This is a genomic window from Paenibacillus sp. LBL, from assembly GCF_029893715.1.
In the GTDB taxonomy this organism is placed as follows: domain Bacteria; phylum Bacillota; class Bacilli; order Paenibacillales; family Paenibacillaceae; genus Paenibacillus_AQ; species Paenibacillus_AQ glucanolyticus.
On the sequence record NZ_JARXYU010000023.1, the window covers coordinates 1 to 56868 of the forward strand.

Sequence of the window (56868 nt, forward strand, 5' to 3'; positions counted from 1 at the left end):
CCTTCCAGCGCCGATGGTACTTGGACCGCAGGGTCCCGGGAGAGTAGGACGTCGCCAAGCGAACAACCATAAAGACCGTTATCGAGTTATCGATAACGGTCTTTTCCTGTTTGTAGATATTCTTTAAAGCTAACCTGTATGCAGTCAAATTGGTAGACATCAGGATCCTTAACTACATGTAGAGTATCCTTAAGCTTCTTTACAAGTAGTCAGAATAATTTGCGTATGTCGTCATTAGGGTTCTATATGTCTAGTCATAAGGTAGGGTAGTCGGAAGCACTGAAACAGCACCAGCACAGGGAACTAATCCGCTCATCCACCAAAGACGCCTTCATTATCACCATTATATCTACGTAATGTCCCATCTCTGATCGTTCCCATCGGGGATCGTGTCTGAGTGATGACTACGTTTATGCTTGGGTAACATTCCTCTGGCCATATGGCAGAACCGTAAGAGTAACACTTAAGGGTTCACCACCTCTAACGAATCCGATCTCAACCTTCTCACCAGGCTCCATGGATGTGACTTTATCCTCCAGCTCATCATAGCTGCGGATGACCTGCCCGTCCGCGCCTGTGATGATATCGCCTGCCTCTAAGCTCCCGTCCGCAGACGTACCGGGTAACACCTCAACGACCTTGACGCCCTCTAAGCTGTCACCGCGGTAAGTATAATGATTCATGCCTATCCAGCTTGACCAGAAGGTGGATCGCATGTCCGCCTCATCTTCCAGGACACTCTTCATATTACGCATAAAACGATATGTACCAAATGCCATATTATCCATCATCATATACTCTTGCTCATTAGACCATAGCCCAGTGTACTCAATGCCAACCAGTGTCCCATCGAGATGAGGTTCCATTGTCCAAATGGTAAGCTCGTTGTCTTCACCTCTGAGCGTAAGTCTACGGTTAGGGATAAGCTCTTCAATCGTGCCGATATAGGATACGCCCCAGCCGTAATCAAGAGCGACTTGACCGCCGACCTTCAGGTCGATCTCACAATGACGGGTTTCCCAGCGGTTTCGTTCCTGCGGTTCGGTCAATGCCTTCCATGCCCGTTCCGGTGTTGTGCGGATTACAATTTCTCTCTTCACGTTCTTGAAAATAGCTGTCATTCATAAGTCCTCCTCTAGGTATTGTTTGAGCTTAGTCAGTTTGTTCTCCAGAATATGGCCAAGCTCATGCTGAAGCTGCTCATACCCGTTCTGAAAGATTGGGACGTTCAGTCGGTAGAAGCAGTACTTGCCTTCTCTGCGCTCAAGCAGCAGTTCTTCTTCGAGCAAAATCGCCAGATGTTTTTTAATGGCCGGCTGCGAAATATGAAATGCTCTCACGATCTCTAGCTGAGGGAGCTCTTGATGGGCTACCATGTGTAATATTTTCCTTCGGATGGGATCTGAAATCGCACGGTACATATCGCTCATGATTGAAATCCCTCCACACCTCATTCAGATAACCTTTTGGTTATATGTATGCATTCAGTATAGGTTCCCATCAATTGGATGTCAATATAAAAGGTTAAATTGAAAATTAGGCTTTACAGAACCAAAACACTAGTGTACTATTTAACTATAACACCAATACAAAAAAGGAGTGGAACACATACATGAACGGAAACGGTTCAAAAGAACTCACAGCAGACAACACAGCCATGGGGAGCAGTGCTTCCCAAGCTGTTAACGCTATAAGCAAATCCGGCACAACGAATGCACATACCCATCTCCATTCATCCAATAAATCGAACGCATCAGATGATCTAGGGGATGGAATGCATTCATCAGTGATACCCTCGACAAATGCTCAGAATAGTCCAGTCGTTCTTACAGTCCAGCAGGTCACCAAAACCATTGGAAAGAAGAACATCGTAGACGGACTTTCTTTTGACATTTATCGTGGTGAAATTGTGGGATTGCTTGGACCGAACGGTGCAGGCAAAACGACAACCATCCGCATGATAGTCGGACTGATCGAGATGACTCAAGGGGATGTGCATGTTAAGGGGCACAGCATCAAGAGAGATTTCGTTCAAGCCATACGCCATATCGGGGGCATTATTGAAAATCCTGAGTTCTACCCTTACATGAGCGGCTATGACAACTTGAGACAATACCAGCGGATGTCCGAGGGCGTGACCATCACCAGAATTATGGAGGTTGTGAAGCTTGTCGGGCTGCAGGATGCCATACACAAGAAGGTTCGTGCTTATTCACTGGGTATGCGCCAACGGTTAGGGATTGCCCAGGCTTTGCTGCATAATCCATCCATCCTCATCCTTGATGAGCCGACGAATGGACTCGATCCAGCAGGTATCCGAGAGATGCGGGACTACTTGAAACAAATCGCCAAGGATGAGGGAATTGCCATACTCGTATCCAGCCACCTGCTGTCGGAGATGGAATTGATGTGCAGCCGTGTGGTTGTTATCCAGGAAGGTAAACTCGTAACCGAGCGTTCTATCGGAGGCCCAGTCGTTGATGAAGAGTTGACCACGGTAACCTTCCGCGTAAACGATGCGGCCATGGCGGAACAGACCATTAGGCATATGAAAGACATCACGCTTCTTGCCACCCAGATCGAGGAGGGCATCGTTACGGTTCAACTGACGGAAGAAGACATACCTGCATTGATCCAGTCGCTGTGCGATGCGCGGGTACGAATCTATCGGGTGGAAGAGATTAAATCTTCACTGGAAGAAGAATTTTTGAAATGGACAGGAGGCAATCGTATTGCATAGCTTTGAAAATCTCGTCTGGAACGAGTGGCTCAAAATGTTTAAAAAACGGAGTTTTTTCCTGCCCTACGTGCTGTTGGCTGGAATGGTGCTATTCATGGCGTTTATGCTCTATAAATTCAGCGGTGGCAGCAGCACTGGTTATGAGTTCGCTCAATTGGCTGTAACCACCAAGGGGATGGGGCAAATGCTGACCCTGCTTGCGATCGTAGTTACGGCGGGAGCGGTAGCAAAGGAGCACAGTATGGGCACCGTCAAACTGCTGCTTATACGCGCGCAGAGCCGTACCAAGATTTTGGCTTCGAAATATGTTGCCATTCTGATTTACATCCTGACCCTTGTAGCTTTCATGTTTGTTGTCTCCGTGCTGACGGGTCAGATCACGTTCGGCATGGAATCCGGCACGGTTGCAATCGGTGATGTGCTGAGGGAAGCAATCAATAATCTGGTGTATACAATCGTCTATGTAACGTTAACCTTTATGGTAGGCATATTGACGAAATCCACCGGTCCTGCCATCGGCATCGGGATGTTCATGGTTATTATGGAAAGCATGGCTGTACAGCTGCTTGCACGTTATTCCTGGTCCAAATACCTGCTGTTCACGAACGTGGATCTTTCCATGTACAGCGGGGGAGGCAGTTCCCCGATACCGGGAATGAGCCTGACATTTTCAATTATTGTGCTCGCTGTATATCTTCTCTTGTTTCTTACGGCAGGCTTTGTTACGTTTAAAAAACGGGATGTCGCATAAGGAACCTCGAGAGAGGTAGAGCGGCGGAAAGGAGCAACCCGACAGTGAGTATAGAATTCGACAATAATCTGCCGATCTATTTACAGATCATGACGTATTTAAAGAAAGAAATTATAATCGGTAAACTTCAGCCCGGTGATAAAATCCCATCGGTCCGAGAATTAGCAAGTGAGCTTCAAATAAATCCAAACACGGTGCAGCGAACATTTCAAGAATTGGAGCGTGAGGGTATTGTGGAGACACGGCGGGGATTGGGCCGATATGTGACAAGCGAGGAATCGAAGATTATGGCGATAAAAAAAGAAATGGCCGGCGATCTGCTGGAGCGGTTTATTCGCGGAATGCAGGAGCTGGGCTTTAAAGATCAGGATATCATATCGATCGTGGAAGATGCAGTGAAGCAGTCATGATCAATAGCGGAGGTGAAACCATGGTGGAGAACTTGTTGCAGGTCCGCAGCGTAAACAAGACCTACGCCGGCGGCCGGAGAGCATTACATGACATAAACCTGAATATTCATGGTGGAAAAATCATTGGTTTGCTGGGTACCAACGGAAGCGGAAAGAGTACGCTTATGAAGATTGCGGCAGGCTTGATCCAGCCTTCGACCGGCGGTGTTGAAGTGAACGGCAAGCCGGTCGGACTGGAGACCAAAGCTATCGTATCCTTCATGCCCGACCGTCCTGTGACGGAGCCCTGGATGAAGGTATCGGATGCGGTGGCATACTTCAAGGATTTTTATGAAGACTTTAATGTTGAGAAAGCCCGCAATATGCTGGAATTTATGAATTTGAAGGCGAATGATCGCATCAGTTCCTTGTCCAAAGGAATGAACGAGCGCCTGCAGTTAACACTGGCTTTGTCCCGTGAAGCCCAGCTGTATATGCTGGATGAACCCATTGGTGGAGTGGATCCGGTAGCAAGGGGCAAGATTTTGGATGCGATTGTTGAATTCTACAACGAGGACAGCAGCATTATCATTTCGACCCATCTGGTCCGGGATATTGAGCGGATATTTGATGAAGTGATTTTTATTCGCAACGGCGAAGTTGTCATGCATGACGAAGTAGAGAACATCCGCCTGAAGCACGGAAAAAGCGTGGATGAGATGTTTAAAGAGGTGTATGCGGAATGATGAAACTGTTGAAATACGACTGGAAGAGAAACTCGACAACGCTGCTTGGCGCATTCGCGATACTTCTGATCGTACAGATTGCGATCACGGTGGCGGGCTCCATCAGAGACTGGGAGCTTGGAATCATGCTTGGGTTAAGTATGCTGGCCTACGGTTCTGTAAGTGTCCTACTGGTGGTTGTCGCTAGCAAGACATTCGACTTTAATATCAAGGCGTACCACCGTCGCCTGCTTCCTGTTCGTTCGGTTTGGAGCGTAGCTTCCTCGCTTATAATGGCATGTGTGAGTCTGCTTGTGCTTGGCATACTGGCGGCTTTGCATATGTGGTATTATTGGAACTCGGCCGGCATACCGCTGCAAGACATCCATTTATCTGAATTTCCCATTACGTATGCAATTGGGCTGGCGCTGATGATGGCTTGGAAGTTGATCTACTTGATGATCACAATATTTTTCTCCATTACGGTTGCCAGAAGCATTACGAAGAAGGGGAGCGTTTGGATCGGCATTCTGGTATTCTTCGCACTGCAAAATATTCTTGGCTGGCTCAGCCATGTGATCTTTGGTGAAAAGTTGGCGTGGGTCGGGCCGATGGCTACCATCTCTTTTGGGAATGAGACAGACTTTGCCGTATCTGCCGGAGAGTATACGCTGGCATGGGGAGCCCTTGCGTTTGAAGTCGTGCTTGCAGCCTTGATCCTATACGCAACGGTCTATCTGATTGATCGGAAAGTGGAAGTTTAGTTTAACCATAGAGATAACACTGTCATGGAGATGAAGAAGGCAAGTATATATAGTAAGAGACGAAGAAGCTGCCCGGAACAGGGCAGTTTCTTTTTGGTATGGAAGGAGATTACCCTAGCCAAGCCGAACCTATCAGTATACTTCATGATCGAAATAACTCATCATATGAAGTTATAGCAAGGAGATAATATGTAGGAATACACTAAACATTATAACGTTATATTCACGTATCGATTGTTCTATGCTATGCTATAAGCACGAACACAGATTACACCATATAAATCGGCGAAATAACGAGGATAACGGCTGGATCGGCAAGGCTAAAGGGGTGGGATTATGAAGATTTTGGAACAGCGCTTTGTGTTGCGCAATGTACAGACGGTGTTTGATGATCAACCTTTTGACATGGTTATGGAGAACGGATTTATTACCGAAATAACGGCTGCGAATACGGCCACCGGTGCTGATCAGTTTGATTGCACGGGCCTCTATGTCTCCAGCGGCTGGATTGATATGCATGTCCATGCGGTTGCCAAGCTTGAGCCCTACGGGGATGTCATTGATGAGATTGGCGTTAAGCAAGGGGTTGCCACTATTATCGACGCAGGCAGCTGCGGTGCGGACGGGATTGGGGAGCTGGCAGACGAGGTAGCCCGGTCCAAGACCAATGTGTTTGCTTTTTTGAATATATCCCATATTGGTCTGCAACGAATCGATGAGCTTTCCAGTCTGGATTGGGTTGACGCCGACAAGGCAATAAAAGCGATACGCACCTATCCGGATCTGATCATTGGACTTAAGGCAAGAATCAGCAAAAGCGTTGTGAAGGATAATGGGGTAGAGCCGCTTCGTCTCGCAAGGAAACTGTCCGAGAAAACATCGCTTCCGCTGATGGTACATATCGGATCGGGACCCCCGCCTATTGAAGAGGTATTGGAGCTGCTTTCGAAGGACGACATTATTACCCATTATTTAAACGGAAAAGCCAACAATTTATTTGATTCGGACGGTAAGCCGATCCCGGCACTGGTAGAGGCGATAGCCCGCGGCGTCCATCTGGATGTGGGTCATGGAACAGCAAGCTTCTCGTTCCTGGTAGCGGAATATGCAAAGAACCAGGGGATTAAGCCCAATACAATCAGCACGGATATTTATCGCGGTAATCGCATGAACGGTCCGGTGTACAGTCTGGCCAGCGTGATGACCAAGTTCCTTTATTTGGGCTACAGCTTGCAGGAGGTGGTCTCAGCCGTAACGGACCATGCTGCTGCTTGGCTGCGACGGCCGGAGCTGGGGAGAATCCAAGTGGGTGATGCAGCACACCTGACGCTGTTTACGGTGCAGCAGGGGCCGCTGAGTTTAACGGATTCCGAAGGGGAGACAAGAATCGCCGACCGATATATCGAAGCCAAGGGAGTGGTAGTCAATGGATCATTCATTACATGCTAAGTATGGATTGAAACGAGTGGTTAATGCCAGTGGCCGCATGAGCATTCTCGGAGTATCTGCACCAACGGATACCGTGATGGAAGCGATGCGGATCGGTGGTCAGAGTTACGTGGAGATCGCAGATCTGGTAGACAAAGCCGGCGATTACATGGCGCGCATACTCGGTTCGGAGGCAGCGGTTGTTGTCAATTCCGCTTCCAGCGGTATCGCATTATCCGTAGCAGCCGTTGTAACCGAGGGCAATCGCAGACGCAGTGATCGGCTGCATCAGGAGCCGATTGCCAAGAACGAAATCATCATGTTCAAGGGACACAATGTGCAGTATGGAGCTCCCGTTGAAACGATGGTTTACCTCGGAGGAGGTAAGGTTGTTGAGGTGGGTTATGCCAACGAAGGGCGCAAGGAACATATCGCCGAAGCGATTCATGAGCGCACCGCTGCTATCTTGTATGTGAAATCACATCACTGCGTGCAGAAAAATATGATTTCGGTGGAAGAGGCAGCTGAAGTCGCCAAGGCTCACGGGCTTCCGCTGATCGTGGATGCGGCGGCTGAAGAGGATATCCAGAAGTATGTGAAATACGGTGATCTGGCTATATACAGCGGCTCCAAAGCCATTGAGGGTCCAACCTCCGGCATCGTAGGCGGCAAGCGGCAATACGTGGAGTGGGTGAAGGCGCAGCTGCAAGGCATTGGGCGAAGCATGAAGGTAGGCAAGGAAACCACGTTTGGATTGCTCCAGGCGCTGGATGAGTACATGGTGAAGGAAGACAAGAGTGAACAGGAGAAGGCTGCACTCGAGGAAATGAAGTCCTTATCGGATTTGCCGGGCATTGAGGTTACCATCGTGCAGGATGAGGCAGGCCGCTCCATCTTCCGGGGACGTGTGAAAGTAGGCGAAGAAGCTGCGGGAGTCAGCGCCAAATCGATGAACGATCAACTTCGCGAGGGCGATATCGCCGTATACACAAGGGATTACGGTGTGCGGCAGGGGTATTTTGACATCGATCCACGCTCGCTTTCCGGCGATGATTTGCAAGTCATTATAACAAGAATACAGCAGATTGCAGGGGGAAACTAAAATGGCCAATATGGAGAAACGTCTTTACAGAAACCGCGCAGCACTGAATGTGCTTGCAGGCAGCATCCAGAATGCAAAGGAAATATTCGAAGCAGCGGAAGGACATGTGGTGGTCGGTGTGTTGTCGAAGAACTATCCGAACGTGCAAGAGGCCATTATCGCGATGAAGGAGTACGGTGCTGTTATTGAAGATGCCGTGTCTATCGGACTTGGAGCAGGGGATAACCGGCAAGCGGCAGTCGTAGCAGAGATCGTGAAGGGCTATCCAGGCACGCATATCAATCAGGTATTCCCTGCCGTTGGCGCTACCCGTGCTAACTTGGGGGGAGAGGAAAGCTGGATAAACAGCCTTGTGTCCCCTTCGGGTCAGGTGGGCTACGTGAACATATCTACCGGCCCGGTGAGCGCTGCCGGAACGGATGCGGCCATCGTTCCTATTAAAGCCGCTATTGCGCTTGTGCGCGATATGGGAGGCAATGCACTGAAATATTTCCCGATGCAGGGGCTGAAGCTGGAGGATGAATACCGCGCGGTAGCGAAGGCATGTGCAGAGGAAGGTTTTGCGCTCGAGCCGACTGGCGGCATCGATAAAGAGAATTTTGAAGCGATTGTACGGATTGCTTTGGAAGCGGGAGTACAGCAGGTTATTCCTCACGTATATTCCTCCATCATCGATTCAACCAGCGGCGATACCATCATCAGTGATGTTCGGGAACTGCATCAAAAGTTAAAAGCGCTGGTTGACCAATATGCCTAAGAGAATCGCTGCCTATGGCGAAGTGATGATGCGGCTGCAAGTACCAGGGTATGCATCTTTGGCTCAGGAGAGCCATTTGAATTACTCCTTCTCGGGCACCGGTGTCAATATCGCATCGGCCATCGCCAGATTCGGTCATACTGGATTTCTGGTCAGCACGCTGCCGGATAACCCGCTTGGTGAAGCGGCGATCTCATACCTGCGCAAGCTTGGTATTGGCACATCGCTGATTAGCCGGGGAGGCAAATACGTGGGCATGTATTTCCTGGAGAACGGCTTCGGTGTGCGGCCCGGACGTGTCACGTACACGGATCGGCTGGGCAGCAGTTTTAATACGGCAGCGGATGAGATGTACGATTTCGGGGCGATTGCCGAAAGCGTGGATATGATACACTTTTGCGGCATTACCCTCTCGATGAACGACACGGTGCGGGGGCAGATGAAGACGTTGGCCAGGGAAGTTAAGGCAAGAGGCGGTACGGTTGTGTTCGATTGCAACTATCGTCCCTCTTTATGGGGTGCGGACCGCTACGATTTTGCCAAGCCGCATTATGAGGAAATGCTGTCATTGGCGGACATTGTTTTTATGAACGAGAAAGACGCTCTCTATATTCTCGGCATGGAGACGACGTGTGAAGACCGGAACGAGCAGCTGCAGGAGTTGATTCCGCAGGTAGCCGCGAAGTATAATATTACGGTTGCGTCGGGGACCCACCGCAAGATCAACGGGGATAATACCCATTCCCTGCGAGGATATCTATACACGGACGGAGTCTTTTATTTTTCCCAAACATTGACGTTCTCCGTTCATGACCGTATCGGAGCAGGCGACGCCTATGCCAGTGGTGTGCTTCACGGAATTTCAGAGGGATATGAACCGGGACGGACGGTTGATTTTGCCGCCGCTGCCGCGATGCTTGCCCATACCGTAACGGGAGATACGCCGACGGCGAATGAACGCGAAGTCCTTCAGGCGATGAGTCAGCATATGTCTGATGTGGAAAGGTAGGAGGAAGTATGTCGATCACGCGGAAGAACGGTCCATTATATCTGCAAATCAAGAAGATCATTAAAGATCGGATTCTGCATGGGGTTTACCCACTTGGTGCCCATATTCCTTCCGAGCCGCAGCTGGAGCAGGAATTCAATGTCAGCAAAATGACAGTTCGTAATGCCATCCAGGAGCTGTATCAGGAGGGATATGTAGAGAAACGGAGCGGAGTGGGAACGATTGTGACCCGGAACACCTCCTTTTCCAAACTTTCCAAGGGCAAGCTGTTTACGGAGATTTTGGTTGAAGAAGGACACCAGATTCGGAAGCGCCACCTGAAGACGGAATGGGTGCATAACGAGCCTGATAGTGAATTATACTTGAAATTCGGCGAACGATGCCTGCTTATTGAACGGTTGTATTTGCTCGACGGGAACCCTTATATTTACTATACACATTATGTGTCAGCCCAAGTGGATATGGGGGAGGAGTTCGATACCAACGAACTGCTATCCCTGTATGATCGTATTGAGGAGAGTCAAATTACGTTGGAGAATTTCCGGGATCGCTTTCTGGCGACCGTAGCCGATGATGAGATTGCACCGCTGCTTGAAGTAAGTGCAGGCGCACCGCTGCTCAAGCGGTTGAGATCCTCGTACGACGGAGCGGGCAGCATGATTGAATATAGCATCGGTTATTATAATACGGAATTACAGCATTATTTGATTAGTTATGATGTTTGATGGCGTGAATTTATAGATGGTGATGAAGAAGTGGCCCTTAAACCGGTGTTTATCGGAAATGGAGGCTGCTTCTTTTTTTTGCCGCCATATTGAATGGATCTTCAGAAAAAGGCTATAAGGGTTCGAATTAGTGGGTACAATAAGAATAAATGGACTGCAGGATGAATTCGCTAAGACCCTCTTGGCAAAATGAAAAAATGTGCTATAATGAGATTAAAGTCAAAGAAAGTCAAAGTCAACGAGAGGGTTCGCTGATTTTGATTATGGTTAAACCAAGTATAAGCAAGGCTCTGTGCGGACGTGTAAGATCACTATCCGTCTTAACGTTTCAAACAGTGGAGGATGAACAGACCATGCGTAATATCTCTGATATTATCGAACAATACCTGAAGAGCATACTGCAGGAAAGTCCGGAAGGCACCGTTGAAATTCAGCGTAACGATCTGGCAGAGCAATTTTCTTGCGTTCCTTCCCAGATTAATTACGTCATCAGTACACGGTTTACCTTGGAGAAGGGCTTTCTCGTGGAAAGCAAGCGCGGCGGGGGCGGTTACATACGCATCCAGCGTATTGAGCTTCCTCAGCATACTGCACTCCAGCAGCATCTTCATCATACAATCGGCAGCATGATTGATCAGACGGTAGCGGAAGGGCTGATCTATCAGCTGGAGGAATCCCGGTTTTTGACGAGGCGGGAGGCCAGTCTGATGCGGGCCGCCATTTCAAGGGAATGCCTGAATGTGAAGCTTCCTTATCGGGATGAGCTGCGTGCAAGGATTATGAAGGCGATGCTTATTTCTTTATTAGGTAAGTGAGTCTGTGTAAGGAGGCATTGGATATGGTATGCCAAGAATGCGGTAAACGGCCAGCGACACTTCATTTCACCAAAATTGTGAACGGGGAAAAAACAGAGTTTCATTTTTGCGAAACTTGTGCCCGCGAAAAAGGGGAATTGATCCCCGGTACGTCGAATGGTTTTTCTATACACAGTTTGCTGTCGGGTCTCCTGGATCTGGATCCTTCAGGCAAGGGCCAGACTCCCGGTGCCAAAATGGCTCAGACGCTGCAATGTGAAGAATGCGGTATGACGTATTCGCAGTTCAGCAAGCTTGGCCGATTCGGCTGCAGCTCGTGTTATAAATATTTCTCGGATCGATTGGATCCGTTGTTCAAGCGAGTCCATGGCGGTACATCCCATGTTGGCAAGGTGCCGAAGCGCACAGGGGGTCGTATTCAGATCAAACGCCAAATCGACGAGCTTAAGAAAGAACTTCAATTCCGGATTGTGCAGGAGGAATTCGAAACCGCCGCCGAGATCCGGGACCAGATCCGTGAGCTGGAGAAGAATATCGCTCAGGGATAAGATCTAATGAGTATGCACTTTAGTAGGAGGAATGCGTGATGTCTAATCTCCGGTTTACCGATACGGCGCTCAGCGAGTGGATGCGCGGAACCGGTCAGGATTCCGACATTGTCATCAGCACCCGTGTCAGGGTGGCGCGAAATCTGCAGCATCTTCCTTTCCCGCTGCTGGCAACGGATCAGCAGTCAGGAGAAGTGCTAGAGCGCCTGACCCGTGTGTTAAATGATAAGGAAGATTTGCAGGATTTTGGGGATTTGCATGTAATTAAATTAAGTGAGATTGATGAGCTGGATAAGAAGGTTCTCGTTGAGAAGCATCTGATCAGTCCCAATCTGGCGAATGAATCCCGTAATGGTGCAGTCATCCTTACCGAAGATGAGTCCGTCAGCATTATGATCAATGAAGAGGATCATCTACGCATACAGTGCTTATATCCCGGATTTCAGGTTCGGGAGGCATGGGAACGTGCCACTGCGCTGGATGATGTTTTTGAATCCGAAATCGATTATGCGTTTGATGACAAACGAGGGTATCTCACAAGCTGTCCGACGAATGTCGGTACCGGTCTTCGGGCCTCTGTCATGATGCATCTGCCGGCTCTCGTTATGACGCAGCAGATCAATCGAATTCTTTCGGCTGTATCGCAGGTGGGTCTGACCGTAAGAGGAATTTATGGTGAAGGCAGCGAAGCATTAGGCAACCTGTTTCAAATCTCGAATCAGATAACGCTCGGTCAAACCGAGGCGGAGATCATCGAGAATCTTCACAGCGTCGCCCTGCAGATCATCGAGCATGAGAAGAATGCCAGAGCACGGCTCTTGGGTGACTCCAAGCTCCGTATTACGGACCGGGTGATGCGTTCTTACGGCATACTGTCCTACGCGGCAGTAATGGATTCCAAGGAAGCAGCCCAACGCTTGTCCGACGTTCGACTTGGGGTGGATCTCGGCCTTCTGGAAGGTCCGGAAATTCCGGTAATGAATGAGCTGAATGTGAAGACACAGCCGGGTTTTCTGCAAAAAACCTTTGGAGAGGGCATGCATCCTTCCGAACGAGATATGTACAGGGCTAAACTCATCAGAGAAACATTAGGTAACCATTAAGGATTGATTCTCGTTTTACTAATGGATGAACGGAAACGTCGCAATAACTGGCGATACACCGAAATCCGCGAGGTTAAATATATTAATTGAAACGTGGAGGTGCAATACTATGATGTTTGGCAGATTTACGGAACGTGCACAAAAGGTGCTTGCATTGGCTCAGGAAGAAGCGGTACGTCTGGGTCACAACAATATCGGCACAGAACATATCCTGCTTGGACTTATTCGTGAAGGAGACGGCATTGCAGCCAAAGCGCTGATCGGACTTGGACTGGGTCTGGAGAAAATCCAGGACGAAGTGGAGACTTTAATCGGACGCGGACAGGAGCAGCCAACTAACATTGCTTATACGCCTAGAGCGAAAAAAGTAATTGAGCTCTCCATGGACGAAGCCCGAAAGCTCGGTCACACGTATGTGGGTACGGAGCACATTTTACTGGGACTGATTCGTGAGGGTGAAGGGGTTGCAGCACGCGTGCTGAACAACCTGGGCATCAGCCTGAACAAAGCCCGTCAGCAGGTTCTGCAGCTTCTTGGCAGCAGCGAGGCGGTATCCAGCCATCACGGTACGCCGCAGAACGTGAGCACGCCTACGCTGGACAGTCTTGCTCGTGACCTGACCGCCATTGCCAAAGAAGGCAACCTCGATCCGGTCATTGGCCGCAGCAAGGAAATTGAGCGCGTCATCCAGGTGCTGAGCCGTCGTACGAAGAACAACCCCGTATTGATTGGTGAGCCTGGAGTAGGTAAAACCGCCATTGCCGAAGGTTTAGCACAGCGCATCATTAACAATGAGATTCCGGAGACGCTGCGCGATAAGCGCGTTATGACGCTCGATATGGGTTCTGTTGTAGCGGGTACGAAATACCGCGGCGAGTTTGAGGATCGTCTGAAGAAAATCATGGATGAGATTCGCCAAGCCGGCAACATCGTTCTGTTCATTGATGAGCTGCATACCCTGATTGGTGCAGGCGGAGCAGAAGGAGCGATTGACGCTTCCAACATCCTTAAGCCTTCATTGGCACGCGGTGAGCTTCAGTGCATCGGGGCAACCACACTGGACGAATACCGTAAATATATTGAAAAAGATGCTGCCCTTGAGCGCCGGTTCCAGCCGATTACGGTTGACCAACCATCGCCTGAGGAAGCCATTCAGATTCTGTATGGACTGCGTGACCGTTACGAAGCGCATCACCGTGTGAAGATTACGGATGAAGCGATAGAGCAGGCAGTGAAATTGTCTGACCGCTATATCACCGACCGTTTCCTGCCGGATAAAGCAATTGATCTGATCGATGAGGCCGGTTCGAAAGTTCGCCTTCATACGTATACTATACCGCCAAATCTGAAGGATCAGGAAGCACATCTGGAGGATATCCGCAAAGAGAAGGACGCAGCAGTCCAAAGCCAGGAATTCGAGAAAGCAGCCGCACTGCGCGATACGGAGCAAAAGCTGCGTGAAGAACTCGAAATCACGAAGAACCAATGGAAAGAGAAGCAAGGCCGTACCGATTCCGAAGTGACTCCAGAGGATATCGCCGATGTGGTGGCCAACTGGACCGGTATTCCTGTGAATAAACTGAAGGAAGAAGAGACCGAGCGTCTTCTGAATCTGGAAGAAATTCTGCACAGCCGTGTCATCGGCCAAGAGGAAGCTGTAAAAGCAGTCAGCCGTGCGGTTCGCCGGGCACGTGCAGGACTGAAAGATCCGAAGCGCCCAATGGGCTCCTTCATCTTCCTCGGTCCTACCGGGGTAGGTAAAACCGAGCTGGCACGCGCGCTTGCAGAAGCGATGTTCGGTGATGAGAATGCGGTCGTGCGGATCGATATGTCCGAGTATATGGAGAAACACTCCACGTCACGTCTCGTCGGGGCGCCTCCGGGATATGTCGGCTATGAAGAGGGCGGCCAGTTGACCGAGAAGGTTCGCCGCAAGCCGTATTCCGTTGTTCTTCTCGACGAAATTGAGAAGGCGCATCCTGAGGTATTTAACATTCTGCTTCAGGTACTGGAAGATGGTCGTCTGACTGATTCGAAAGGCCGTGTGGTGGACTTCCGGAACACGCTGATCATCCTGACGTCCAACGTGGGTGCAGAAGCGATTAAGAAGAACTCGACGCTGGGCTTTACCGCTGTGAGTGATTCAGGCCGCGATTATAACAACATGAAGGGCAAAGTGATGGATGAGCTCAAGAAGAGCTTCCGTCCAGAATTCCTGAACCGGATCGATGAGATCATTGTGTTCCACTCTCTGGAAGAGAAACACATTGCCGAAATCGTGACATTGATGTCCGATGAGCTGCGCAAGCGTCTGCTTGAGTTCGAGGTTCAATTCGAGCTTACAGACAAAGCGAAGACCTTCATTGCGAAGGAAGGCTACGATCCTGCCTTCGGTGCCCGTCCATTACGCCGGGCTATCCAGAAGCATATCGAGGATCGTCTCTCCGAAGAGCTGCTGAGAGGCAACATTACCAAAGGTGATTCGCTCATCATTGATGAGGCGAACGGCGAACTGGTTGTGAACAAGAACGAGAGCGTTACGGCCGCATCGGCTGAAACGGAATAAGTTGGAACAACAACACCCCGCTGGAGTTAAAATCCGGCGGGGATTTTGTTTTTTAATATTGGGCTGTTTTATATCGGCGGCAAAAAGACATATCGCGAAGGAAGCCGGCCTCATGTATCAACCCAGCGAAGAGAACGGAATCGTTCTGTAGAAGCGACAGCGATCGTAAGAACGATCCGGCAGCGAAGAGGACATGTATGGTTTACATGTACTTATGTTTGTTATTAAATTGCAGCAAAAAATAACGCTGATTCTCCTTCAACCCTTCAAATTTGAAACAAATCCATCTCAAGCCGCGTAAAGTTTCTGATTAGCCTTTACGTTGAATTATAAGAAATGGTAAACTTTGAGTAATGCCTGATTTTGCAGGGTTTTACGGAATCCGACAAAAGATGTGCGACATAAAGGAGACTCACATGGCAAAAACTAAGACGAAATTTTTCTGTACCGAATGCGGCTATGAAGCGCCCAAATGGTTCGGAAAATGTCCGGGCTGCCAATCATGGAATTCCATGGTAGAAGAGACCGAGACGGTAATCAAGACGCAGGGGATGAATTCCCCTCTTTTTCATAGTAAAGAAAAACCCCTTTCGATCATAAATATAGAAAGCGGCAAAGAACCCAGAATCCAGACGGGCATTGCGGAATTGAACCGTGTGCTGGGCGGCGGGCTTGTCCCGGGCTCGCTCGTGTTGGTTGGCGGCGATCCCGGCATCGGCAAATCCACGCTGCTTCTGCAAGCCTCCAACCGATTGGCTCAGAACGGCGTCCGCGTTCTGTATATTTCCGGTGAAGAATCGGTACGTCAGACGAAGCTGCGCGCTGACCGGCTCGGTGCATTGTCTCCAGAGCTGTTTGTCCTCTGCGAAACCAATCTGGAATCGATTGAGGAGGCCATTGAGAGCGTACAGCCCGGTTTTGTTGTCATCGATTCCATTCAAACCGTGTATTTGCCGGAGGTAACAAGCGCGCCGGGCAGCGTCTCCCAAGTTCGGGAGTGCACCGCCCGCTTTATGCGGCTGGCTAAGGTGAAGGGCATCGCTACGGTTCTTGTTGGTCATGTGACCAAGGAAGGCGCCATTGCAGGTCCTAGGATGCTGGAGCACATGGTGGACTGTGTGCTTTATTTTGAAGGAGAGCGTCACCATACTTACCGTTTGCTTCGTGCGGTGAAAAATCGTTTCGGTTCGACGAATGAAATTGGCATATTTGAGATGGGTGAGGATGGGCTGCGCGAAGTCGGCAATCCATCGGAACTATTTTTATCTGAACGACCATTAGGCGTAGCCGGTTCGACAGTTGTTGCAAGCATGGAGGGAACCCGCCCGGTTCTTGTCGAACTGCAGGCACTCATTTCTACGACCCATTTTCCATCACCACGTCGAATGGGCACCGGTGTGGATCATCACCGAATGAATTTAATCATTGCTGTGCTTGAAAAAAGGATGGGCATGTTCCTGCAAACACAGGATGCCTACCTGAATGTTGCCGGTGGCGTTAAGCTCGATGAACCTGCGGTGGACTTGGCAATAGCGGTCAGCATTGCATCCAGCTTCCGTGATATTCCGACCAAGCCGTATGATGTCATTTTTGGCGAGGTTGGCCTGACCGGCGAAGTTCGTGCCGTTTCAAGAGCAGAACAAAGGGTAAGAGAAGCGGAGAAGCTGGGTTTCAAGCGCGTACTCATGCCTGAGAAAAGTTTGAAGGGATGGAAGCATCCCAAAGGAATACAAATCATAGGAGTAAACACTGTTGCAGATGCATTAGCGGTTGCGTTAGATTAGGGGGCATACGAAGGTGAAAGAAACGAGCCAACTGGACAAAATGAATGATTTGCTGAAGCTGGTAGCACCGGGAACGCCGTTTCGCGACGGGCTGGAGAACGTGCTTCGGGCAAAGACGGGCGCCCTGATCGTTGTGGGTTACAGCCCGGAAGTAATGGAAGTTGTCGACGGCGGCTTCTCCATAAACTGCGATTTTTCGCCAAACTATTTATACGAGCTGGCCAAGATGGATGGCGCCATCATCTTAAGCGAAGACCTGAAACGGATTTTGTATGCCAATACCCAGTTGATCCCTGATTCCTCGATCTCTTCCATCGAGACAGGGATACGGCACAGAACGGCAGAGCGGGTAGCGAAACAGACGGGTAAGCTGGTGGTGTCCATTTCCCAGCGCCGTAACATTATTACGCTGTACCAAGGATCTTTGAGGTATGCGCTGAAGGAAATCGGCGTAATATTAACCAAAGCCAATCAAGCGATACAGACATTGGAGCGATACAGAGTGGTGCTTAATCAATCGCTCACGAACCTCTCTGCCTCCGAATTTGAAGAGCTGGTGACCATTCCGGAAGTTGTTAATGTCATCCAGCGCGTGGAGATGGTGCTTCGCATCAAGAAGGAAATCAAGCGTTATATTAACGAGCTCGGCAACGAAGGGCGTTTGATTAGCATGCAGATGGATGAGCTTGTGAGCAATATGGAGGAAGAGGCTTGGCTGCTATATGCAGACTACGCCCGGGAGTACAGCGAGGAGAAAATCCGCGAGATCATACTGGCGCTCAAGCGTTCGACGGATGAGGAGCTGCTGGACATTCACCATATTGTGAGGCTTTTGGGATACCCGGCTTCTGCCGCTGCTTCCGAAGAAGAGATCCTGCCGCGCGGTTACCGCATTTTGAACAAAATCCCACGCCTTCCGAACGTGATCATTCGCAATTTGGTGGATCAGTTCCATGACTTATCCAGCATTATGTCGGCATCGATTCACGAGCTTGATGAAGTGGACGGGATTGGTGAAGTACGTGCACGCACCATAAAAGAGGGCTTGAAAAGATTGCAGGAACAAGTATTCATTGACAGACAAATCTAAAAGCCCTACAATCGATGTTCGAACGTACAATTAACGAGGTGAATATAAAAATGACGAAATCAATTCCGAACATGTTTACTTTAGGTAATCTGTTTCTCGGAATGATTGGTATCATCTTGGCGACAGAAGGTCGAACGAGTATGGCCGCCATTATGATTATCATTGCCATGCTCCTTGACGGACTGGACGGTCGGGTAGCTCGAGCATTGAATGCCCAGAGTGAATTCGGTAAAGAACTTGACTCATTATCAGATGTAATTTCCTTTGGCGTAGCTCCAGCACTTATCATGTATACCGTAGCGTTTACGGATATCAATACAGCTCTGGCTTGGACAGTAACCGCGATATTTCCGATGTGCGGCGCATTACGGCTTGCACGGTTCAACGTTCGTCCAGGAATACCGGGATATTTTATCGGCCTGCCAATCCCCGCAGCGGGAGGCGTGCTTGCAACACTGGCTTTATTCCATGAAGAGATTACAGCTCCTTATATGATATTTGCCATTTTACTTCTTTCCTATCTCATGGTTAGCGCAGTCAAGTACCCGAACTTCAAGAAGATTGGCATTCCGAAAACAGCAATTAAATTTACACCCTTTGTTATCGTAGGTGCAGTCATGGTTGCCGTGTTCTTTCCGGAACAAACCTCCATGCTCATATTCGTACCCTTGGTACTATATGCAGGGTATGGTTTGCAGCAGAATTTCCGCAGATTGACTCGCAAAAACCGACGACGCAAGAAGGATGACCACAAATCGGATGAGGCTTATCAGTCCTCTGACCGATAAGCAGCATAACTCACGGGCTGACATAAACCCAAAATAAAAAGCATTTATTTCCCTGCTTAGGCAGCGAGATAAATGCTTTTTTTGTATCCATGTATGACCTTGCCGCCATAACCGTTTGGAATGCCAACGGCTTTACGACAGGTTAAACAGACCCAATGTGGAACATTTCTGAGACTCCTTCACAACAACCTCATCCAGCTGGATGTCCAGAAGATTCGCAAGGGCAGACATATAAAATATGTTGCGGCCAAGCTCGGAGCTCACCGCTTCACGGCAGTTCTCGCACAGATGACCTTCGACGTGGGTGCCTGCCAATTCCCGGGCCGATTCGAGATCAGAGCCGATATCGAAGCTTTGCTTCGTGGCATGAAGCTCGATGCATCCGCACTCTGTGATGGCTTTGGTGACGGCACGGTTGACAGAAGCATTGCTTTGACCATTTTTAGACAGAACATCCAAGAGACTGCGGTGACGGAGCAACAATTCGGAAACTTGATCCTGAAAAGCCTGTAGACTGGGAGCACTCATTTATACATCCACCTCGATATTATGAATTGAGTTCATTATATTCCACTACTTCAGCCGATTTCAACCAATTTCAGGTGCCCGAAGGCAGTCAATTCCAATTGTGAGGTTGGTGTTAGCATACATCAAAGCCTGACGGGGGTAGGCTGGACCGTACAACAGGTGAGGTGAAAAATCCATCAATAAAAATATTAAACGAGGCACTTTCAGGGAAGTTAGATCGCATACAGCGGAAGTTTTTCTTAAAAAAAGATGACCTGGCACGATTACGACTTTATAAATTGGACCATACTGGAAAATAGAAGCAACGATATTCAGGTATAAAAAGGAGGTGTGCGGAAGCTCATGTTAAAAAAAGCTATTTTAGCATTTACGGTATTATGCGGTGCGTGGGGCGGGTATACGTTATATCATACAATGGAACGGTCTTTTCCAGGGCTCTCGCCTATTTTTGGACAAGGAATACTGGCAGCGGGAAGCGGAGCCTTCGCGGTGCTTGGTGGATTATTGTTTGGCATGATCGGTGTTCTTTCGGCTGATCGGGTATCGAGATGGCTGCACAGCTTGATCTCCTCGTTCTCCCGGATTCCGATGAATGAACTGGCCGCTGGAACGGCTGGATTGCTGGGCGGCTTACTGTTGTCCCTATTGCTCTCACCCGGGTTGTCCCTGCTAGGAGAAGCTGGGCAGCTGCTGCAGGTCGGGATTACACTGCTCGGCGGGTACATCGGACTGCGGATTGGACTGGAGAAGAAGGATGAACTGGCTTCCTTATGGATGTCGGGCAAGTGGAGCCAAGCCCCTGAGCCGGAAGGAAGACGCGTTGAGGAGCACAAGATATTGGATACAAGTGTCATCATCGACGGGAGAATCGCAGATATATGCAAAACCGGATTTATCGAAGGGACCATTGTGATTCCTGAGTTTGTTCTGGAGGAGCTTCAGCATATTGCGGATTCCTCGGACCTTCTTAAACGCAACCGCGGCCGGCGTGGACTTGATATTTTGAACAAAATCCAGAAAGAGCTGGATGTAAAGGTGCTCATTTATGAAGGCGACTTTGAGGAGATATCCGAAGTCGACAGCAAGCTGGTTAAGCTCGCCAAGGTGCTTCAGGGCAAAGTAGTCACGAATGATTTCAACTTGAATAAGGTTTGTGAGCTGCAGGGCGTGTCGGTGCTGAACATAAATGATTTGGCCAATGCAGTCAAGCCGGTGGTTCTGCCCGGGGAGGAAATTCTGGTCCAGATTATCAAGGACGGCAAGGAGCATGGTCAAGGCGTTGCTTATTTGGATGATGGCACGATGATCGTTGTGGAAGGCGGACGTGAGTATATCGGCACAATGATGGAAGTGCTTGTCACCAGTGTACTGCAAACCTCAGCGGGCCGGATGATCTTCGCTAAACCGAAACTGTTGGAAAAAGCCCAGTAAACGGGGTATGATGGGGATATACATATCCGTTCTCCGTCAGTCTGACGTGAAGGGTGAAGACAGGAGTTTTGTGCATGTTGAACGACTTCGGCGCCGTTATTGTGGCGGCGGGTAAGGGAACGAGAATGGGAACCCGGGAGAGCAAGCAATACCTGGCACTGGGTGGAAAGCCCATCATCGTTCATACACTGGAAGTATTCAGCCGGATACCCTGGCTGCAGGAGATCGTGCTTGTTACGGGACCGGAGGATGTTTCGCGCTGCCAATCCTGGGTTCATGAGTACGGACTGGACAAGGTGTCCGCTGTAATTCCTGGCGGTAGCGAGAGGCAGCAATCGGTATACCAAGGTATCAAGCAAATCTCGTCAGAGTGGGTAATGATACATGACGGCGTCAGGCCGTTTGTAACACTAGAGGAAATTGAATCCTGCCGCGATGCGGCAATCCGTGAAGGCGCCTCGGTACTTGGGGTGCCTGTGAAGGATACGATTAAGCAGGTGAACGGTCAGGGGCTGATAACAGGTACCCCGGACCGTCAAAGTCTGTGGGCCGTCCAGACCCCACAGGCTTTTCGTCTTTCCGACCTGCTGTCAGCCCATGAGGCTGCAGCCAAGGAAGAGTTTACAGGGACCGACGACGCCATGCTGATGGAGCGTGCAGGACATTCGGTCATCGTGGTAGAGGGGAAATACAGCAATATCAAGATCACCACACCGGAGGATCTGGAGTATGCGGCTTTTTTACAGAAACGCAAGGGAGAGGACAAGGAATGATTCGAGTGGGACAGGGGTTTGACGTACATCAACTGGTGGAAGGAAGACCGTGTATTATCGGGGGGGTCACCATTCCTTATGAGAAAGGGCTGCTGGGACACTCCGACGCAGACGTACTGCTGCATGCGGTGACGGACGCGATTTTGGGAGCGCTTGGGCTTGGCGACATTGGGCGCCATTTTCCCGATAATGATCCGGCTTTTAAAGACGCGGACAGCCTGAAGCTTTTGGAGCAGGTATGGGCCATGGCCAAAGAGCGCGGTTATACGCTGGGAAATATCGATTCCACGATTATTGCCCAGAAGCCGAAGATGGCACCTTACATCCCGCAAATGGCGGAAGTGATCGCCAAAGCGCTGGATGCTGAGGTGGATCAGGTAAATGTGAAGGCCACCACAACCGAGCAGCTCGGGTTTACCGGCAGGGGTGAGGGAATCGCGGCACAATCGGTTGTCTGCCTTGTGAAAGGTATGCTATCCTCTTAAAGGACGCGTTCAAATCAGAGCAGATATGGAACGAATGCTTGAAGGAAATCTTTGAAGAATTAGGGAAGCGGAGGGGTTACAATGACCGGAGAAGTCCGCGTGCGTTATGCACCGAGTCCAACGGGACATTTACATATCGGCAATGCCAGAACGGCATTATTCAATTATTTATTCGCCCGCAAGAATAACGGGAAATTTATTATTCGCATCGAGGATACAGACGTAAAGCGCAACGTAGAAGGCGGAGAGCAAAGCCAGTTGAAATATTTGAAGTGGCTGGGCATGGATTGGGATGAAAGCGTGGATGTCGGAGGCGAGTATGGACCGTATCGCCAAACCGAACGTCTTGATATTTATAAGGAATATTGGCAGGACCTTTTGGATCGTGGGCTAGCTTACCGCTGCTACTGCACAGAGGAAGAACTTGAGCAGGAGCGGGAAGAGCAGATGGCTCGTGGGGAGACGCCTCGTTACTCTGGGAAACACCGGGATTTGACGGAAGAGCAGCGTCAGGCGCTTGAGGCTGAAGGGCGTGTAGCAAGCATTCGTTTTCGCGTTCCAGAGGAACGTATCTACACCTTCGATGATATGGTGAAGGGTACGATTTCTTTTAACAGCAAAGAGACGGGCGACTTCGTCATTGTCAAAAAGGATGGTATTCCTACCTACAATTTCGCGGTAGCACTCGATGATCACCTGATGAAGATCAGTCACGTGCTCCGCGGAGAGGATCATATCTCCAACACGCCGCGTCAGTTGATGATCTATGAAGCCTTCGGCTGGGAGCCGCCGCAATTCGGGCATATGACCCTGATTGTGGGCGACGATCACAAGAAGCTGAGCAAGCGTAACGAATCGATCATTCAATTCATTGAGCAGTATGATCAGCTCGGTTATTTACCTGAAGCACTGTTTAATTTCATCTCGCTGCTCGGCTGGTCTCCAGAAGGGGAAGAGGAAGTATACTCGCAAGAGCAGTTGATCTCGATCTTTGATGAGCATCGGTTGTCCAAGAGCCCTGCGGTATTCGACACCAACAAGCTGGCTCATATGAACAACACCTACATCAAGAATGCGGATCCTGATCGGATTGCTGATTTGGCCATTCCGCATCTGCAGAAAGCGAGCCGCTTGCCGTTCGAGCTTAACTCCGAGCAGGAGGAATGGGCACGCGCGCTCGTGGCGCTGTATCAGGAGCAGATGAACGCGGCCTCAGACATCGTGGATCTGTCGGAAGTGTTCTTCCGGACGCATCTGGAGCTCGATGCAGAGGGCATCGAAGTGATGGGCGGCGAGCAGGTGCCTGCCGTATTGTCCGCATTCCTTGCGAAGATCGAGCAATCCGATGAGTTTAACGCTGCGAAGATTGCTGCTCTGATTAAGGAAGTACAGAAGGAGACGGGATTTAAGGGCAAGCAGCTCTTCATGCCGATCCGCGTTGCTCTGACTGGACAAACCCATGGCCGCGATCTGAACCAGACGATCTGGCTTCTTGGCAAGGATCGTGTGCTTGACCGGCTGCGCTCCCAAATCAAGGGCGCATAACCCAGGGTACGGCATTCTTGATAAACGTTCCTTGTCAGCCTGTATCTCATCAGTTATAATTACACCAAACTATAAGTGAAATATTCTTTGATCTAGGGTTTTATTAAATGGGGCATTTACTCATACAGGGAAGTAGCGGAGAGGACGGAATCGTGTTGTAGAAGCGAAGCGTTCGCCTTTGTTTTCGGATTTCAACTATGTAGATTTACGTTCAGGAAATCTGAAAACAGCAGCGATCGGAAGCACGATCCGTCAGCGCAGCGTCACTAGTGAGCAACGCGGTCATTTATGAAGCATTGATCAACAAAGATAAACGTATAAAAGCTACGATCAGGAGAAGTACGCGTAAAACAGGCACGTTCCAGAGAGGACAATCGGCAGAAGACAAGGACCACTTGAATCTGCCGGCTGAGAGTTGTCCCGTTGCCTGAAGCGGAAATGCACCTGTGAGCTGCATGGTTGAAGCGAACACAATCGTTAGATCATGCCGGTCGTCTGCCGTTAATGACATGAAGTGAATCGGTAGAATCCGTCCCGGACCAAGGGAGGATGCTTGTGCCGGTTCTAAGCAGAGTGGAACCGCGGTCTAGCGCCTCTGCAGCGATAAGCTGCAGGGGTGTTTTTTATTTTCAGGAATAACGATGGAGAGCAAGTTGCATGCGCGATTGGAAGAGGGGAAAGAGGGAGCGTTCATGTTTAAACAGATGAAATCGGATATTCGGACAGTGTTCGAGAATGACCCGGCTGCCCGGGGACTTTTTGAAGTGGTATTCACCTACTCGGGACTTCACGCCTTGTGGTCTCATCGGGTAGCTCATGCATTATTCAAGCGGCGATGGTATACGCTGGCCCGGATCATATCTCAGATCAGCCGGTTCATGACAGGGATCGAGATTCACCCGGGAGCCCGCATCGGGAATAGACTGTTTATAGACCATGGCATGGGGGTTGTCATTGGAGAGACCTGCGAGATCGGGGATGACGTGGTGATCTATCAAGGGGTTACCCTTGGCGGCACCGGGAAGGAAAAGGGCAAGCGTCATCCGACCATCGGCAACAATGTGGTCATCGGATCAGGAGCGAAAGTGCTAGGTTCCTTTACGATTGGAGATAACTGTAATATTGGTTCCAATGCAGTCGTATTACGACCGGTTCCGCCGAACAGCACCGTTGTGGGCAATCCGGGTAAAGTCGTGAAGCAGAATGGTGAGCGTGTGCGTGACCGGCTCGATCACACCAATCTTCCGGATCCGATTGTGGATACACTGCGTTCGATGCAGATGGAGATCGATCAGCTTCGGGCGGAATTGAATGAGGGCAAACAGAATAACAACAAAACCAGGGTCTCCGAGGCCGTAATCTCGTCGGTCAAAGAGGAATGAGTTTTTTTGGAATAAGCAGCAATGTACGTGAAGGAACAATAAGTGATGGAATGAAAGGACTGGGATGATACAATATGGCACTGCAAATCTATAACACGCTAACCCGTATGAAAGAAACGTTTGTCGCTCAGGAATCTGGGAAGGTCAAGATCTATGTGTGTGGTCCTACCGTGTACGATTATATCCATATTGGGAATGCGCGCCCGATGATTTTTTTCGACGTGGTTCGCGCTTACTTCGAGAATCAGGGCAATGACGTGAGTTATGTGGTGAACTTTACGGACGTAGATGACAAAATGATCCGCAAAGCCGAACAGACCGGCACCACCGTTCCGGAGGTAGCGGATAAGTTTATCCAGGCGTATTACGAGGATTTGGACGGTCTTGGCATACCGAGAGCCACGTTAAATCCGCGGGTAACGGACAATATGGAGAATATAATCGAATTTATCCAGGAGCTTGTGGATCGCGATTTTGCGTATGAGAACGGGGGGGACGTATTCTATCGCACTCGCAAGTTTGATGATTACGGCAAGTTGTCCCAGCAAAATCTGGATGAGCTGCAGTTCGGTATTCGGATTGAGGTCGATAAGCGGAAAGAAAACCCCGAGGATTTTGTTCTATGGAAAGCAGCCAAGCCGGGAGAAATCTACTGGAGCAGCCCATGGGGAGACGGTCGTCCAGGCTGGCATATTGAGTGCTCGGCGATGGCACGCCGTTATCTTGGGGATACGCTGGATATTCATGGCGGTGGGCAGGATTTGCAGTTCCCGCATCATGAATGCGAAGTTGCGCAGTCCGAGGCATTGACGGGTAAACCGCTCGCGAACTATTGGATGCATAATGGATATATCCGTATCAATAACGAAAAAATGTCGAAGTCGCTGGGTAATGGCGTATTGGTTAAGGAACTTCGCGAACAATATACGAAGGAAGCTGTGCGTTATTTCATGCTGTCTACCCATTACCGCAACCCGCTGAATTATAGCGATGAAGTGATGGACCAGGCACAGAACAGCGTGGAGCGTCTGGCTAATGCGGCAGCTAATATTGAACATCGCTTGAGCACGGCCATCGGTTCCAAAGACGACGAAGTGAGCCAGGAGGTTGCGGGTAAAATATCTGCGGTTCTTGGCGAATTTCATCAAAAAATGCAAGATGATTTCAATACGCCGGATGCAATCACAGCGATGTTCCAGTGGGCTAGCGAGGCGAATCAGCTGCTGAAGGAAGCTTCGATTCCTGCAGCCGACCTACATGAAGTGCTGCGTGCTTTTAACGAAATGAACGGCGTTCTTCGCATTGTCAATACCGGTACGGGCGATTTGCTGGACGAGGAGATTGAAGCCTTGATTGCTGAACGTATTGAAGCCCGGAAGAATAAAAACTGGGCGAGAGCCGATGAAATTCGCGACAAGCTGGCGGACGAAGGCATCGTGCTAGAAGATACGGCGCAAGGCATGCGCTGGCGGCGTAAATGAGCGGGGCCGAGTTTCATGACCCCGCAGCCGGTTGGTTTGACTTTCCGCCGTCGAAGCCGGCACGTCTGATTCCGCCGATCGTGCTTGCCTACATCGGAGATGCCATTTACGAGGTGGCTGTCCGGCAGTTCTTGATATCGAAGGCGAATCTTCGGCCTCATCACCTGCACCGCACAGCGACAGGATTCGTGTCGGCGAAAGCTCAGAGCCGGATATTGGCATTTCTTGATCCGGAGCTGACGGAGGAGGAGCGCGATGTGGTCCGGCAGGGACGCAATGCCAAATCAGGCAGCATACCGAAAAATGCCGATGTGCTGGAATATCGGCATGCAACGGCATTTGAGACGCTTGTTGGGTATTTATATTATACGGGAGAGCAAGACCGTCTGCGTGAGCTCATTGGAAAGAGCATAGAGTTTATCGAGGGGTCTGCTAAATAGATCGAAAGACATCAAATACCAGCAATGAAACGATACAGCCGGTATTTCCCGAAATTGGGCAGCTGGCTGATATGCAGGAGGAGACATATATGTTGCAAGAAGAGGAAGTAGTGGCTGGTAAGCATTCCGTAACGGAAGCGCTCAAATCAGGACGTACGATCAATAAAATATGGATTGCCGAGAATGCGCAGAAGCATTTAACGCTGCCCATTATTGCGGAAGCCAAAAAACTGGGCATTGTCATTCAGCACGTAGACAAGCGCAAGCTGGATCAGATGGTTCCGGGGGTTCAGCATCAGGGCGTGGTTGCCCAAGCGGCCCCTTATGCTTATGTGGAAGTGGAGGATCTGCTCAAGGTTGCGGAGGAAAAAGGGGAACCGCCTTTCCTGCTGCTTCTCGATGAAATCGAGGATCCTCATAACCTGGGCTCGATTTTGAGAACGGCCGACTGCACGGGGGCTCACGGTGTTGTACTGCCTAAGCGCCGATCCGCTCAGGTGACGGCCACCGTATCCAAAACATCGGCTGGTGCGGTAGAATACGTACCTGTAGCCAGGGTGACCAATCTGGGTCAGACGATTGACCAGCTGAAAGAAATGGGTGTCTGGGTGGTTGGCACCGTGGTTGATGCTGTTCAGGAATTGTACGATACTGAAGTATTTGACGGACCGGTCGCAATCGTAATCGGGAATGAAAGTAAAGGAATGGGGCGTCTGATCCGCGAAAAATGCGATGTGCTTGTGAAGCTGCCGATGGCTGGAAAGATCAATTCGCTTAACGCTTCGGTTGCCGCAGGTGTCGTTATGTACGAAGTTCTTCGCCGTCGCCGCCTTCAGGGTTAGCAATGATGGCCGATTGGCGGGATGTGCTGCTGGTCGATGGCTACAACATGATCGGCGGCTGGCCTTTTCTTGCGAAACTCGCCAATAGCAGCATGCAGGAAGCCCGGGATGTGCTGCTTGAGAAATTAGCGGAATATCAAGCGTATTCAGGCCTCAGAATCGTGGCGATTTTTGATGCTTACCGGGTTCCGGGCCTTGGGAAATCATACATCCAGGGTAAGGTACAGGTGTTTTTTACGAAAGAGAAGGAAACGGCCGATGAGTGCATTGAACGGCTTGTTGGAGAGTTTAGCCACCGTCGGCGTAAAATTTATGTGGCGACCAGTGATCTGATTGAACAGCATGTCATTTTTGCCCGGGGAGCGCTTCGGTTATCTGCCCGTGAGCTGCTGAATGAAGTGGAGCAGAGTGAGCGCGAAGTGAAGCAGAAAATTACGAAGGAGCAGACCAAGAGCAGGAATACACTTGACGGGAAGCTGCCGCCGGATGTGAGACAGATGTTTGAGCGCTGGCGAAGGGAATAGGACTGTTTTACACAATGGGGACGAAAATGCAGGCTCGTCTGAAGAATGGAAGAGTATATGAATCTACGAAATAGTTTACATTAAATGTTATTATCGGCCTATATTGGCTAGAACGTGGTTGACGGTCTAGTAGACATCATATATACTTGTCATATATTTCAAGCGAGTGACGGGCTACCGTGCGTTCCGGGCCGGAGGGATTCTATTGAGTGTGGACCTCAAGGAAGTCATGTTGTCAGGGTATGATGTGATAAGCGATGAAGACATTGTCGAGGCGGTCCGTGAGGGTGACAGCGGGGCGCTGGAGTATTTGATCAATAAATACCGGAATTTTGTACGTGCTAAAGCCCGTTCTTATTTTCTGATTGGTGCTGACCGGGAAGATATTGTCCAGGAAGGCATGATCGGGCTGTACAAGGCAATTCGTGATTTTAAAGGGGATAAGCTGTCCTCGTTCAAGGCCTTTGCCGAGCTCTGCATTACCAGACAGATTATTACGGCTATTAAGACCGCTACGAGACAGAAGCATATTCCGCTCAATTCGTATGTCTCATTGGACAAGCCTATTTACGATGAGGACTCCGACCGTACGCTGCTGGATGTCATTTGCGGCACAGCGGTAAGCGATCCGGAGGAACTAATCATCAATCAAGAGGAGTTTGTCGGCCTGGAAGACAAGATGTCAGAGATCTTAAGCGATCTGGAACGGAAAGTCCTGATGCTTTATCTGGACGGTCGATCCTATCAAGAGATTGCGGTGGATTTAAGGCGTCATGTGAAATCGATTGACAATGCCCTCCAGCGGGTAAAGCGAAAGCTTGAACGCTATTTGGAGGTCAGGGATAACTGAAACAACGTCGGATAAGAAGCAGAAGGCTCAAGTAGAGCCTTTTTTTAATTGTATTACAGTATTCATGATGGCCAGCTGGGAATCTTCGTATACTCTGCAGCCATTAGTCTTATGACGGGTGATATCATGTTATGATAATGTCAAAGATCTTCATTCTGCAAAATGTGTAATATTTGGTGTTTCATCTGTTAGAAGATTGAACATACTGGATATAGAATAAATGCTGTGCAGAATGGACAAAGACTGTGAAACGCCACAGTTTTTTACAGTGAGATGTTTACAATAAACCGGGGACCTATTCCCTGGCTTAGCTGGCAATGGCATTAATTGCAGCCCGCAATCAGAGAGAAAAAGGCTTGAAATGGCGCTACCCTTGTGATAAAGTGTTTTAGGTAGGCCTAAATTCGCGTGTTTTATGAATGGATCGTTGTTACAGTTTTTGGAACAACGGTTTTATTCATCTCGCAGAAATAACCGAGTTTCGATGAGAACAAGGTTGTTTCTACTAGGATCAATATCGATTCTTCTGAAAAGAAGGACGTCTTCGGGAGGTGCACATCATGCGGGTAATTATCACTTTGGCTTGTACAAGCTGCAAACAAAGAAACTACACAACCACCAAAAACAAGCGAAATCACCCCGACCGCATGGAGATGAAGAAATTTTGCAAGTTCTGTAACGAGCAAACTCCTCATCGCGAAACCAGATAGTTTTCTTTTGGAGGTGTAGTCGGCGTGAAACGTGGTTTCAAGTCTCTGTTTTCCTTTTTCTCTGAAAGCTGGGCGGAACTTAAAAAAGTTCGCTGGCCCAATCGTAAAGAACTGACGAACTATACTTTAATTGTTCTCGGCACCATTGTGTTTGTCACGATTTATTTTTGGGTTGTAGACATCGGTATTTCCGCTGTGATCGAAGCGATAATTTAGAAGGGTCCCAGGTGGCTTGATATGGAAAAAAGATGGTACGTAGTTCATACCTATTCTGGGTATGAGAATAAAGTCAAAGCCAATTTGGAAAAACGTGTCGAGTCTATGGGCATGGAGGACAAAATATTCCGCGTTCTTGTTCCGATGGAAGAAGAAATTGTAAACAAAGACGGCAAGAAAAAAACCGTCATGCGTAAAGTTTACCCGGGATATGTCTTGGTCGAAATGATTCAGACCGATGATTCTTGGTATGTTGTCCGCAATACACCAGGAGTGACCGGTTTTGTTGGTTCGACAGGGTCCGGTTCTAAACCGACGCCTTTGCTTCCAGAAGAAGTTGAACAGATTCTGAAGCATATGGGCATGGAAGAGCCGAAACCGAAGATCGAATTCGACATTAAGGAATCCGTTCGTATCAAGGTTGGTCCTTTTGCGAATTTCGTGGGCTCCGTGGAAGAGATTTTGGCTGAAAAGAGCAAGTTGAAAGTTCACGTCAACATGTTTGGACGGGAAACCCCGCTGGAGTTGGATTATACTCAAGTGGAGAAGATTTAATTCTTCAGGTTTCTTGTGGGAGGGCGTATTATGGCGTCCGCTACCACTATTGATGCAAGGAGGTGTCAACCATGGCTAAGAAAGTTATCAAGATTGTGAAACTGCAAATTCCTGCAGGTAAAGCGAATCCGGCTCCTCCAGTAGGTCCAGCATTGGGTCAAGCGGGTGTCAACATCATGGCATTCTGTAAAGAATTCAACGCTCGTACTGCTGATCAAGCTGGTCTGATCATTCCGGTTGAAATTTCGGTGTTTGAGGATCGTTCCTTTACGTTCATCACGAAAACTCCACCGGCTGCTGTACTGCTTCGCGTAGCTGCTAAGATCGAAAAAGGATCTGGCGAGCCTAACAAGAAGAAAGTTGCAACGGTTAAGCGTGACGCTGTGCGTCAAATCGCTGAGCAAAAAATGCCTGACCTGAACGCTGCATCTGTTGAAGCTGCAATGAAGATGGTGGAAGGTACTGCCCGTAGTATGGGTATCACAATCGAAGACTAATGGTCTCTCGATTGAAACCGGACTAGGTTCGGATTATGTGGGAGGAATTTCCGCTAACACCACAAAGGAGGAAAACAAACATGGCTAAACACGGTAAGAAATACGTTGAAGCTGCGAAGCTGATTGACAGCGAAGCAACTTACGAGCCTTTGGAAGCTGTAGAGCTTGTGAAGAAGGCTGCAACTGCCAAATTCGACGAAACTGTTGAAGCGGCTGTACGTTTGGGTGTAGACCCACGTAAACAAGACCAGGCTGTTCGTGGTGTTGTTGTCTTGCCTCACGGCACAGGTAAAACACAACGCGTTCTGGTATTTGCGAAAGGTGACAAAGCGAAAGAAGCGGAAGCGGCTGGCGCTGATTTTGTTGGCGATCAAGACATGATCAACAAAATTCAACAAGGCTGGTTCGAGTTCGATGTCTGTGTAGCGACACCTGATATGATGAGTGAAGTCGGTAAACTTGGCCGTCTGCTCGGTGGTAAAGGCCTGATGCCTAACCCTAAAGCTGGTACGGTTACGTTCGATGTTGCTAAGGCTGTTCAAGAAATCAAAGCCGGTAAAATCGAGTACCGTCTGGACAAAGCAGGTCAAATCCACGCTCCAATTGGCAAAGTGTCTTTCGATGCAGCTCAATTGAATGAGAACCTCAAAGCTCTCATCGATGCATTGAATCGTGCGAAACCAGCTGCTGCTAAAGGTGTATACCTGAAAGGTATTGCTGTTTCCTCGACTATGGGACCTAGCGCTCGCGTGAACACAACGACTTACAAATAATATTACCATTGACTTCGGTTAGTGATATTTGATATTATGTAACAGTTGTGAGTCTTCGAGACTGACCTTTAAAGTTGAATATGCTTACCGTAGACAGTAGGTGCCCTAAGCAGGCTTAATTTCCTACCGAGGTGTTATGATAGAACGTCAACAATTTGTCCGGTTATCCGGCCAAATGATGATTCATCAGGCCTTCGTAATTCTACGGAGGCTTTTTTAGTGCCCGTAGGAAGAGCGGAGAGCCTGGTGCTCTTACGCTACTAATACAACCAGGAGGTGTAATCATTGGCAAACGCAAAAGTGATTCAAGCGAAACAAGAAGCGGTTGATGTAGTTGCTGCTAAGCTGCGCGAAAGCGTATCGACAGTAGTTGCTGACTATCGTGGATTGAACGTTGCACAAGTAACTGAACTTCGTAAACAGCTTCGTGAAGCTGGCGTCGAGTTCCAAGTACTGAAAAACACGCTGCTTCGCCGTGCGACTGCAGCTGCAGATTTGACTGAGCTGGACGAAGTCCTGACTGGTCCTACAGCTGTTGCATTTGGCACCAATGACGCTGTCGCTCCAGCAAAAGTTCTTAACGATTTTGCTAAGAAAAACGACGCGTTGAAATTGAAAGGCGCAGTAGTAGAAGGTCGTGTAATCGGAGAAAGCGAAATCAAAGCTCTGGCAGAACTTCCGTCCCGCGAAGGTCTCCTCTCCATGCTCCTCAGCGTGCTTCAAGCTCCAGTGCGCAACTTCGCGCTTGCAGTTAAAGCAGTTGCAGAGAAGGAAGAACAAGGCGCATAAGTTTTGTTTTTTCCGAGCTGTGTAACAACAACTATAAAATCTTAATAATAAATGGAGGTTCAACTTAAATGAGCAAAGAGCAAATCTTGGAAGCAATCAAAGGCATGTCCGTTCTGGAACTGAACGATCTTGTAAAAGCAATCGAAGAAGAATTTGGTGTAACTGCTGCAGCTCCAGTAGCTGTTGTTGGTGGCGCTGGTGCAGCTGAAGCTGCTGAGCAATCCGAATTTGACGTAATCCTGACTAGCGCAGGCGCGTCCAAAATCAACGTAATCAAAGTGGTTCGTGAAATCACAGGTCTTGGCTTGAAAGAAGCAAAAGAACTGGTTGACAACGCACCAAAAGCTTTGAAAGAAAAAGTAGCTAAAGAAGAAGCTGAAGCTGTTAAAGCTAAATTGGAAGAAGCAGGCGCATCCGTAGAAGTTAAGTAATAACTTCTCCAGATTATCGTCAGCAAGAAACAAACCCCTTGAATATTTGTTCAAGGGGTTTGTTATTGTGGCGGGAAATTCTTGCGCGTACTGATTTCAGTGAGAACGGTTATACTGGGATAATGGAGCCCCTATGGACCATAAGTCCAGGCGGGTAAACTTTGGTTCAATACGGAGGAAATGATGCCGAATCAACATTATTACTCGAATCAGCCAGACATTGCTCATGACCGCAAAGAGTTAAAGACAGAGCTGAGAGGACAGACGTTCAATTTCATTAGTGATGCGGGTGTATTCTCAAAGAGCGGCGTGGATTTTGGCAGCAAAGTTTTGATAGATGCAATGGAATTTCAACAGAATGCCTCCGTTCTGGATGTGGGTTGCGGTTATGGTCCGATCGGTCTAACGGCGGCAAAGATGGTCGTGGATGGTCATGTGACAATGATTGACATTAATAGCCGAGCTGTCGAATTGGCTAAAGAGAACGCGAAGCGTAACGGAATCTCGAATGTAACGATCCTGGAGAGCGACTTATTTGCCGTGGTTAAGGATCAGCAGTTCGATGTGATTCTGACCAATCCGCCTATACGTGCCGGGAAAGAAACAGTGCATGCTATATTTGAAGAGTCGTTGAGTCATTTGCGTGAGGGTGGGCAGCTGTGGGTTGTAATTCAGAAGAAGCAAGGTGCACCTTCGGCAAAAGCTAAACTGGAGAGTTTGTTTCACCAGGTAGAAGAAGTAACGAAGGATAAAGGGTACCGGATATTTAAAGCGACCAAATCTTCTTGAAATAGTTTAACTAGGCTGTTGACTTGGGTATGCTGGTATGGTATTATTATAAAATGTCAGTATTAGGATGGTCTCTTTGTCTTTAGTTTGCTGAAATGTCAAGACTTAATGTGTGGAAAGATGCATAAAGTCCGTCATATTGACGTATAATATGTACGTTTTGGGCAAATCTACAGGATATGAGATGATTATCATAACCATGGATAAGCTGCTCTTTTTTCGAAAAGGTATTCGATAAGGGCTTTTCTCTATTTATGGATTGTCCTCTGTATGTACCATTATAGTGTTACAAACAGAGGTTCGCAATGAAATATTTTTAAAGTGAGTAGACATGAGGGGTGAGTTTAAGTTGGCAGGACATCTTGTTCAATATGGTCGACGCACTCGGCGAAGTTATGCTCGTATTAACGAGGTACTCGAAGTTCCGAACCTGATTGAAATCCAACAAAAATCTTATGAATGGTTTTTGGAGGAAGGACTCCGCGAAATGTTCCAGGACATCTCGCCGATTCAGGATTTCACAGGTAATTTGGTACTAGAGTTCATTGACTACAGCCTTGGAGAACCGAAATACACCGTCGATGACGCGAAAGAACGCGACGTTACTTATGCGGCGCCGCTCCGCGTGAAAGTCCGGCTCATTAACAAGGAGACCGGAGAGGTCAAGGAGCAGGAAGTGTTCATGGGAGACTTCCCGTTAATGACGGAAACCGGAACATTCATTATCAATGGTGCCGAACGGGTTATTGTCAGCCAGTTGGTTCGCTCTCCCAGCGTCTATTTCAGCACAAAAGTGGATAAAAACGGTAAGACGACGTACACTGCAACAGTTATCCCTAACCGCGGCGCTTGGCTGGAACTGGAGATGGACGCGAAGGACATTATTTATGTCCGGATCGACCGCACCCGTAAAATCCCTGTAACGGTGCTTTTACGTGCACTTGGTTTTGGTACAGATGCCGAGATTCTGGATCTTCTGGGCAATGATGAATATATTCAAAACACGCTGGATAAAGACAACACGGACTCTACGGAAAAAGCGCTCATCGAAATTTATGAACGCCTTCGTCCGGGCGAGCCGCCAACACTGGAGAACGCGAAGAGTCTTCTCGTTGCTCGTTTCTTTGATCCAAAGCGTTATGATCTGGCTAACGTTGGCCGCTACAAGATCAACAAGAAACTTCATATTAAGAACCGTCTCTTTAATCAACGTTTGGCAGAGAGTTTGATAGACACGGATACAGGTGAGATCGTTGCTGAAGCTGGTCAAACCGTAGACCGTCGTCTTTTGGACGAGATTATGCCTTACTTGGAGAAGAGTGTTGGCTTTAAGAATTATCATGTTGCTGGCGGTGTGATGGACAGCGAGGATATCCCGCTGCAAACAATCGATGTGTTCTCTCCTACTGAGGATGCAAAAGTTGTGAAAGTCATCGCGAACGCAAACATTGATAAATCCGTGAAGCATATTACTCAGGCTGATATCATTTCTTCCATCAGTTATTTCATCAACTTGCTGCATGGAATCGGTAATACAGATGATATTGACCACCTGGGTAACCGTCGTCTGCGTTCCGTAGGCGAATTGCTTCAGAACCAGTTCCGTATCGGTTTGTCCCGGATGGAACGTGTTGTTCGTGAGAGAATGTCGATTCAGGACGCAAATGTCATTACGCCACAAGCGTTAATCAACATTCGTCCGGTTATCGCATCAATTAAAGAGTTCTTCGGTAGCTCCCAGTTGTCCCAGTTCATGGATCAGACAAACCCGCTTGCGGAATTGACGCATAAACGTCGTTTGTCTGCACTCGGACCAGGCGGTCTGACGCGTGAGCGCGCAGGCTTTGAAGTACGGGACGTTCACCACAGTCACTATGGCCGTATGTGTCCGATTGAGACACCGGAGGGACCAAACATCGGTTTGATCAACTCCTTGTCCACATTCGCACGCATCAACGAATATGGCTTCATTGAAGCTCCGTATCGTTGGGTTGATCCGAAGACCGGCAAAGTAACGGAACAAATCGATTATCTGACTGCAGACGAAGAGGATAACTACATTGTTGCCCAGGCGAATGCCGAGCTTAACGAAGATGGTACCTTTACTGATGAAATGGTAATCGTTCGTTATAACAAGCAATCCGATAATATCCTTCCTATGCCAAGCGATCGTGTAGACTACATGGACGTTTCGCCTAAGCAGGTTGTATCGGTAGCAACGGCGCTCATTCCGTTCCTTGAGAACGATGACTCCAACCGCGCGCTGATGGGATCCAACATGCAGCGGCAGGCTGTACCACTCCTTATTCCGAAGGCGCCGCTTGTCGGAACTGGAATGGAGCACAAGTCTGCTAAAGACTCCGGTGTATGTATTGTATCCAAATATGACGGGATTATTGAACGTTCATCTGCTAATGAGATCTGGCTCCGCCGCGTAGAGAATGTGGACGGACAAGAAGTCAAAGGCGATATCGTTAAACATAAATTACACAAATTTATGCGTTCGAACCAAGGAACATGCATCAACCAGCGTCCAATCGTGAAACGTGGGGAAGTTATCAAAAAAGGTGACATCCTCGCAGACGGTCCATCCACGGAGATGGGTGAATTGGCACTGGGCCGCAACGTGGTCGTTGCGTTCATGACTTGGGAAGGTTACAACTACGAGGATGCGATTCTTCTCTCCGAGAAGCTTGTCAAAGAGGACGTGTACACTTCGATCCATATCGAGGAGTATGAATCCGAAGCTCGTGATACGAAGCTTGGACCAGAGGAAATCACGCGTGATATTCCGAACGTTGGGGAAGAAGCACTGAAGAACCTCGATGAGCGCGGTATTATCCGCATCGGTGCCGAAATCAGCGCCGGAGACATTCTCGTTGGTAAAGTAACGCCTAAGGGCGTAACTGAACTGACGGCAGAAGAGCGTCTCCTGCATGCGATCTTCGGTGAGAAGGCTCGCGAAGTGCGTGATACCTCGCTGCGTGTTCCTCACGGTAGTGACGGTATCATCGTAGATGTGAAGGTATTTACACGTGAGAACGGCGACGAATTGCCGCCGGGCGTGAACCAATTGGTTCGTGTCTACATCGCGCAGAAGCGTAAAATCTCGGAAGGTGACAAAATGGCCGGACGTCACGGTAACAAAGGTGTCGTTGCCCGTATTTTGCCTGAGGAAGATATGCCGTTCCTGCCGGATGGCACGCCGGTTCAAGTCGTACTGAACCCACTGGGGGTACCATCACGGATGAATATCGGTCAGGTGCTCGAGGTTCACTTGGGTATGGCTGCACTCCAGCTCGGCATTCACGTGGCTTCACCGGTATTTGACGGTGCAAGCGAGTACGACGTGTTTGATACGATGGAAGAAGCAGGTATGCAGCGTAACGGTAAGACCGTATTGTACGATGGACGGACGGGTGAGCGTTTTGAACGTGAAGTTACCGTCGGCGTCATGCATATGATCAAACTTGCGCACATGGTTGACGATAAAATTCACGCCCGTTCTACGGGACCATACTCACTCGTTACGCAGCAGCCGCTGGGTGGTAAAGCTCAGTTTGGTGGACAGCGCTTTGGTGAGATGGAAGTGTGGGCACTTGAAGCTTACGGTGCCGCTTATACACTGCAAGAAATTCTTACCGTTAAGTCTGATGACGTGGTTGGCCGGGTGAAAACCTACGAATCCATCGTCAAGGGCGAGAACGTTCCGGAGCCGGGTGTTCCTGAGTCGTTCAAGGTATTGATAAAAGAGCTTCAGTCTCTCGGTATGGATGTCAAAATCCTGAGCGAGAATGAAGAGGAAATCGAGATGAAAGAACTCGATGACGAAGACGATGCTCAAGGTGATAAACTGAGCCTTAACTTGGAAGGCACTGAAGTCGGAGTGGAATAACGGTCAATCATTCACCCCCGTCGGCTTTATAAGTCGGCGGTGGTGTTATGGTCGTATAGCACATAAATAGGACTAGGTTGAGGAGGGTTGCTCCTTGTTGGACGTTAACAATTTTGAGTACATGAAAATCGGTCTTGCTTCACCGGAAAAAATTCGCTCTTGGTCTCGCGGAGAGGTGAAGAAGCCGGAAACGATTAACTACCGTACATTGAAGCCGGAGAAAGAAGGCCTGTTCTGTGAGCGGATTTTTGGCCCGCAGAAGGACTGGGAATGTCATTGCGGTAAGTATAAGCGTGTCCGTTATAAAGGAGTAGTCTGCGATCGCTGTGGCGTTGAAGTTACGCGCGCCAAAGTCCGTCGTGAACGGATGGGCCATATCGAGCTTGCGGCTCCTGTATCGCACATTTGGTATTTTAAAGGGATTCCTAGCCGCATGGGTCTGGCTTTGGATATGTCCCCAAGATCTCTTGAGGAGATCATTTATTTCGCATCTTATGTTGTAACAGATCCAGGAGATACGCCGCTGGAGAAGAAACAACTGCTGTCCGAGAAGGAATATCGCAGCTATCGTGAGAAGTATGGCTACGGGTTCCAAGCAGGCATGGGTGCGGAAGCTGTCAAGAAGCTTCTTCAAGACATCGACGTTGATAAAGAGTTGGAGTTCCTGAAGGAAGAATTGCGTACAGCACAAGGTCAGCGCCGCAACCGGGCGATCAAACGCCTGGAAGTTATTGAGGCGTTCCGTAACTCCGGCAACAATCCGGAGTGGATGATCATGGATGTGCTGCCGGTCATTCCACCGGAGCTTCGTCCGATGGTTCAACTGGATGGTGGACGCTTTGCGACCTCCGACTTGAACGATCTGTACCGTCGCGTTATTAACCGGAACAACCGTCTGAAAAGACTGCTGGATCTCGGTGCGCCGGATATTATCGTACAGAACGAGAAGCGCATGCTGCAGGAAGCTGTCGATGCTCTGATCGATAACGGTCGTCGCGGCCGTCCGGTAACAGGTCCTGGTAACCGTCCGCTTAAATCTCTCAGCCACATGCTGAAAGGTAAACAAGGACGTTTCCGTCAGAACTTGCTCGGTAAACGGGTTGACTACTCTGGTCGTTCCGTTATCGTTGTAGGTCCTTACCTGAAAATGTACCAGTGCGGTCTGCCTAAGAAAATGGCACTTGAGCTCTTCAAGCCGTTCGTTATGAAGGAATTGGTCAACAAAGGCCTTGCACATAATATCAAGAGCGCTAAACGCAAAGTAGAACGCGTAAGTCCAGAAGTATGGGATGTGCTCGAAGAAGTCATTAAAGAGCATCCGGTTCTTCTGAACCGTGCACCGACGCTTCACAGACTCGGTATTCAAGCATTTGAACCGATCCTTGTTGAAGGTCATGCCATCCGTCTTCACCCACTCGTATGTACAGCTTATAACGCTGACTTTGACGGTGACCAAATGGCGGTTCACGTTCCTTTGTCTGCTGAAGCTCAAGCTGAAGCACGTCTCTTGATGCTGGCATCGGGTAACATTCTGAACCCGAAAGACGGCAAACCGGTTGTTACGCCATCTCAGGATATGGTACTCGGTTCCTTCTATCTCACGATGGATAACAAGGAAGAGAAAGGTACCGGTATGATTCTGGGCAGCGTGAACGAAGCGGTATCCGCATATCAGCGTGAAGCAGCAGGACTGCATGCACGCGTAGCGATTCCGGTTAAAGCGCTTGGCAAAACCAACTTTACCGAAGAACAGCAGAATGCTATTTTGGTTACGACGATTGGCCGGATTATCTTTAACGAGATTTTCCCTGCCAGCTTCCCATACATTAATGAAGCGACTCGTACGAACCTGTTGCATGGTACGCCTGAGAAGTATTTCGTATACGAGAAGGGTGCAGATATTCAAAAAGTAATTCAGGAATTGCCGATCAGCGGAGCTGTAGGCAAGGAATATCTGGGTTCCATCATTGCACGCTGTTTCGAAACGTACCATACAACCGAAACCTCTGTGATTTTGGATAAAATCAAGCAGATCGGTTTCACCTACTCTACTCGTGCAGGCGTAACCGTTGCGGTTTCTGACGTTATTGTACCTGACGAGAAGAATGAAATTCTGAAAGAGTCCGATGAGAAGGTTAAAGTAGTAACAAACCAATATCGCCGCGGCTTGATTACGAATGAAGAACGTTATGACCGTGTTATCGACATATGGTCCAAGACCAAGGATGACATTACGGAAGTACTCATGAAATCAATGGATCGCTTTAACTCCATTATGCTCATGGTGGACTCCAAGGCACGGGGTAACAAATCGCAGATCACCCAGCTTGGTGGTATGCGGGGTCTGATGGCGAACCCGTCCGGTCGTATCATCGAACTCCCAATCAAATCGAACTTCCGTGAAGGTCTGACGGTACTCGAGTACTTCCTGTCCACTCACGGTGCACGTAAAGGTCTTGCCGATACAGCGCTTCGTACCGCTGACTCCGGTTACTTGACTCGTCGACTTGTTGACGTGGCCCAGGATGTTATCGTTCGCGAAGATGAGTGCAGCACGGACAAAGGCTTCACCGTTAGCCGTATCCAGGACGGCAAGGAAGTTATTGAGGATCTCTATGACCGTATTGAAGGACGTTACGCATTTGAAACCGTTCGTCATCCGGAAACCAAAGAGATTATCGTAAATCGCAACGAATTGATTGATTCCGACAAAGCTGAAGAGATCGTGGCAGCTGGTGTTGAAAAACTTCAAATTCGTTCCATCTTGAGCTGTCGTGCACGTTATGGCGTCTGCAAAAAATGTTATGGTCGTAACCTGGCTACTGGTAAGCATGTTGAGATTGGTGAAGCGGTTGGTATCATCGCAGCTCAATCCATCGGTGAGCCGGGAACACAGCTTACGATGCGTACATTCCACACAGGCGGTGTTGCCGGAGACGATATCACGCAAGGTCTTCCGCGTATCCAAGAGCTCTTTGAAGCCCGTAATCCTAAAGGTCAAGCGACCATTAGTGAGATCGACGGTGTGGTTAAAGAGATCCGCGAAACGAAAGACCGTCGTGAAATTGAAATTCAAGGTGAAGCCGAAACGAAAGTTTACGCGGTTACCTATGGCTCCCGTCTGCGCGTAAGCGAAGGCAAGCACATCGAAGCCGGGGATGAACTGACGGATGGTTCCATTGATCCGAAGGAAATGCTTCGCATCAAAGGTATCCGTGGTGTGCAGAACTACATCCTTCAGGAAGTACAGCGCGTATACCGTAACCAGGGTGTAGAAATTAACGATAAACACGTTGAAGTAATGATCAGACAGATGCTGCGTAAATTCCGTATCGTTGATGCGGGCGATACCAATCTGCTGCCAGGCTCCTTCGTGGATATGCATGAATACGAGACAGCCAATAAAGACGCTATTCTGTCTGGAAAAGAACCAGCAGTTGCTAAACCGGTTCTTCTCGGGATTACGAAAGCTTCCCTTGAAACAGATTCGTTCTTGTCAGCGGCCTCCTTCCAGGAGACGACTCGCGTGTTGACTGATGCTGCCATTAAAGGTAAAGTCGATCAACTCCTTGGCCTGAAAGAGAATGTTATCATTGGTAAGCTGATCCCTGCGGGAACGGGCATGAACCGTTATCGCAGTGTGAAGTTTGCGGGACAGAACGACGTGAATGACGAAAGTCAGGAGCTCGAAACGGCTTCTATAGATTAAGAAGAAAGTCGGGTGACGGGAGGAAACGGCATGTTGAATGCTGAACTCTCTCCCGTCCCTAAGTTTCTTTTTTTCTGATTTAATAGCTTGACATCGCTTAGGGCAGATGCTAATATAGCAAAGGTGCGTGAATAGTTTCTTTGTTCCCTGTTCTTTTGGAGGAATGACTGTGTCTAATGATAAAGGATTACAGGATGCACACATCAAGATTGGCACCAAACAAACGATGAAGGCCGTTGAATCCGGTCTGGCTGCAGAGGTTTATGTAGCTGAAGATTGCGACCAGCGTTTGATTTCAAAAGTCGTATCCGAGTGTGATAAGAATGGAGTACATATCAATTATGTGCCCACGATGATAGAGCTTGGAGAAGCATGCGGTATTGAAGTCGGTGCAGCTATGGTAGCTGTCTTGAAATCATGATTTGAGAAATCGTTTTTGTTGGAGAAGGCGTTACTTCTCTCGGCAAAAACTTTTCATTTGTTCTTTTATGAACCGCCTGGGTCTGTGGACTTAAACGGGTTTGTAATAGGATGATAAATACGGGAAGGGGGTGGCTAGCATGCCAACAATTAACCAACTGGTTCGCAAGGGCCGTCAAGCCAAAGTTTACAAATCGAAATCTCCAGCTCTTCAAAAAGGTTTTAACGCTTTGAAACGTGAGGAGACCGACTTGAGCGCTCCGCAAAAACGCGGTGTATGCACTCGTGTAGGCACAATGACGCCGAAAAAACCGAACTCCGCACTTCGTAAATATGCTCGTGTTCGCTTGACGAACCGCATTGAGGTGACAGCTTACATTCCGGGTATCGGACATAACTTGCAAGAGCACAGTGTTGTATTGGTTCGCGGTGGACGGGTAAAAGACCTTCCGGGTGTACGTTACCATATCGTTCGCGGCGCACTTGATACCGCTGGTGTAAACAACCGGATGCAAGCTCGTTCCAAATACGGCACGAAGCGTCCTAAAGCAAAAAGCTAATTGATGTTCATGTTTTCTAACATGACTCACGACTGAAGAAAGGGGGATATCCATGCCACGCAAAGGTCCAGTAACCAAAAGAGACGTGCTTCCAGATCCAGTGTACAACAGCAAGCTGGTAACTCGTCTGATCAACCGCATCATGTTGGATGGTAAAAGAGGTGTTGCTCAAAGCATCCTTTACAATTCATTCAACATCATCAAGGAACGTACTGGTAATGATCCGATGGAAGTGTTTGAAGCAGCTATCAAAAATATCATGCCAGTATTGGAAGTTAAAGCTCGTCGTGTCGGCGGTGCTAACTACCAGGTTCCTATTGAAGTTAAACCAGAGAGACGTACATCCCTTGGATTACGTTGGCTCGTAAACTACTCCCGCAACCGCGGTGAGAAAACAATGGAAGAGCGTTTGGCGGCAGAGATCATCGATGCTTCCAACAACACAGGCGCTTCTGTTAAGAAACGCGAAGATACACACAAAATGGCTGAAGCGAACAAAGCGTTTGCTCACTACCGCTGGTAGGATTCGGCAACTATTTTATACTTCAAATTTTGAAGGGAGACTATTCGCATGGCGACAAGAGAGTTCTCCTTGAAAAATACACGTAATATCGGGATCATGGCGCATATTGACGCTGGTAAAACGACCACTACAGAGCGGATTTTGTTCTATACAGGCCGTACGCACAAAATCGGGGAAGTTCACGAAGGTGCTGCTACAATGGACTGGATGGAGCAGGAACAGGAGCGCGGGATCACGATTACATCCGCTGCGACTACCGCTTCTTGGAAGGGTCATCGCGTTAATATTATCGACACCCCGGGGCACGTTGACTTCACAGTAGAAGTTGAACGTTCCCTTCGTGTATTGGATGGGGCAGTAGGTGTATTCAGTGCGAAAGAGGGCGTTGAACCTCAGTCGGAGACTGTTTGGAGACAAGCAGACCGTTATGGAGTTCCGCGGATCGCATACGTAAACAAAATGGATATTATCGGTGCCGACTACTTGAACGTAGTTAAAGATATGAGAGAGCGTCTGCAAGCGAACGCGGTAGCGATTCAGCTTCCGATCGGTGCAGAGAACGATTTCATTGGCATCATCGATATTGTCGAGGAAAAAGCTTTCATGTATAAAGATGACCTTGGTCAAAATATCGAAGAAACCGAAATTCCAGCAGAGTTCAAGGATCAAGTGGAAGAGCTTCGCAACGAGTTGGTTGAGAAGGTAGCAGAACTTGACGAAGACTTGACAATGAAATACCTTGAAGGTGAAGAAATCACCATTGCTGAGTTGAAAGCCGCTCTGCGTAAAGGTGTTGTCGAAGTTAAGATCTTCCCTGTTATCTGTGGATCTTCTTACCGTAACAAAGGCGTTCAGTTGATGCTTGATGCCGTAATCGATTATTTGCCGGCTCCAACTGACGTTCCAGATATCAAGGGTTCCCTTGAAGACGGAACTGAAGCAATTCGGCATTCTTCTGATGAAGAGCCGTTCTCGGCTTTGGCATTCAAAATCGCTACGGACCCTTATGTTGGTAAGCTGACATTCTTCCGCGTATATTCCGGTGTTCTGCAATCCGGCTCTTACGTACTGAATGCAACTAAAGGCAAGCGTGAGCGCATTGGTCGTATCCTTCAAATGCATGCGAACAGCCGCCAAGAAATTTCCGAAGTATTTGCCGGAGATATCGCAGCTGCTGTAGGTTTGAAAGATACGGGCACAGGTGATACACTATGTGATGAGAAAAACCCGGTTATCCTGGAGTCCATGAACTTCCCTGATCCGGTTATCGAAATCGCAGTTGAGCCTAAAACAAAAGCTGACCAAGATAAAATGGGTGTTGCTCTCGGTAAGTTGACTGAAGAGGATCCAACTCTTCGTGCGCATACTGATGAAGAAACAGGCCAAACGATCTTAGCTGGTATGGGTGAGCTTCATTTGGACATTATCATCGACCGTATGCGTCGTGAGTTCAAAGTAGAAACCAATGTGGGTAAACCACAGGTAGCTTACCGTGAAACCTTCCGTGCACCTGCACGTGTTGAAGGTAAATTCGTTCGTCAGTCCGGTGGTCGTGGTCAATACGGTCACGTTTGGGTTGAGTTCGAACCATTGGAAGCAGGTAGCGGTAACCAGTTCGAGAGCAAGGTTGTCGGTGGTTCCGTACCAAGAGAATATATTGGTCCTGCACAACAAGGTATTGAAGAGCAAATGAAGAACGGTGTACTTGCCGGCTTCCCGCTTGTTGACGTTAAAGCAACCATCGTTGACGGTTCATACCATGATGTTGACTCCAATGAAATGGCGTTTAAAATCGCCGGCTCCATGGCTCTGAAAGCAGCAAAAGAAAAGTGTAAGCCTGTCCTGCTTGAGCCAATCATGAAAGTAGAAGTTACCGTGCCTGAGGAATACATGGGCGACGTAATGGGTATGCTGAACTCCCGCCGTGGACGTATCGAAGGTATGGACTCCCGTGGTGGTACTCAAATTATCCGTGCGAAAGTACCTCTTTCCGAAATGTTCGGTTACTCCACTACCCTTCGCTCCGGTACACAAGGACGCGGTGTGTTCTCCATGGAACTCTCCCATTACGAAGAAGTTCCTAAGAGTATCTCCGATGAAATTGTGTCCAAGATCAAAGGCGGAGAGTAATAACGTTTTACCTGCTGGATAGGAGGCGGGACGTATATCCCGTTAACTCCGCTTCCGGCCCAACATATATATCCCCTTAAGGAGGAATTGTTCAAATGGCAAAGGCTAAATACGAACGTACGAAACCCCATGTTAACATCGGTACTATCGGTCACGTTGACCATGGTAAAACTACTCTGACTGCTGCAATCACAAGTGTATTGTCCAAAACTTATGGTGGCGCAGCAATGTCTTTCGATCAAATCGACAAAGCTCCAGAAGAGCGCGAACGCGGTATCACAATCTCTACTTCCCACGTAGAGTACGAAACTGACGCTCGTCACTATGCACACGTTGACTGCCCAGGTCACGCTGACTATGTTAAAAACATGATCACTGGCGCAGCTCAAATGGACGGAGCGATCCTGGTTGTATCCGCAGCTGACGGCCCAATGCCGCAAACTCGCGAGCACATCCTGTTGTCCCGCCAAGTAGGCGTACCTTACATCGTTGTATTCTTGAACAAATGCGACATGGTTGATGACGAAGAGCTCTTGGAATTGGTTGAAATGGAAGTTCGCGACCTTCTGAGCGAGTATGACTTCCCAGGCGACGACACTCCGATTACTCGTGGTTCCGCTCGTGAAGCTCTGCAAAACCCAGATGGCGAATGGGCACAAAAAATCGTTGAAATGTTCAAAACAATCGACGAGTACATCCCATTGCCAGAGCGCGACACTGACAAGCCTTTCTTGATGCCTGTCGAGGACGTATTCTCCATCACTGGTCGTGGTACCGTTGCTACAGGTCGTGTAGAGCGTGGTACGATCAAAGTTGGTGAAGAAATCGAAATCGTTGGTATCGCTGAAGAAACTAAGAAATCCGTTGTTACGGGCGTTGAAATGTTCCGTAAATTGCTGGATTCCGCTCAAGCTGGTGACAACATCGGCGCATTGCTTCGTGGTGTAGACCGTACTCAAATCGAGCGTGGTCAAGTACTTGCTAAGCCTGCTTCCGTTAAACCACACACAGAGTTCACTGCTCAAGTATACGTACTGAGCAAAGAAGAAGGCGGACGTCATAAGCCTTTCTTCACTGGCTACCGTCCACAGTTCTACTTCCGTACTACGGATGTAACTGGTGTGATCAACCTGCCAGAAGGTTCTGAAATGGTTATGCCTGGTGATAACATCACCGTTACGGTTAACCTGATCAACCCAATCGCGATTGAAGAAGGAACTAAGTTCTCCATTCGTGAAGGCGGCCGTACCGTAGGTGCTGGTTCCGTTGCTACCATCATTAAATAATTAAGGCCTACAAACAGCCTTGCATATAGCAACAGTGTATTGTAACAAGCAACAATGTGATGTCCTGATAAAAGAGTCCGATCCCTTGGGATTGGGCTCTTTTTCTGTTGTACAAAAACCGGAGAAGCGTAAACAAGGGAACTGCCCATATTTCGAATATTTGTAGAAAAAAAGTCAAGCTCACTACACAGAATATGCCATATATTGAAGGATTCATTCTATATATTTGCGCCTAACATGATTACAATCTCTGTTTGAAGTCTGCTTCACAGATAAGAAACTACCTAAATATATAGAATGGAGAGCACAGCTCATTATGGAATGCCCGTTTGCTTTTATGAAGAAGAGTATGGCCCATGTCGTTCAGTCTGCAGAAGTACACCGTGATCCCCTCGAAGAAAGTTACATATACCAGGAGAAGTTGGGTGAACTGAATGAACAGATGAGAATGATCGGTCTGACAGAGGGAGATTTGCGTCTGCTAAAGCAGTTACGCCCGCAGATGGAGTAGAAGTTGGAAGCGATCACCGATGCTTTTTACCAATCCGTTGTGGATGTGGATAAGTTGAGGGATATCATTGTGCAGCATAGTACAATTGAAAGGTTGAAACAGACCTTAAGGGATCATCTTCTTGAAATATTAAACGGCGAGATCAATGAAGCCTACGTGGGGAAAAGATTCCGTATTGCCGAAGTCCACAAACGGGTAGGACTGGAGCCTAAATGGTACTTATCGGCTTTTCAGAATCTGCAGAATGAATTCTTCAAGATTATATATAAAGAAGTGAAAGAAGAGGAACAGCATATTCGGATCGTGTCGACGATCACCAAGCTGCTCAGCTTGGAGCAACTGCTTGTACTGGAAGCTTGCGAGAAGGAGAACATGAATGAGAAGCAGCAGCAATATGAATGGGTACGCAAAGAACTAAAGCAGAGCATTGCTGCTTTTGTCGGTGAATTACCGATCTGACACTGGACATTAATGAAGCTGTAGAACGCTTGATGTCAAGCAGCGGCGAGGTGACTACTGCGTTTCAGACGACTTCGGCCACTACCCAAGGATCTATTTCTTATGCTCTGGCTGGAGAGGCTAGGATAGCGGATTTGGCAGTACAGATGAATGCAATAGATGAGAGCACCTCGGATATGCAGAATGCTGTACAAGAACTTCATGATTCCTCCAGACAGATTGCCCTGATAGCGGTAAGCGTTCATGAAATAGCGGCACAGATCAAACTGCTCTCGCTCAATGCTACTATAGAAGCGGCGCGTGCTGGGGGGGCACGGAAAAGGTTGGCAGTTGTGGCTCAGGAGGTCAGTCGTCTCTCCGAGGATACACGAACGACAGTGAGCCGTATAACTGATATCATAACGAAATCCAGATCCATCACATCCGAAGTGGTAGAATCTATTAACCATGTACAGCTGCTTGCGGCGAAAGGGAAGAACCAATCAGAGGAGACAAGCCAATTGTTCACCGATATTCTTACATCTGTACAATCCAGTGCGGATCAGATGATCACAGCAGAAAAGCAAATGAAATTGCTGTCCATGACGATTGGCAGCATACGGGAAGCTACATCAGAAGCAGCGATTTTAGCTGAAAATTTCAAGAAAAGCGCGGTGCAAATATAAACTGACATGAATTATGAATTAGTGCTTGCAATGCGCCTATCTTTTATATATAATAGTGAATGTTGTTCTGCGACGTTGCGATGATGTGAGAGGTTACCGACACACCCGGCCCCTTTGCCATGAGGCGGGTGGTTGGAAAATTTTCACGGAGTATGTCCGATACCAAATTGGGCGATAGAAGGAGGGAATAAAATGGCAAAGCAAAAAATTCGTATTCGCTTGAAAGCATACGACCACAGAGTTCTTGATCAATCCGCTGAGAAAATTGTTGAGACAGCAAAACGTTCGGGTGCTGGTGTATCCGGTCCGATTCCGCTTCCAACTGAGAAACAAATAATTACCATTCTCCGTGCGGTGCACAAGTATAAGGATTCTCGGGAACAGTTCGAAATGCGTACTCATAAACGCTTGATCGACATCGTGAACCCGACTCCACAAACTGTGGATGCCTTGATGCGCTTGGACCTGCCGTCCGGTGTAGATATCGAAATCAAACTGTAAGACCAGCATAACGAATTAGAGAAGAGAAAAGAGGTGTCAACATGAAAGGTATCTTAGGTAGAAAGCTCGGAATGACTCAAGTATTTACCCCTGAAGGTATTGTAATTCCTGTAACGGTTATCGAAGCAGGTCCTTGTGTTGTTCTTCAAAAGAAAGATCTGGAAAACGACGGATACGAAGCGATTCAAGTCGGTTTCTCTGACAAGAAAGAGAACAGATCTAACAAACCAGAAGCAGGCCATGCGAAAAAAGCAAACACTGCGCCTAAGCGCTACGTTCGCGAAATTCGCGGTGTTGACCTCGCGAGTGTCGAGGTTGGACAAGAGCTGAAGGCTGATGTCTTCGCAGAAGGCGAATTTGTTGACGTAACGGGTATTTCCAAGGGTAAAGGTTTCCAAGGTGTAATCAAGCGTTGGGGACAAAGCCGCGGACCAATGTCTCACGGTTCCCGTTATCACCGTAGACCAGGTTCCATGGGTTCGATCCAGGCAAACCGTGTTCCTAAAGGGAAACGTCTGCCAGGTCACATGGGCAATGAAACAGTTACGATCCAAAAACTCGAAGTTGTTAGAGTCGATGCAGAGCGTAACGTAATCCTTGTTAAAGGATCCATTCCAGGACCTAAAAAAGGTTTCGTTCAAATTAAAGAAACGGTGAAGAAATAATCGCCTAAAGAAAGGAGGAACAAACAATGCCTAAAGTAGCACTTTATAATGTCAGCGGTAGCCAAGTTGGCGAAGTAGAATTGAATGAAGCTGTGTTCGGCATCGAGCCGAATACGCACGTACTGCACAGCGCAGTATTGTTGCAGCGCGCTTCCCTTCGTCGTGGTACCCACAAAGTAAAAGGACGTTCTGAAGTACGCGGCGGCGGACGTAAGCCTTGGAAACAAAAAGGTACTGGCCGCGCTCGTCAAGGATCGATCCGTTCACCACAATGGAAAGGCGGCGGTGTGGTATTTGGACCAACTCCGCGCAGCTACACATTTAAACTTCCTAAGAAAGTCCGTCGTTTGGCTATTAAATCTGCATTGTCTTCCAAAGTGATTGACAACGCAATTATCGTATTGGATCAACTGACGCTGAATACGCCGAAAACAAAAGAGTTTGCTAACATTCTTAGCAACCTGAAAGTAGGCCGTAAAGCTCTCATCGTTGCTCCAAGCTATGATGATAATGTAGCCCTTTCCGCACGTAATATTCCTGGTGTGAAATTCGTAGCGGCTGACGGCATTAATGTTCTTGACGTACTGTCGTACGATCAACTGATCATTACGAAGGAAGCAGTTCAGAAGGTAGAGGAGGTGCTCGCGTAATGAAAGACCCACGCGATATAATCAAGCGCCCGGTGATCACGGAACGTACGGCTGACTACATGGCAGAGCTGAAATACGCTTTTGAAGTGGATATCCGTGCTAACAAGACCGAGATCAAGCAAGCTGTCGAATCTATTTTTAAAGTTAAAGTATCGAACGTGAATACGATGCGTGTTCCTGCGAAACCAAAGCGTTACGGCCGTTATTCCGGTTACACAACCGAGTGGAAAAAGGCAATCGTAACTTTGGCTCCAGACAGCAAACCGCTCGAGTTCTTTGAATCGGTTGAATAAGAATTTCTTAAGTAAGGAGGGAAAACTCAGTGCCTATTAAAAAGTATAAACCGACATCCCCGGCTCGACGCAACATGTCCGTGTCGACTTTTGAAGAAATCACCACGAATCAGCCGGAAAAATCGTTGCTGGCTCCACTGAGCAAAACAGCTGGCCGCAACAACCAAGGTAAAATTACGGTTCGTCACCATGGCGGCGGACACAAGCGTAAATACCGTATTATCGACTTCAAACGGAACAAAGACGGCATTCCAGGTCGCGTTGCTACAATCGAATACGACCCGAACCGTACTTCCAACATCGCTCTGATTCACTATGTAGATGGTGAGAAGCGTTATATCATCGCTCCTAAAGGTCTGAAAGTTGGAGACCAAGTAGTATCTGGAGTAGGTGCTGACATCAAGATCGGTAACGCACTTCCACTGGAAAACATTCCAGTAGGTACAGTTATCCACAACATCGAATTGAAACCAGGCAAAGGCGGACAATTGGTTCGTGCTGCTGGTACAGAAGCTCAACTTCTCGGTAAAGAAGATAAGTACGTAACTGTTCGTCTTTCTTCCGGTGAAGTTCGCCGCATCCTGAAAGTTTGCCGTGCAACCATCGGTTCTGTGGGTAACCAAGACCATGAGTTGATCAAAATCGGTAAAGCTGGTCGTAGCCGTTGGCTTGGACAACGTCCTGAAGTACGTGGTGTGGTAATGAACCCTAACGATCACCCTCACGGTGGTGGTGAAGGCCGCGCTCCAATCGGACGTAAATCGCCTATGTCTCCATGGGGCAAACCAACCCTTGGTTACAAAACACGTAAAAAAGGAAAAGCTTCTGACAAATATATCGTTCGCCGCCGCACGAAGTAATGCGCGTTTAAGTGCATAACTTCGTGACAGGCTCGAAGGTAACGAGACAATTTGGTGAAGGGAGGATTTCAATATGAGCCGTAGTTTGAAAAAAGGACCTTTTATTGACGGATATCTGCTCAAAAAAGTGGAGGACATGAACGCAGCAAGCAAAAAAGCTGTGATCAAAACGTGGTCCCGTCGTTCCACTATTTTCCCGCAATTTATCGGTCACACGTTCGGTGTATATGATGGCCGTAAACATGTACCTGTATATGTAACAGAAGATATGGTAGGACATAAGTTGGGTGAGTTTGCTCCAACTCGTACTTACAAAGGTCATGAAGACGACAAGAAAACGAGAAGATAATTAATGAAGCTCTTTGTTTGAGAGGAGGTTAAACATATGGAAGCAAAAGCACATGCAAGATCGATTCGTATTGCTCCTCGTAAAGCTCAACTCGTTGTTGACTTGATTCGCGGTAAGCAAGTCGGCGAAGCGATCGCAATTCTTCGTCACACTCCTAAGGCTGCATCTCCAGTTCTTGAGAAGCTTTTGAACTCGGCTATCGCAAACGCTGAGCATAACTACTCACTGGATGTAACTAAATTGGTTGTGACGCAAGCTTATGTCAACCAGGGACCGACTATGAAACGTTTCCGCCCGCGTGCAATGGGACGTGCAAGCCGGATCAATAAACGCACCAGCCACATTACTTTGGTGGTAGCTGAAAAATAAGGAGGGAAAACGTGTGGGCCAAAAGGTAAATCCAGTAGGACTCCGTATCGGTATTATCCGTGATTGGGAATCCAAATGGTATGCAGGCAAAGACTTCGGTGATCTTTTGCTGGAAGACGTGAAAATCCGTGAATACCTGAAAAATAAATTGAAAGACTCCGCTGTATCCCGTATTGAAATCGAGAGAGCGGCAAATCGTGTGAACGTGACGATCCACACTGCGAAACCAGGTATGGTTATCGGTAAAGGTGGTTCCGAAGTAGAAGTACTGCGCGGACAAGTGACTAAAATTGCCGGCGGTAAAAAAGTTCACATCAACATTTCTGAAATCAAAAACCCTGAACTGGACGCAATTCTTGTTGCTGAAAGCATTGCTCAACAGCTGGAACGTCGTGTATCTTTCCGTCGTGCGCTGAAGCAAGCAATCCAAAGAACGATGCGCTCTGGAGCAAAAGGGATTAAAACATCAGTCAGCGGACGTCTTGGCGGAGCCGAGATTGCTCGTACGGAAGGCTACAGTGAAGGAACTGTTCCACTTCATACGCTTCGTGCAGACATCGACTACGGTACAGCAGAAGCGCATACGACTTACGGCCGTATCGGCGTGAAAGTATGGATCTATCGTGGAGAGGTTCTTCCTACGGCTAAGAAACAAGCTGCTCAGGAAGGAGGCAACTAATCATGTTGGTACCAAAACGTGTAAAACACCGCAAACAACAGCGCGGCCATATGAGAGGCCAAGCTAAAGGCGGTACGGAAGTAAGCTTCGGCGAATTTGGCTTGCAAGCTACTGAACCAGGTTGGATTACTAACCGTCAGATCGAAGCTGCGCGTATCGCGATGACTCGTTATATTCGCCGTGGCGGTAAAGTATGGATTAAGATTTTCCCAGATAAGCCGATTACTCAAAAGCCTCTCGAGGTGCGGATGGGTAGCGGTAAAGGTAACGTTGAGAAATGGGTTGCCGTTGTAAAACCAGGCAAAATCATGTTTGAACTTGGAGGCGTGTCTGAGGAGATCGCCCGCGAAGCGATGCGTCTCGCCGCTCACAAGCTGCCTGTTAAAACGAAGTTTGTGAAACGTGAAGAAGTGGGTGGTGAAGCAAATGAAAGCTAATGAACTGCGCAACTTAACCACTGCAGAAATCGAGCAAAAAATCTCCGGATTTAAAGAGGAACTCTTTAACCTCCGTTTTCAGTTGGCTACTGGCCAACTTGATAACCCAACTCGGATTCGTGATGTTCGCAAAGAAATAGCTCGTGCTAAAACCGTTATCCATGAAAGAGAACTTGGGATTAGTTAATGAAACAGAAACGATTGTTCTGTATTCAGGAAGGAGGCTAACAAATGAGCGAAGAACGTAATGCTCGTAAAGTGCAAATCGGTAAGGTTGTCAGCGATAAAATGGATAAAACCGTTGTTGTAGCTGTTGAAACTTATAAGAAGCATGACTTGTATCACAAGCGCATTAAATACACGAAGAAATTTAAAGCGCATGATGAAAACAATGAAGCTCAAATCGGAGATACCGTTAAAATCATGGAAACTCGCCCTCTATCCAAAGACAAACGTTGGAGACTGGTAGAAGTGGTTGAAAAAGCGGTTATCATCTAAGATATGATCAGTTTTCGATGGAAGGAGGAAATTTAAATGATTCAACCATTTACACGTTTAGCTGTTGCTGACAACTCCGGTGCGAAGGAACTGATGTGTATCCGCGTATTGGGTGGTACTGGTCGTCGTACAGCTCAAATCGGTGATTTGATCGTATGTTCCGTCAAACAAGCAACACCAGGCGGCGTTGTCAAAAAGGGTGATGTAGTAAGAGCGGTAGTCGTTCGTACGAAACGTTCTGTTCGTCGTAAAGACGGATCTTACATCTCATTTGACGAGAATGCAGCTGTTGTTGTTAAAGACGACAGAAGCCCACGCGGAACTCGTATTTTCGGACCAGTTGCTCGCGAACTTCGCGAAAGAGACTACATGAAAATCGTTTCCTTGGCTCCGGAAGTAATCTAATATAACACCCCAAAAAGTGACGTAACTTTTCGGGAACCCGATAAATAGTTGAACTGGCTAGTCATAGGAGGTGTAACGAATGCCTAAAGTGAAAAAAGTTCTGGAATCCCATAGCAACAAACTGCACGTGAAAAAAGATGATACAGTTATCGTCATCAGCGGTAAAGACAAAGGCAAAAAAGGCCGTGTCATCGCAGCGTACCCTCGTGAAAATCGCGTTTTGGTTGAAGGTGTGAACATGATCAAAAAACACCAAAAGCCAAACCAAATGAACCCACAAGGCGGTATCATCGAGAAGGAAGCTCCGATCCATGTATCGAACGTTATGCACGTTGATCCGAAGAGCGGAAAAGTAACCCGTATCGGTTACAAAGTACTGGACAACGGCAAAAAAGTTCGCGTAGCAAAAAGATCCGGAGAAGTTATTGATAAATAAGACGGTTGAGAAAGGAGGTCCTTGAATCATGGCAGCAAGAATGAAAGAATGTTTTTTGAACGAAGTAACTCCTGCTCTGATGCAGAAGTTTAGCTATAAGACAGTAATGCAAGTACCAAAAATCGAGAAAGTGGTTGTCAACATGGGTGTTGGTGACGCAGTATCCAACTCGAAAGTACTTGATTCCGCTGTAAACGACATGCAGCTGATTGCTGGTCAAAAACCGGTTATCACCCGTGCGAAGAAATCCATCGCGGGATTCAAACTCCGTGAGAACATGCCAATCGGTGTGAAAGTAACACTGCGCGGTGAGCGTATGTACTACTTCCTCGACAAGCTGTTCAACGTTACACTTCCACGTGTACGTGACTTTCAAGGCGTGTCCACCAAAGCATTTGACGGACGCGGTAACTATACGCTCGGTCTGAAAGAGCAACTCATTTTCCCTGAAATTGAGTATGACAAAGTGGATAAAGTTCGCGGTATGGATATCGTTATCGTAACGACTGCTAAAACCGACGAAGAATCCCGTGAACTGCTTGCTCAACTGGGCATGCCTTTCGCGAAATAAGACGGTTGTCCTTTTCTCCGAAACTATTTAGGAGGTGTCAGGCTAAGTGGCAAAAACTTCGATGAAAGTTAAACAACAACGTACACCGAAATTCAAAGTACGGGCATATACCCGTTGTGAACGTTGTGGTCGCCCACATTCGGTACTGCAGAAGTTTAAAGTTTGCAGAATTTGTTTCCGTGAATTAGCTTATAAAGGCCAGATTCCTGGCGTGAAAAAAGCAAGCTGGTAAGAAGTTTATAAACGGGAAGGAGGTTTATCCTACATGACTATGTCCGATCCAATTGCAGATATGCTAACTCGTATTCGTAACGCGAACACGGTTCGCCACGAAACAGTAGAAATGCCTGCTTCGACAATTAAGAAACAAATCGCTGACATTTTGAAGCGTGAAGGTTTCATCCGTGATGCGGAGTTTGTAGAAGACAATAAACAAGGGATCATTCGTGTATTCCTGAAATATGGTTCTAACAACGAACGCGTAATCACAGGTCTGAAAAGAATTAGCAAACCAGGTCTTCGCGTTTACACGAAGAGCAACGAAGTACCTCGTGTACTTGGTGGTTTGGGTATTGCGATCATCTCCACGTCTAAGGGAGTTATGACCGACAAAGAAGCTCGTCAATCCAAAGCTGGCGGAGAAGTTCTCTGCTACGTATGGTAATCAACGTCACAAGATAGGAGGTGTAATGAATGTCCCGTATTGGTCGTAAACCAATTGCTATTCCAAATGGTGTGGAAGTCACACTGGATAACACTGTAATTACTGTTAAGGGGCCTAAAGGAACCTTGACTCGTGAACTGCATAAAGACATGCAAATTACAGTAGAAAACAACGAGATCAATGTTGTTCGTCCTTCCGACAACAAAACACATCGCTCTCTTCACGGCACGACCCGCAGCGTTGTCTCAAACATGGTCAACGGTGTAACTGAAGGATTCTCGAAAAACCTTGAGTTGGTCGGTGTTGGATACCGTGCAAGCAAATCCGGAGATAAAATCGTTCTGAACGTGGGCTACTCCCACCCAGTTGAAATCACACCGGAAGCTGGTATCGAATTTGATGTACCGGTAAATACAAAAATCACCGTTCGCGGTATCGATAAAGAGCGCGTAGGTGCTTACGCTGCTAAGATCCGTTCCGTACGCGAGCCTGAGCCTTATAAAGGTAAAGGGATTAAATACGAAGGTGAACGCATTATCCGTAAGGAAGGTAAAGCTGGTAAGAAGAAGTAAGGTTAGCTAACCGGGGATTCGCCTGGTGGATAACTAACCTCTTCTCCCATACTTACCCGATGCGTCTAAAAGTGAAGCTCTTAAGGCAAAACTGAAGGGAGGAAATGGAAGCATGATTACGAAACAAGACAAGAACAAAGCTCGCTTGAAAAGACACCTGCGTGTCCGTAAGAAAATCCAGGGCACAGCTGAACGTCCACGTCTGAACGTGTTCCGTTCTTCGAAACACATCTATGCTCAACTGATTGACGACGTGGCTGGCGTAACTTTGGCATCAGCTTCTACGCTTGATAAAGAATTGGCTGGCGACATTAAGAACGGTGGAAGCGTTGAATCCGCTCGTAAAGTCGGCGAACTCGTTGCAAAACGTGCTGCAGACAAAGGTCATAAATCGATCGTATTCGATCGTGGTGGATATTTGTACCATGGACGTATTCAAGCTCTTGCAGAGGCAGCTCGCGAGGCAGGCCTTGAATTCTAAGATATTTTCAAAAGGAGGTAAACGACTTGCGTGTAGATCCTAACACTTTAGAACTGACTGAAAGAGTAGTAAACATTAACCGCGTTGCTAAAGTTGTAAAAGGCGGACGTCGCTTTAGCTTTAGTGCACTGGTAGTTGTCGGTGATGGCAAAGGT

At 48.1% G+C, this 56868-nt stretch carries 67 protein-coding genes and 1 other annotated feature (1 of these 68 only partly in view); of the genes, 64 read left to right on the forward strand and 3 right to left on the reverse strand.

Annotated features, from left to right (window positions below; genetic code table 11):
- Positions 1 to 410 precede the first annotated feature (410 nt).
- Positions 411 to 1121: an SRPBCC family protein gene (locus tag M2277_RS28425; protein WP_006212971.1), complete on the reverse strand. Its 711-nt coding sequence runs from the start codon at positions 1119 to 1121 to the stop codon at positions 411 to 413.
- Entirely contained in the window at positions 1122 to 1430 is a 309-nt protein-coding gene (locus M2277_RS28430; RefSeq protein ID WP_280756215.1) for a metalloregulator ArsR/SmtB family transcription factor, read from the reverse strand.
- A gap of 182 nt (positions 1431 to 1612) precedes the next feature.
- Here M2277_RS28430 and M2277_RS28435 point away from each other — a divergent pair, with 182 nt between their 5' ends.
- The 17 genes from M2277_RS28435 (at position 1613) to pssA (ending at position 19084) form a co-directional block, all read left to right on the forward strand.
- Entirely contained in the window at positions 1613 to 2740 is a 1128-nt protein-coding gene (locus tag M2277_RS28435) for an ABC transporter ATP-binding protein (RefSeq protein WP_148246393.1), read from the forward strand.
- Positions 2733 to 3491 (forward strand): ABC transporter permease, encoded by a 759-nt coding sequence (locus tag M2277_RS28440; protein WP_280756216.1) that lies wholly within the window; start codon positions 2733 to 2735, stop codon positions 3489 to 3491. Before M2277_RS28435 ends, M2277_RS28440 begins: the two co-directional genes overlap by 8 nt.
- A gap of 44 nt (positions 3492 to 3535) precedes the next feature.
- Complete coding sequence (locus M2277_RS28445; protein WP_006212967.1) at positions 3536 to 3901, forward strand: GntR family transcriptional regulator; 366 nt, start codon at positions 3536 to 3538, stop codon at positions 3899 to 3901.
- 20 nt (positions 3902 to 3921) lie between these two features.
- Entirely contained in the window at positions 3922 to 4626 is a 705-nt protein-coding gene (locus M2277_RS28450) for an ABC transporter ATP-binding protein (RefSeq protein WP_036638396.1), read from the forward strand.
- Positions 4623 to 5369 (forward strand): hypothetical protein, encoded by a 747-nt coding sequence (locus tag M2277_RS28455; RefSeq protein WP_280756217.1) that lies wholly within the window; start codon positions 4623 to 4625, stop codon positions 5367 to 5369. The genes M2277_RS28450 and M2277_RS28455 overlap by 4 nt, the downstream gene beginning before the upstream one ends.
- 345 nt (positions 5370 to 5714) lie before the next feature.
- Positions 5715 to 6818: an amidohydrolase/deacetylase family metallohydrolase gene (locus M2277_RS28460; RefSeq protein WP_172964026.1), complete on the forward strand. Its 1104-nt coding sequence runs from the start codon at positions 5715 to 5717 to the stop codon at positions 6816 to 6818.
- Positions 6796 to 7899 (forward strand): DgaE family pyridoxal phosphate-dependent ammonia lyase, encoded by a 1104-nt coding sequence (locus M2277_RS28465; protein ID WP_280756218.1) that lies wholly within the window; start codon positions 6796 to 6798, stop codon positions 7897 to 7899. Before M2277_RS28460 ends, M2277_RS28465 begins: the two co-directional genes overlap by 23 nt.
- A gap of 1 nt (position 7900) precedes the next feature.
- A complete protein-coding gene (gene dagF, locus M2277_RS28470) occupies positions 7901 to 8656 on the forward strand; it encodes a 2-dehydro-3-deoxy-phosphogluconate aldolase (RefSeq protein ID WP_006212962.1) in 756 nt (251 codons plus the stop codon).
- On the forward strand, positions 8649 to 9665 hold the full coding sequence (locus tag M2277_RS28475) for a sugar kinase (protein ID WP_076153018.1): 1017 nt from the start codon (positions 8649 to 8651) through the stop codon (positions 9663 to 9665). The genes dagF and M2277_RS28475 overlap by 8 nt, the downstream gene beginning before the upstream one ends.
- An 8-nt stretch (positions 9666 to 9673) precedes the next feature.
- Positions 9674 to 10390: a GntR family transcriptional regulator gene (locus tag M2277_RS28480; RefSeq protein WP_280756219.1), complete on the forward strand. Its 717-nt coding sequence runs from the start codon at positions 9674 to 9676 to the stop codon at positions 10388 to 10390.
- 353 nt (positions 10391 to 10743) lie between these two features.
- Positions 10744 to 11205: a CtsR family transcriptional regulator gene (locus M2277_RS28485; protein ID WP_006212959.1), complete on the forward strand. Its 462-nt coding sequence runs from the start codon at positions 10744 to 10746 to the stop codon at positions 11203 to 11205.
- A 23-nt stretch (positions 11206 to 11228) separates the two neighbouring features.
- Positions 11229 to 11753: a protein-arginine kinase activator protein McsA gene (gene mcsA, locus M2277_RS28490; protein WP_006212958.1), complete on the forward strand. Its 525-nt coding sequence runs from the start codon at positions 11229 to 11231 to the stop codon at positions 11751 to 11753.
- A gap of 38 nt (positions 11754 to 11791) precedes the next feature.
- Positions 11792 to 12856: a protein-arginine kinase McsB gene (gene mcsB / locus M2277_RS28495; RefSeq protein WP_006212957.1), complete on the forward strand. Its 1065-nt coding sequence runs from the start codon at positions 11792 to 11794 to the stop codon at positions 12854 to 12856.
- Between the two features lie 109 nt (positions 12857 to 12965).
- Positions 12966 to 15422 carry an ATP-dependent protease ATP-binding subunit ClpC gene (gene clpC / locus M2277_RS28500; protein ID WP_006212956.1) on the forward strand — a complete coding sequence of 819 codons (2457 nt, stop codon included), beginning with the start codon at positions 12966 to 12968 and terminating at the stop codon, positions 15420 to 15422.
- A 416-nt stretch (positions 15423 to 15838) separates the two neighbouring features.
- Positions 15839 to 17206: a DNA repair protein RadA gene (radA, locus tag M2277_RS28505; RefSeq protein ID WP_006212955.1), complete on the forward strand. Its 1368-nt coding sequence runs from the start codon at positions 15839 to 15841 to the stop codon at positions 17204 to 17206.
- A gap of 13 nt (positions 17207 to 17219) precedes the next feature.
- Complete coding sequence (gene disA / locus M2277_RS28510; RefSeq protein ID WP_006212954.1) at positions 17220 to 18296, forward strand: DNA integrity scanning diadenylate cyclase DisA; 1077 nt, start codon at positions 17220 to 17222, stop codon at positions 18294 to 18296.
- A 50-nt stretch (positions 18297 to 18346) separates the two neighbouring features.
- A complete protein-coding gene (gene pssA / locus M2277_RS28515) occupies positions 18347 to 19084 on the forward strand; it encodes a CDP-diacylglycerol--serine O-phosphatidyltransferase (RefSeq protein WP_006212953.1) in 738 nt (245 codons plus the stop codon).
- A 132-nt stretch (positions 19085 to 19216) separates the two neighbouring features.
- On the opposite strand, the gene M2277_RS28520 is transcribed toward pssA, so the two are convergent.
- A complete protein-coding gene (locus M2277_RS28520) occupies positions 19217 to 19612 on the reverse strand; it encodes a nucleoside triphosphate pyrophosphohydrolase family protein (protein WP_036638413.1) in 396 nt (131 codons plus the stop codon).
- Between the two features lie 342 nt (positions 19613 to 19954).
- Here M2277_RS28520 and M2277_RS28525 point away from each other — a divergent pair, with 342 nt between their 5' ends.
- The 47 genes from M2277_RS28525 to rpsE form a co-directional block, all read left to right on the forward strand.
- Complete coding sequence (locus tag M2277_RS28525) at positions 19955 to 21043, forward strand: PIN/TRAM domain-containing protein (RefSeq protein WP_006212951.1); 1089 nt, start codon at positions 19955 to 19957, stop codon at positions 21041 to 21043.
- A gap of 74 nt (positions 21044 to 21117) precedes the next feature.
- Positions 21118 to 21816 carry a 2-C-methyl-D-erythritol 4-phosphate cytidylyltransferase gene (ispD, locus tag M2277_RS28530; RefSeq protein WP_036638416.1) on the forward strand — a complete coding sequence of 233 codons (699 nt, stop codon included), beginning with the start codon at positions 21118 to 21120 and terminating at the stop codon, positions 21814 to 21816.
- Complete coding sequence (ispF, locus tag M2277_RS28535) at positions 21813 to 22301, forward strand: 2-C-methyl-D-erythritol 2,4-cyclodiphosphate synthase (RefSeq protein ID WP_006212949.1); 489 nt, start codon at positions 21813 to 21815, stop codon at positions 22299 to 22301. Before ispD ends, ispF begins: the two co-directional genes overlap by 4 nt.
- Before the next feature lie 81 nt (positions 22302 to 22382).
- Positions 22383 to 23846: a glutamate--tRNA ligase gene (gene gltX / locus M2277_RS28540; RefSeq protein WP_006212948.1), complete on the forward strand. Its 1464-nt coding sequence runs from the start codon at positions 22383 to 22385 to the stop codon at positions 23844 to 23846.
- 692 nt (positions 23847 to 24538) lie between these two features.
- Positions 24539 to 25228, forward strand: coding sequence for a serine O-acetyltransferase (cysE, locus tag M2277_RS28545; protein ID WP_036638418.1), 690 nt, complete (start codon positions 24539 to 24541; stop codon positions 25226 to 25228).
- 74 nt (positions 25229 to 25302) lie between these two features.
- Entirely contained in the window at positions 25303 to 26709 is a 1407-nt protein-coding gene (gene cysS / locus M2277_RS28550; RefSeq protein ID WP_006212946.1) for a cysteine--tRNA ligase, read from the forward strand.
- Positions 26706 to 27149: a Mini-ribonuclease 3 gene (locus tag M2277_RS28555; protein ID WP_006212945.1), complete on the forward strand. Its 444-nt coding sequence runs from the start codon at positions 26706 to 26708 to the stop codon at positions 27147 to 27149. The genes cysS and M2277_RS28555 overlap by 4 nt, the downstream gene beginning before the upstream one ends.
- Positions 27150 to 27238: 89 nt before the next feature.
- Positions 27239 to 27991 carry a 23S rRNA (guanosine(2251)-2'-O)-methyltransferase RlmB gene (rlmB, locus tag M2277_RS28560; protein ID WP_006212944.1) on the forward strand — a complete coding sequence of 251 codons (753 nt, stop codon included), beginning with the start codon at positions 27239 to 27241 and terminating at the stop codon, positions 27989 to 27991.
- A 5-nt stretch (positions 27992 to 27996) separates the two neighbouring features.
- On the forward strand, positions 27997 to 28515 hold the full coding sequence (locus M2277_RS28565) for an NYN domain-containing protein (RefSeq protein WP_036638422.1): 519 nt from the start codon (positions 27997 to 27999) through the stop codon (positions 28513 to 28515).
- A gap of 205 nt (positions 28516 to 28720) precedes the next feature.
- Complete coding sequence (gene sigH / locus M2277_RS28570) at positions 28721 to 29365, forward strand: RNA polymerase sporulation sigma factor SigH (RefSeq protein WP_006212942.1); 645 nt, start codon at positions 28721 to 28723, stop codon at positions 29363 to 29365.
- Between the two features lie 560 nt (positions 29366 to 29925).
- A complete protein-coding gene (rpmG, locus tag M2277_RS28575) occupies positions 29926 to 30075 on the forward strand; it encodes a 50S ribosomal protein L33 (protein WP_006212941.1) in 150 nt (49 codons plus the stop codon).
- Between the two features lie 24 nt (positions 30076 to 30099).
- Positions 30100 to 30291: a preprotein translocase subunit SecE gene (secE, locus tag M2277_RS28580; protein WP_006212940.1), complete on the forward strand. Its 192-nt coding sequence runs from the start codon at positions 30100 to 30102 to the stop codon at positions 30289 to 30291.
- Between the two features lie 21 nt (positions 30292 to 30312).
- Complete coding sequence (gene nusG, locus M2277_RS28585; RefSeq protein WP_006212939.1) at positions 30313 to 30846, forward strand: transcription termination/antitermination protein NusG; 534 nt, start codon at positions 30313 to 30315, stop codon at positions 30844 to 30846.
- A gap of 71 nt (positions 30847 to 30917) precedes the next feature.
- Entirely contained in the window at positions 30918 to 31343 is a 426-nt protein-coding gene (gene rplK, locus M2277_RS28590; protein WP_006212938.1) for a 50S ribosomal protein L11, read from the forward strand.
- Between the two features lie 80 nt (positions 31344 to 31423).
- Entirely contained in the window at positions 31424 to 32116 is a 693-nt protein-coding gene (gene rplA / locus M2277_RS28595) for a 50S ribosomal protein L1 (protein WP_006212937.1), read from the forward strand.
- A gap of 69 nt (positions 32117 to 32185) precedes the next feature.
- Positions 32186 to 32343 (forward strand) — a sequence feature (ribosomal protein L10 leader region).
- Between the two features lie 58 nt (positions 32344 to 32401).
- Entirely contained in the window at positions 32402 to 32905 is a 504-nt protein-coding gene (gene rplJ, locus M2277_RS28600; RefSeq protein ID WP_006212936.1) for a 50S ribosomal protein L10, read from the forward strand.
- Between the two features lie 68 nt (positions 32906 to 32973).
- Entirely contained in the window at positions 32974 to 33336 is a 363-nt protein-coding gene (gene rplL, locus M2277_RS28605; RefSeq protein ID WP_006212935.1) for a 50S ribosomal protein L7/L12, read from the forward strand.
- Between the two features lie 183 nt (positions 33337 to 33519).
- The gene (locus tag M2277_RS28610; protein WP_148248715.1) at positions 33520 to 34125 is read left to right on the forward strand and encodes a class I SAM-dependent methyltransferase; all 606 of its coding nucleotides are present in this window, start codon (positions 33520 to 33522) and stop codon (positions 34123 to 34125) included.
- Between the two features lie 349 nt (positions 34126 to 34474).
- Positions 34475 to 38020, forward strand: a complete 3546-nt coding sequence (gene rpoB, locus M2277_RS28615) for a DNA-directed RNA polymerase subunit beta (RefSeq protein WP_006212933.1) — start codon at positions 34475 to 34477, stop codon at positions 38018 to 38020.
- 94 nt (positions 38021 to 38114) lie between these two features.
- The gene (gene rpoC, locus M2277_RS28620; RefSeq protein ID WP_006212932.1) at positions 38115 to 41729 is read left to right on the forward strand and encodes a DNA-directed RNA polymerase subunit beta'; all 3615 of its coding nucleotides are present in this window, start codon (positions 38115 to 38117) and stop codon (positions 41727 to 41729) included.
- A 169-nt stretch (positions 41730 to 41898) separates the two neighbouring features.
- Positions 41899 to 42150 (forward strand): ribosomal L7Ae/L30e/S12e/Gadd45 family protein, encoded by a 252-nt coding sequence (locus M2277_RS28625; protein ID WP_006212931.1) that lies wholly within the window; start codon positions 41899 to 41901, stop codon positions 42148 to 42150.
- Positions 42151 to 42289: 139 nt separating this feature from the next.
- On the forward strand, positions 42290 to 42709 hold the full coding sequence (gene rpsL, locus M2277_RS28630; protein ID WP_006212930.1) for a 30S ribosomal protein S12: 420 nt from the start codon (positions 42290 to 42292) through the stop codon (positions 42707 to 42709).
- A gap of 52 nt (positions 42710 to 42761) precedes the next feature.
- Entirely contained in the window at positions 42762 to 43232 is a 471-nt protein-coding gene (rpsG, locus tag M2277_RS28635; protein WP_006212929.1) for a 30S ribosomal protein S7, read from the forward strand.
- Positions 43233 to 43280: 48 nt separating this feature from the next.
- Complete coding sequence (gene fusA / locus M2277_RS28640) at positions 43281 to 45362, forward strand: elongation factor G (protein WP_006212928.1); 2082 nt, start codon at positions 43281 to 43283, stop codon at positions 45360 to 45362.
- 95 nt (positions 45363 to 45457) lie between these two features.
- The gene (gene tuf / locus M2277_RS28645) at positions 45458 to 46648 is read left to right on the forward strand and encodes an elongation factor Tu (protein ID WP_006212927.1); all 1191 of its coding nucleotides are present in this window, start codon (positions 45458 to 45460) and stop codon (positions 46646 to 46648) included.
- 316 nt (positions 46649 to 46964) lie between these two features.
- Positions 46965 to 47159 (forward strand): hypothetical protein, encoded by a 195-nt coding sequence (locus M2277_RS28650; RefSeq protein ID WP_280756220.1) that lies wholly within the window; start codon positions 46965 to 46967, stop codon positions 47157 to 47159.
- 3 nt (positions 47160 to 47162) lie between these two features.
- Entirely contained in the window at positions 47163 to 47618 is a 456-nt protein-coding gene (locus M2277_RS28655; RefSeq protein WP_280756221.1) for a protoglobin domain-containing protein, read from the forward strand.
- Between the two features lie 32 nt (positions 47619 to 47650).
- Positions 47651 to 48283, forward strand: coding sequence for a methyl-accepting chemotaxis protein (locus M2277_RS28660; RefSeq protein ID WP_280756227.1), 633 nt, complete (start codon positions 47651 to 47653; stop codon positions 48281 to 48283).
- Between the two features lie 192 nt (positions 48284 to 48475).
- On the forward strand, positions 48476 to 48784 hold the full coding sequence (gene rpsJ, locus M2277_RS28665; protein WP_006212922.1) for a 30S ribosomal protein S10: 309 nt from the start codon (positions 48476 to 48478) through the stop codon (positions 48782 to 48784).
- A 41-nt stretch (positions 48785 to 48825) separates the two neighbouring features.
- Positions 48826 to 49449 (forward strand): 50S ribosomal protein L3, encoded by a 624-nt coding sequence (gene rplC, locus M2277_RS28670; protein WP_006212921.1) that lies wholly within the window; start codon positions 48826 to 48828, stop codon positions 49447 to 49449.
- Between the two features lie 26 nt (positions 49450 to 49475).
- Positions 49476 to 50099: a 50S ribosomal protein L4 gene (gene rplD, locus M2277_RS28675; RefSeq protein WP_006212920.1), complete on the forward strand. Its 624-nt coding sequence runs from the start codon at positions 49476 to 49478 to the stop codon at positions 50097 to 50099.
- Positions 50099 to 50392 (forward strand): 50S ribosomal protein L23, encoded by a 294-nt coding sequence (rplW, locus tag M2277_RS28680; RefSeq protein ID WP_006212919.1) that lies wholly within the window; start codon positions 50099 to 50101, stop codon positions 50390 to 50392. Before rplD ends, rplW begins: the two co-directional genes overlap by 1 nt.
- A gap of 29 nt (positions 50393 to 50421) precedes the next feature.
- Positions 50422 to 51252, forward strand: a complete 831-nt coding sequence (gene rplB, locus M2277_RS28685; protein ID WP_006212918.1) for a 50S ribosomal protein L2 — start codon at positions 50422 to 50424, stop codon at positions 51250 to 51252.
- Between the two features lie 73 nt (positions 51253 to 51325).
- Positions 51326 to 51601 (forward strand): 30S ribosomal protein S19, encoded by a 276-nt coding sequence (gene rpsS, locus M2277_RS28690; protein ID WP_006212917.1) that lies wholly within the window; start codon positions 51326 to 51328, stop codon positions 51599 to 51601.
- Between the two features lie 36 nt (positions 51602 to 51637).
- Complete coding sequence (gene rplV / locus M2277_RS28695; RefSeq protein WP_006212916.1) at positions 51638 to 51970, forward strand: 50S ribosomal protein L22; 333 nt, start codon at positions 51638 to 51640, stop codon at positions 51968 to 51970.
- A 13-nt stretch (positions 51971 to 51983) separates the two neighbouring features.
- On the forward strand, positions 51984 to 52649 hold the full coding sequence (rpsC, locus tag M2277_RS28700) for a 30S ribosomal protein S3 (protein ID WP_006212915.1): 666 nt from the start codon (positions 51984 to 51986) through the stop codon (positions 52647 to 52649).
- Between the two features lie 2 nt (positions 52650 to 52651).
- A complete protein-coding gene (gene rplP, locus M2277_RS28705) occupies positions 52652 to 53086 on the forward strand; it encodes a 50S ribosomal protein L16 (protein WP_006212914.1) in 435 nt (144 codons plus the stop codon).
- Positions 53076 to 53273, forward strand: a complete 198-nt coding sequence (gene rpmC, locus M2277_RS28710; RefSeq protein WP_006212913.1) for a 50S ribosomal protein L29 — start codon at positions 53076 to 53078, stop codon at positions 53271 to 53273. The genes rplP and rpmC overlap by 11 nt, the downstream gene beginning before the upstream one ends.
- A gap of 44 nt (positions 53274 to 53317) precedes the next feature.
- Positions 53318 to 53584, forward strand: coding sequence for a 30S ribosomal protein S17 (gene rpsQ, locus M2277_RS28715; protein ID WP_006212912.1), 267 nt, complete (start codon positions 53318 to 53320; stop codon positions 53582 to 53584).
- A 36-nt stretch (positions 53585 to 53620) separates the two neighbouring features.
- Positions 53621 to 53989 carry a 50S ribosomal protein L14 gene (gene rplN, locus M2277_RS28720; RefSeq protein WP_006212911.1) on the forward strand — a complete coding sequence of 123 codons (369 nt, stop codon included), beginning with the start codon at positions 53621 to 53623 and terminating at the stop codon, positions 53987 to 53989.
- Between the two features lie 79 nt (positions 53990 to 54068).
- Entirely contained in the window at positions 54069 to 54425 is a 357-nt protein-coding gene (gene rplX, locus M2277_RS28725) for a 50S ribosomal protein L24 (protein WP_006212910.1), read from the forward strand.
- A 28-nt stretch (positions 54426 to 54453) separates the two neighbouring features.
- On the forward strand, positions 54454 to 54996 hold the full coding sequence (rplE, locus tag M2277_RS28730; protein WP_280756222.1) for a 50S ribosomal protein L5: 543 nt from the start codon (positions 54454 to 54456) through the stop codon (positions 54994 to 54996).
- A gap of 46 nt (positions 54997 to 55042) precedes the next feature.
- Positions 55043 to 55228 (forward strand): type Z 30S ribosomal protein S14, encoded by a 186-nt coding sequence (locus tag M2277_RS28735; RefSeq protein WP_006037933.1) that lies wholly within the window; start codon positions 55043 to 55045, stop codon positions 55226 to 55228.
- Positions 55229 to 55261: 33 nt separating this feature from the next.
- Positions 55262 to 55660: a 30S ribosomal protein S8 gene (gene rpsH / locus M2277_RS28740; protein ID WP_006212908.1), complete on the forward strand. Its 399-nt coding sequence runs from the start codon at positions 55262 to 55264 to the stop codon at positions 55658 to 55660.
- A 29-nt stretch (positions 55661 to 55689) separates the two neighbouring features.
- Positions 55690 to 56232, forward strand: coding sequence for a 50S ribosomal protein L6 (gene rplF / locus M2277_RS28745; RefSeq protein ID WP_006212907.1), 543 nt, complete (start codon positions 55690 to 55692; stop codon positions 56230 to 56232).
- Positions 56233 to 56344: 112 nt separating this feature from the next.
- A complete protein-coding gene (gene rplR / locus M2277_RS28750; protein ID WP_006212906.1) occupies positions 56345 to 56713 on the forward strand; it encodes a 50S ribosomal protein L18 in 369 nt (122 codons plus the stop codon).
- 26 nt (positions 56714 to 56739) lie between these two features.
- On the forward strand, positions 56740 to 56868 hold the start of the coding sequence (gene rpsE, locus M2277_RS28755) for a 30S ribosomal protein S5 (RefSeq protein ID WP_006212905.1). The gene runs 369 nt beyond the window's last position; the window shows 129 of its 498 coding nt (coding positions 1-129); the start codon lies at positions 56740 to 56742; its stop codon lies beyond the right edge, outside the window.

Coding starts and splice junctions, on each gene's coding strand:
- M2277_RS28435 (WP_148246393.1), top strand. CDS start 1,613: ATGAACGGAAACGGTTCAAAAGAACTCACAGCAGACAACACAGCCATG.
- M2277_RS28650 (WP_280756220.1), top strand. CDS start 46,965: ATGGAATGCCCGTTTGCTTTTATGAAGAAGAGTATGGCCCATGTCGTT.
- rplF (WP_006212907.1), top strand. CDS start 55,690: ATGTCCCGTATTGGTCGTAAACCAATTGCTATTCCAAATGGTGTGGAA.
- M2277_RS28450 (WP_036638396.1), top strand. CDS start 3,922: ATGGTGGAGAACTTGTTGCAGGTCCGCAGCGTAAACAAGACCTACGCC.
- rplP (WP_006212914.1), top strand. CDS start 52,652: ATGTTGGTACCAAAACGTGTAAAACACCGCAAACAACAGCGCGGCCAT.
- rpsH (WP_006212908.1), top strand. CDS start 55,262: ATGACTATGTCCGATCCAATTGCAGATATGCTAACTCGTATTCGTAAC.
- rplC (WP_006212921.1), top strand. CDS start 48,826: ATGAAAGGTATCTTAGGTAGAAAGCTCGGAATGACTCAAGTATTTACC.
- M2277_RS28480 (WP_280756219.1), top strand. CDS start 9,674: ATGTCGATCACGCGGAAGAACGGTCCATTATATCTGCAAATCAAGAAG.
- clpC (WP_006212956.1), top strand. CDS start 12,966: ATGATGTTTGGCAGATTTACGGAACGTGCACAAAAGGTGCTTGCATTG.
- cysS (WP_006212946.1), top strand. CDS start 25,303: ATGGCACTGCAAATCTATAACACGCTAACCCGTATGAAAGAAACGTTT.
- gltX (WP_006212948.1), top strand. CDS start 22,383: ATGACCGGAGAAGTCCGCGTGCGTTATGCACCGAGTCCAACGGGACAT.
- rplD (WP_006212920.1), top strand. CDS start 49,476: ATGCCTAAAGTAGCACTTTATAATGTCAGCGGTAGCCAAGTTGGCGAA.
- M2277_RS28475 (WP_076153018.1), top strand. CDS start 8,649: ATGCCTAAGAGAATCGCTGCCTATGGCGAAGTGATGATGCGGCTGCAA.
- M2277_RS28485 (WP_006212959.1), top strand. CDS start 10,744: ATGCGTAATATCTCTGATATTATCGAACAATACCTGAAGAGCATACTG.
- rplR (WP_006212906.1), top strand. CDS start 56,345: ATGATTACGAAACAAGACAAGAACAAAGCTCGCTTGAAAAGACACCTG.
- rplA (WP_006212937.1), top strand. CDS start 31,424: ATGGCTAAACACGGTAAGAAATACGTTGAAGCTGCGAAGCTGATTGAC.
- rplE (WP_280756222.1), top strand. CDS start 54,454: ATGGCAGCAAGAATGAAAGAATGTTTTTTGAACGAAGTAACTCCTGCT.
- rplK (WP_006212938.1), top strand. CDS start 30,918: ATGGCTAAGAAAGTTATCAAGATTGTGAAACTGCAAATTCCTGCAGGT.
- rplL (WP_006212935.1), top strand. CDS start 32,974: ATGAGCAAAGAGCAAATCTTGGAAGCAATCAAAGGCATGTCCGTTCTG.
- pssA (WP_006212953.1), top strand. CDS start 18,347: ATGACGAAATCAATTCCGAACATGTTTACTTTAGGTAATCTGTTTCTC.
- ispD (WP_036638416.1), top strand. CDS start 21,118: ATGTTGAACGACTTCGGCGCCGTTATTGTGGCGGCGGGTAAGGGAACG.
- M2277_RS28430 (WP_280756215.1), bottom strand. CDS start 1,430: ATGAGCGATATGTACCGTGCGATTTCAGATCCCATCCGAAGGAAAATA.
- rpmC (WP_006212913.1), top strand. CDS start 53,076: ATGAAAGCTAATGAACTGCGCAACTTAACCACTGCAGAAATCGAGCAA.
- M2277_RS28520 (WP_036638413.1), bottom strand. CDS start 19,612: ATGAGTGCTCCCAGTCTACAGGCTTTTCAGGATCAAGTTTCCGAATTG.
- rpsS (WP_006212917.1), top strand. CDS start 51,326: ATGAGCCGTAGTTTGAAAAAAGGACCTTTTATTGACGGATATCTGCTC.
- rpsG (WP_006212929.1), top strand. CDS start 42,762: ATGCCACGCAAAGGTCCAGTAACCAAAAGAGACGTGCTTCCAGATCCA.
- rpmG (WP_006212941.1), top strand. CDS start 29,926: ATGCGGGTAATTATCACTTTGGCTTGTACAAGCTGCAAACAAAGAAAC.
- tuf (WP_006212927.1), top strand. CDS start 45,458: ATGGCAAAGGCTAAATACGAACGTACGAAACCCCATGTTAACATCGGT.
- rplN (WP_006212911.1), top strand. CDS start 53,621: ATGATTCAACCATTTACACGTTTAGCTGTTGCTGACAACTCCGGTGCG.
- rplV (WP_006212916.1), top strand. CDS start 51,638: ATGGAAGCAAAAGCACATGCAAGATCGATTCGTATTGCTCCTCGTAAA.
- dagF (WP_006212962.1), top strand. CDS start 7,901: ATGGCCAATATGGAGAAACGTCTTTACAGAAACCGCGCAGCACTGAAT.
- M2277_RS28555 (WP_006212945.1), top strand. CDS start 26,706: ATGAGCGGGGCCGAGTTTCATGACCCCGCAGCCGGTTGGTTTGACTTT.
- M2277_RS28565 (WP_036638422.1), top strand. CDS start 27,997: ATGGCCGATTGGCGGGATGTGCTGCTGGTCGATGGCTACAACATGATC.
- nusG (WP_006212939.1), top strand. CDS start 30,313: ATGGAAAAAAGATGGTACGTAGTTCATACCTATTCTGGGTATGAGAAT.
- rlmB (WP_006212944.1), top strand. CDS start 27,239: ATGTTGCAAGAAGAGGAAGTAGTGGCTGGTAAGCATTCCGTAACGGAA.
- M2277_RS28425 (WP_006212971.1), bottom strand. CDS start 1,121: ATGACAGCTATTTTCAAGAACGTGAAGAGAGAAATTGTAATCCGCACA.
- mcsB (WP_006212957.1), top strand. CDS start 11,792: ATGTCTAATCTCCGGTTTACCGATACGGCGCTCAGCGAGTGGATGCGC.
- rplX (WP_006212910.1), top strand. CDS start 54,069: ATGCCTAAAGTGAAAAAAGTTCTGGAATCCCATAGCAACAAACTGCAC.
- fusA (WP_006212928.1), top strand. CDS start 43,281: ATGGCGACAAGAGAGTTCTCCTTGAAAAATACACGTAATATCGGGATC.
- M2277_RS28465 (WP_280756218.1), top strand. CDS start 6,796: ATGGATCATTCATTACATGCTAAGTATGGATTGAAACGAGTGGTTAAT.
- M2277_RS28610 (WP_148248715.1), top strand. CDS start 33,520: ATGCCGAATCAACATTATTACTCGAATCAGCCAGACATTGCTCATGAC.
- ispF (WP_006212949.1), top strand. CDS start 21,813: ATGATTCGAGTGGGACAGGGGTTTGACGTACATCAACTGGTGGAAGGA.
- mcsA (WP_006212958.1), top strand. CDS start 11,229: ATGGTATGCCAAGAATGCGGTAAACGGCCAGCGACACTTCATTTCACC.
- rpsQ (WP_006212912.1), top strand. CDS start 53,318: ATGAGCGAAGAACGTAATGCTCGTAAAGTGCAAATCGGTAAGGTTGTC.
- rplW (WP_006212919.1), top strand. CDS start 50,099: ATGAAAGACCCACGCGATATAATCAAGCGCCCGGTGATCACGGAACGT.
- radA (WP_006212955.1), top strand. CDS start 15,839: ATGGCAAAAACTAAGACGAAATTTTTCTGTACCGAATGCGGCTATGAA.
- cysE (WP_036638418.1), top strand. CDS start 24,539: ATGTTTAAACAGATGAAATCGGATATTCGGACAGTGTTCGAGAATGAC.
- M2277_RS28455 (WP_280756217.1), top strand. CDS start 4,623: ATGATGAAACTGTTGAAATACGACTGGAAGAGAAACTCGACAACGCTG.
- M2277_RS28525 (WP_006212951.1), top strand. CDS start 19,955: ATGTTAAAAAAAGCTATTTTAGCATTTACGGTATTATGCGGTGCGTGG.
- M2277_RS28660 (WP_280756227.1), top strand. CDS start 47,651: ATGTCAAGCAGCGGCGAGGTGACTACTGCGTTTCAGACGACTTCGGCC.
- rpsL (WP_006212930.1), top strand. CDS start 42,290: ATGCCAACAATTAACCAACTGGTTCGCAAGGGCCGTCAAGCCAAAGTT.
- rpsJ (WP_006212922.1), top strand. CDS start 48,476: ATGGCAAAGCAAAAAATTCGTATTCGCTTGAAAGCATACGACCACAGA.